This window comes from Rhizobium sp. AN6A (assembly GCF_900215635.1).
Taxonomy (GTDB): Bacteria; Pseudomonadota; Alphaproteobacteria; order Rhizobiales; family Rhizobiaceae; genus Agrobacterium; species Agrobacterium tumefaciens.
On sequence record NZ_OCNC01000003.1, the window covers coordinates 1334973 to 1391772 of the forward strand.

Consider the following 56800-nt stretch of genomic DNA (forward strand, 5'->3'; position numbering starts at 1 on the left):
CCCAATGGTCTTCAGTGCGCGGGCCGGTGATCGCGGCGGTGACGAACTTGTTGTTCAGCACCCAGGCGAGCGCAAAATCCGCTGCTGAAACACCCTTCGATGCGGCGTGCGCCGCAACCTTCTGGGCGATTTCGACCGACTCGGGGCGCCATTCCGTTTCCAGAACCCGCTTGTCGCCACGGCCGACGCGGGTATCTGCACCTGGTTGCTCACCCGGCTGATATTTGCCGGTCAGCACGCCACGTGCCAGCGGCGAATAGGAAACGACGCCCAGCCCGTAATTATGTGCCGCGGGCAGCTGCTCGGCTTCGGCCGTGCGGTTGACGATGTTGTAGAGCGGCTGGCTGGCGATAGGCCGGTCGATGCCGAGCTGATCGGCCAGATGCGAAATTTCGGCAATACGCCAGCCCCGGAAGTTCGAAACGCCGAAATAGCGCAGCTTGCCCGCACGGATCAGATCGGCAATGGCGCGCACCGGCTCTTCCAGCGGCGCGTCGAAGACGGCGCGGTGGAAATAGAGGATATCGATGTAGTCGGTGTTGAGACGGCGAAGCGAATTCTCGACGGTCTCGATCACCCACTTGCGTGAATGGCCGCCAAGGTTCGGACCCTTGGTGTGGGAATTGACGAATTTCGTTGCCAGAACCCAGTGATCGCGACTTGCCTTGATGCCGCGACCAACGACTTCTTCCGACTTGCCGTCGTGATAGACATCGGCAGTGTCGATGAAGTTGATGCCCTGCTCACGTGCCTTGTCGATGATGCGGAAGGCCACGTCATCCGGCGTCGGGCCTCCGAACATCATCGTGCCGAGGCTCAGCGGTGAAACTTTCAGCGCGCTGCGTCCGAGATAGCGATAGTCGACCATTATGGTTGCTCCTTCAGTTTATTGGGCATGGTGGCAAGCCACGGCGTGGTTCTTGCCGAAAAGGGTGTAATCCGGCGCTTTTTCGCGACAGAGGTCTGTGGCGAGCGGGCAGCGGGTGTGAAACCGGCAGCCGGATGGCGGGTTGTGCGGGCTCGGCAGATCGCCGGAAATGGGCGCTGCCTGCTTGCGGCGCGCGGGATCGGGAACGGCTGCGAGAAGCGCACGGGTATAGGGGTGTTTCGGCGAGGCCCAGAGCTCCGCGGTCGGCGCGCTTTCCACGATCTTGCCGAGATACATGACGAGAACGCGATCGGAAAAATAGCGCACGACCGAAAGGTCGTGGGACACGAAGAGATAGGACAGAGAAAGCCGTTTCTTCATCTCCACCAGAAGATTGAGGATCTGCGCCTGTATGGAAAGATCGAGCGCCGAAACAGGCTCGTCGCAGACGACCAGTTCCGGCTCGAGAACGAGCGCCCGGGCAATGCCGATGCGCTGGCGCTGGCCGCCGGAAAACTCGTGCGGATAGCGGTCGAGTGCATCAGGCGGCAGACCCACCTGCGCGACGATCGCCTCGACGATCTCACGCTGTTGCGCCCTGTCGCCGATGCCGTGCACCTTCAACGGCCCGGTAAGGATGGTTCGCACCGTCTGGCGCGGATTGAGCGACGCGAATGGGTCCTGAAAGATCATCTGGATGCGGCGGCGGATGCCGCGCAGCTGCGACGACGTCATCGCCGTGACATCGGCGCCCTTGAAGGTGATCCTGCCGGAAGTGGGTTCCACCAGCCGCATCAGCGACTTGCCGAGCGAGGATTTGCCGCAGCCTGATTCACCCACCAGCGCCACGGTCTCGCCCGCCTCGATGTCGAGCGACACATCGTCGACGGCGCGGACTGTTCCGCGTCCTCCCGAATAGTGGGTGGAAAGACTATGCACTGACAAGAGCGTCATCGGATACCTCTTGGGATGTGGGGGATACGAAGGGGCAGGCGGCGTAGCGGCCTTCCGAGATCAGCCTCAGCGGCGGTACGAACTGCCCGCAGAAACCGCGGGCGCTCGGACAGCGTGGCCGGAAGGCGCAGCCACGCTCGCCCGTGGCGGAAACGATTGAACCCGGAATTTCGATGAGTGGCCCGTCGCGATAATGCTGGCCGTCTTCGGCGCGCGGAGAGGCAGCCAGCAGGCCGCGCGTATAGGGGTGGTAAGGATTGGAGAAAACCGGTTCAGGCAATCCTTCTTCCACCTTGCGGCCGGCATACATGACCATCACCCGGTCGGCCCATTGCGCCACAATGCCAAGATCGTGGGTGATGAGGATGACGGCCATGTTGAGATCGCGGCGCAGATTGTCGAGCAGCTGCAGGATCTGCGCCTGTATCGTCACGTCGAGCGCGGTCGTCGCCTCGTCGGCGATCAGCAGTTTGGGATTGCAGGCAACGCCGATGGCGATCATGACGCGCTGGCGCATGCCGCCGGAAAGCTGGTGCGGATAATCGTCCACGCGGCGACGGGCGTCGGGAATATTGACGAGGTCCAGAAGCTCGATGGCGCGTTTGCGCGCCTGGTGCCTGTCGATCCTTTCATGGATGCGCAGCACCTCGACGATCTGTTCGCCCACCGTCAGGACCGGGTTCAGCGACGTCATCGGTTCCTGAAAGATCATGCCTATATCGCGGCCGCGAATGCCCCGCCATTGCCGCTCGGAAAGCGGCAGGAGATCGCGGCCTTCGAGCAGAACACGCCCGCCGGTTTTTGCATGCGACGGCAACAGGCCGATCAGGCCGAGCGCAGTCAGCGATTTTCCCGAGCCACTTTCGCCGACGATTGCCAGCATTTCGCCGGACTGCACATCGAAGCTGACGCCCTTGACCGGTTGGGTTGAGCCGAAGCTGACGGAGAGATCGTGGACTTCGATCAGTTTGCTCATCGGCGTTCCTCCGAAAAACGGGGGTTTAGCGCATCGTTGAGACCGTCGCTGATGAGGTTCAGCGAAATGACGGTGAAGACGATGGCGAGGCCGGGAAGGGCGGTCAGATACCAGGCGGTGCGGATGACATCGCGTCCCGACCCGATCATCGAACCCCAGGAAACTCGGTTGGGGTCGCCAAGTCCCATGAAGGAAAGGGCTGCTTCCATGAGGATCGCACCCGCCACCATGACGGAGGAGGTGACGATGATCGGCGGCAGGGCGTTGGGCAGGATTTCCTGAAACACGATACGCGCATGGCCATAACCGAGGCTTCGTGCGGCAAGCACATAGTCCTTCTCGCGGATGGCGCGGAATTCGGCGCGTGTCAGGCGCGCAACAAGTGGCCAGGTAATGATGCCGATTGCCGAGGTTACCGTGGTGACCGAAGGCTGGGCGATGGCGACGAGCACCACCAGCAGCACGAAGTTCGGCAATGTCTGGAAGATTTCGATGATCTTCACGAGAATATCGTCGATGACGCCGCCGAAATAACCGGCGAAAGCACCGATTGTGATGCCGATCGTCAGCCCGATCAGGGTGGCGACGACACCGACGGTGAGCGAGATGCGTGCGCCGTGCACGATGCCCGCCAGCACATCACGACCCATGGAATCGGTGCCGAGCGGATAGGCTGGATTCTGGCCGGGCCAGAGGAAGGGGCGGGCCACCATTTCCAGCGGATCGCCCGGATAGATCAGCGGGGCTGTGACAGCGGCGATGAGGACGGTGGCGAGAAACAGCAGCCCAACGATGGCGTTGGGATTGGTCAGGAAAATCTTCAGTTCCCGCCGCAGTCCGCGCCGCGGCACGGAGACGGAGCGGGCTGAAAGCGCGTCCGGCGCATGGATATAGGGCCAGACCTTTTCTTCAGGTTTTTTAGGTTTGGGATTGCTCTCTTCGGCACTGAGTTCGGCGGTGTCGAGAACTGCTGATATCTGGGGGGAATTCATCGGCTTTCTCCGATGCGGGGGTCGAGCCATGCCTGCAACAGGTCCACGGCCGCATTGACAATGATGACGACAAGGGAAGAGAGAAGCAGAATGCCGAGCAGCACGCTGAAATCGCGGGCCATGACGGCCTCGAAAGCAAGACGGCCAAGGCCTGGCCAGCTGAAGACGGTCTCCACCACGACCGCGCCGCCCAGCAGGCCACCAATATGCATGCCGGCCATGGTGGTGATCGGGATGAGCGCGTTGCGCAGAATATGGCGTGTGGTGAGCCGGAAAGGCGAAACGCCTTTTGCCCGTGCCGTGCGCACATAGTCCTGGGATTTGACTTCCAGCATCGCCGCGCGGGTGAGGCGGGCATAAATCGCCAGAAAATAAAGCGCCAGCGAAAGGGCGGGGAGAACGATATAGCGCAGCCTGTCCAGAAGGGCGTCGAGGCCGGTGAGGCTGCTGCCGATGGTGCTGTCGCCGCCAGACGGAAGCCAGCCGAGCTTGACCGAGAAGGTGAGGATAAGCATCAGGCCGATCCAGAAGCCCGGCACGGAATAAAAGATTAGGGACCCTATCGAAATGATCCGGTCCGGCAGCTTGCCGGAAAAGAGCGCCATGATGGAGCCGAGGAAAACGCCGACGAAAATCGCAATGCCAAGTGCTGCTCCCATTAGCGCCAGCGTGCCGGGCAACCGCTGGCCGATGAGATCGGCGACCGGCATGCCGTAGCGGGGTGAAAAGCCGAGGCTGAACTGGGCCAGATTGCCGAGATAGTTCATGAGCTGATGGACGACCGGCAGGTCGAGCCCGAAGCGTGAGCGAATTTCGGCCATGGTCTCGACGGTCGCCGAACCCGCTTCCGCGGCCAACACGTCAGCCGCATCACCAGGCGCCAGCTGCAGCAAGAAGAAGTTCAGGATGACGATACCGAGAACCGTCGGGACGGCCTGAATGGCCACGCGCCTTGCCTGCGATAAAATCCGTTTCGAATTCGACATCGGCTCCAGTCCATTCGCTTGAAAACATGAAATCGGCCCGTAAAGGTGTTGGTATTAGTTGACTAATTTTATGGAATTTGTCAAAGAGTAATAGAATTATTTTCTGAAATTTACGGAAAAATGCGCCATAAAGAAAAGATAATTCCTATTTATGAGAATGGTTGGTGCTTCATGCCAATCTCACTCTCATCTGCGGAACAAACTTCTTTCCAAGCGCGGCCGTTCAGTTTTGCCGGTTTTTTGCCGGTTCAATTAAGGAGAGGTATCGCATGACTGTTTTCAACCAGACGACGCGGCGCGGATTTCTGCTGGCGTCGGCGGCGCTTGGCGTGGTGTCGTTGCCGGGGCTGAAGCTCAACGCAGCAGAGCCGGCAAGCGGCGGAACGGCCACTTTGCTCATCTCATCGGAACCGCCGGTTCTGACGACGATCGCGCACACGGCCTATAATTCTGTCTATATATCGCCCAAAGTCACGGAAGGGCTGCTGACCTACGATTTCGACCTCAATCCTAAGCCGCTCCTGGCCAAATCATGGGATGTCAGCGGCGATGGCCTGCGTTACACCTTCAATCTGAGGCCCGGTGTGAAATGGCATGACGGCAAGTCCTTCACATCTGCCGATGTGGCGTTCTCCATCAACACCATCAAGGAAGTGCATCCGCGCGGGCGCAATACCTTCCTGAACCTCACCAGCGTCGAGACCCCGGATGATCTGACAGCCGTACTGGTTCTTTCCAAGCCTGCGCCGTATCTGATAACGGCGCTTGCCGCTGCTGAAACGCCTATCGTGCCCAAGCATCTTTATGAAGGCACGAAAGTTACCGAAAATCCCATCAATCTCGCGCCTGTTGGCACCGGGCCGTTCAAGTTCAAGGAGTGGGTGCGCGGCAGCCACATCGTTTTTGAGCGCAATGCCGATTACTGGGATGCGCCGCGCCCCTATCTCGACAAGCTTATCGTCCGCTTCATTCCAGATGCGTCGGCCCGTGCCATCGCAATCGAAACCGGTGAGATCGATCTCGCTCCGAGCACCCCGGTCGCCTATAGCGATCTCGATCGCCTGAAGGAGCTACCGAGCCTCGGCTTCGAGACGAACGGATATCAATATTCGAATTCGATCAGCCGCGTTGAGTTCAACCTCGAAAAGGATGTGTTCAAGGACGTCCGCGTCCGCCGTGCCTTCGCGCATGTGATCGACCGCAAAGTCATTTTCAACACGGTCAATTATGGCTACGGCGCGACAATCACCGGCCCGATCAATCCGAAGCTGACGAAATGGTTTGTCGAGGATCTGAAGACCTATCCGATCGATCTGAAGGCGGCCGAAGCGCTGCTGGACGAGGCGGGATACAAGCGCGGCGCGGACGGCATCCGTTTCAAGCTTAATCTGGACTATGTGCCGAGCACCGAGGCCTATCCGCGCGGCGCGGACTACATTCGCCAGGCACTGGCAAAGGTCGGCGTGGATGTGACGGTGCGGACGCAGGATTTCGCCACCTACACGAAGCGCATCTACACGGATCGCGATTTCGACTTTGCCTATGAGGGCATGAGCAATCTCTTCGACCCGACAGTCGGTGTGCAGCGGCTCTACTGGTCCAAGAACTTCAAGAAGGGCGTGCCCTTCTCCAATGGCGCTGCCTATAGCAATCCCAAGGTGGATGCGCTGCTGGAAGCTGCCGCTGTCGAGATCGATCCGGACAAGCGCGTCGCGCAATGGAAGGAAATACAGCAGATCCTCGTCGATGACGTTCCTGCCATCGACATCGTTGCGGCACCTGAAATCACCATCTTCAACAAGCGCATTGCCGATCACACTATAGGTGCCGAAGGCGTCGCGGGCAGCCTCGCCTTCGCGCATATCGCCGCATCCTGATCGTCTCGCCAGACCCTGCCCGCCTTTTGCGGCGGGCAGGGATATCCCCCTTTCGTCGACGGGCACCGCAGCATCGCTTTCTGGTGTCATCGTTTTCATCGAGGCCAAAGCCATGAGCACGACACTTTCTGAAATCTGGTACACACGTTGTCCGGTGCCCACGCCCGTGGGGCTTGCGGCGCAGCTCGGTTATCTCGCGCAGACCTTCGAGGATGTGGGGATATCGCTGAAATCCATCATCGATTCGCCGGATCGTTCTGTGCGGCAGAGCCATTTCAACCACACGCTGGAATGGTCCTTCCGCCACGGCGGCAATGTGCCCCCTATCCGCGCCCGCTCGGAAGGGCGCAATACGCGTCTTATCGGCATTACCTGGACGGATGAGTTCCAGGCGATCATCACCCTGCCGGAAACCGGCATCCGCTCGCTTGCCGATCTCGTCGGCCGCCGTTTCGGTGTGCCGCGCAGACCTGATGGCATTGTCGATTTCATGCGAGCGACAGCGTTGAAGGGCATCGTTTCGGCGCTTTCGCTGGAGGGGCTGAAGGTCGAGGATATCGAGCTGAAGGATATCGTCATCAAGGATTCCGTGCTGGCGACACAGGAGGGACCATCCCTTTTCGGCCTGAAGCGGCGACAATCCTTCGGTGAGGAGATCATCGCGCTGTTGCGGGGTGAGGTCGATGCGATTTTCGTCAAGGGTACTGCCGGTATCGCCGCCGCGAACCTGATCGGCGCCGTGCAGGTGGCGGAATTCGGTTTTCACCCCGACCCGAAGATCCGTATCAACTCCGGCTCTCCCCGCGTGTTGACAGTCGACGGACGGCTCGCCGATGAGCGCCCGGATCTGGTGGAGCGGCTGGTTGCCGCCATTGCCAAAGCCTCGCTCTGGGCGGAGCAGCATCCGGAAGAGACCCGCCGTTTTATCGCGCGCGAGGCGGGTGCGACCGAAGAGCAGGTTCTGGCCGCCAACGGCGCGGATGTCCACCGCCATCTAGGTCTTGGCCTCGATGCAGACCTCGTCGCCGCTGTCGGCCATTACGAGGATTTCCTGCATCAATGGGGCTTCCTTGAAAACGACTTCGATCTCGCTGCGTGGATCGATGACCGTTTCGTCACGGCCAGTGAAAGGGCGGTGGCATGAGCGGCGCTTTATCCGCCGTTCCGAGCCTGGAGCAGCACTTGAATCCCGTCGCCATCGCAACCGCGCTCGCCGAAGATTTCAGCCTGACTGCGGCGGAGTATGACAAAAGCGGCGAATTCGCCGCCGGTAATTTTGCTGCTCTTTTTGAGTCTGGCCTGCTTGGTCTCGTGACGGCTGAAAAGGACGGTGGCTGGGGGGAGGGCATGGAAACCGCGCATGCCGTCATCGCCGCCATTGCCAAGGGTGATCCGTCAACCGCCCTCATCCTTGCCATGCATTACAGCGTTCATGCTGCCATCCGGCGCGGCAAGTGGCCGGCAGATCTCGCGGCAAAAGTGCTGGCCGCCAATAACAGGGAGCGGGCGCTTCTGAACAATGCGCAGGCAGAGCCGGGGATCGGTTCCCCGGCCCATGGCGGCCTGCCGGAAACGACGGCGCGGATCGAGGGCGATTTCTGGGTGGTCAATGGCCGCAAGAGCTTCGTCACCGGCCTGCCGGGTCTGAAATGGGCGATTGTACTTGCCGTCACGACGGAAGAGGTGCCGCGCCTGATCCAGCTTCTGGTCCCGCTCGATGCGCCGGGCATCGGCCGGGAAAAGGCATGGGAAGCGACCGGAATGTATGCCACCGCCAGCGACGATCTCGTGCTTGAGGATGTGAGGGTGCCGCTCGCCGATATCGTTGCCGAACAGCCGGCGGACGAGCCGTTGCGGCGGGATGAGGCGGACGGTTACAATTTCTTCGTGCTGCTGGCCTCCGTCTATCACGGTGTCGCGCTTTCGGCGCGTGACGCCCTCTTGCGCCATCTGACAGGCCATGTTCCGGCAAGCCTCGGCGCGCCGCTGTCATCCATTCCGCGCATTCAGGAAGGTCTGGGCGAGATCGAGGTGCTTCTCGCGGCAAACAGGCGTCTGCTCCGCTCCGTCGCGCGTGATATCGATGCGGGTGAGAAGGTAGGCACGGATGCGCTCGCCGTTCGTCATGTGGTGATCGACAATGCGGTGGCGGTGACGGATCTGGCGCTGGAGCTTGGCGGCAATCGCGGCCTTCGCCGGGACTATAATCTCGAGCGGCATCACCGCGACGCCATAACGGCAAGGGCGCATGCGCCGCAAAGCCACATGATCCGAACTATCCTCGGCCGTCAGAGCATCAAGGCTGTCGGCGACTGACCGTAGAAGACATGGGCGGCTTTGTTCGGCAGGCCGCCCATGTTGACGCCGCCCGCATCAGTCCCGGAGTAGCGGCAACAGCTTGTCGCCCTGCCGTTCAATTTCCTGAAGATAGGGCGTGTCGGAAAGCACGAAATGGGTGATGCCAAGCGCGCGGTATTTGCGCAGCGACGCGGCGACGTCTTCCGCCGAACCGACGAGCCATGTCGTTGCGGCACCGCCGCCGCCAAATTTGCCGGGTGCGGTGTAAAGATTGTCGTCCAGTACATCGCTCTGCGTGTGCAGATCCAACAGGCGGCGCTGGCCGACTGCGACCCCTTGCAGGTGATCGTTCCAGCGCACGCCATTGTTCGCAGCCATCTCGGCCACCTTTGCTTCCGCATCGCGCCAAGCCTCAGCCGTGGTTTCGCGCACCAGCGTGGTGATCCGCAGACCGAATTGCAGCGGCGGCAGGTCACGGCCGAGGGTCTCACTGAAATGTCTGAGACGTTCGATCCTTTCGCGAACGCCGGCGAGCGGTTCGCCCCAGAAGAGCTGGACATCGGCTTCGGTTGCGGCAACCTGTTCGGCGGACTCGGACGCGCCGCCGAAATAAAGCTTGGGATGTGGCCGGCCTGCACTCTCACTGATGCGCGGCGAGACGGTGGAGTTCTTGACCCGGAAATGCTCGCCATCGAAAGTGACGTTTTCCTCAGTCCAGAGCCGCCGCACCAGCCGCATGAACTCCTTCGTGCGCGCATAACGCTGCTCCTGATCGCCTTCTTCGTCGCCATAGGCCGAAAGCTCGTCCCTACCGGAGACGACATTGATTCGTACCCGGCCACCGGAAAGCTGATCGAGCGTGGCGGCGGCCGATGCGAGATTGGCCGGCTTCCAGTAACCGGGGCGGATGGCGATCAGTGGCTCGAAAGTGGTGGTACGCGCGGTAAGCGACGCCGCAACCGTAAAGGTATCCGGACGCCCCCAGCCGGTGCCGATCAACGCGCCCTTCCAGCCGTGGTTTTCCAGCGCCCTGGCATGGGTAGTTAAAGTATCGAGGCTGTTGTGGTTTTCGCTGACGGCGTCGCCCCGATGTCCGGGTTTGACGTCATTGGGGATGTACCAGAGAAATTCGCTCGTGCTGCTCACATTGTCCGCCTGAATTTTCGCTTTATGTCGCGGTGGAATGGCCCTGCCGAGGCTCGGTATTTGCCATTTTGGAGTTCGGGAGGTTGTGGTCTCCGATAGTGTGAGAATGACAAACCGGCGGCGGCACGGCCAAGCAGCTGCGTTTCTTTTGGGATGCGGCAGAGGAAAAGCTTTCCGCGTCGTCTGCTCAATTAGAACATATTTTCTATGGAAAATATTTTAGGCAATGATTCCACATACGCAGTGCCAAGGGCGCTGCCTAGGACGTATTTTTTGCCAGAACGGAATTGGTTGGATCGATTTTTCTCGAGTTCGGAAAAGCTGAGCAAGGCAATAGTCGACTAAAATTGCGAAATTCACCATTCTTGGCACACCCCGCCCGCAAACCACGGAGTAGGCATGTGTACCACCTTGATTGTCCCCGGCCTCAACGGTTCGGATGAGGGGCATTGGCAGCGGCACTGGCTGCTGGAAGATTCGGAGGCGCAGCTGGTCGATCAGCAGAATTGGGAATGCCCGGTTCTTGAAGACTGGCTTGAGCGTCTGGAAGCGGCGCTCGCCGCAACCGAAAGCGCCTATATTGTCGCCCACAGCCTCGGTTGCCTGCTTGTCGCTAATATGGCGACACGACCCGTGGCCAGCAAAATCAGGGGTGCGCTTCTGGTGGCGCCCGCCCATCTCGACAGAGTGGAGGCAATGCATCCATGCATCGTCCGCTTCGGCGCATTTCCTCGGGCGCCGCTCACCTTCCCCAGTCTCGTCGTGGGTAGCATGAACGACCCCTATATGAACGCGGACGAGTTGGCCCGCACCGCCGCTGACTGGGGAAGCGATATCGTCAATCTCGGCTCCGTTGGACACATCAATATCGCCGCCGGTTTCGGCCGGTGGTCCGAGGGCTATGCTCTTTTCGCACGCCTGAAAGCGGCGTCCGAAATCAAGGCCGGTAGATCGAGGAAGCGCGGATCACCCGCTCTGCACGGTGCGCTGCTGCAGGGTGACGCCGGCGCTCTATAGTATTTTCGTCACAAGTCCGTGCTTCGAGCGGCCATCGTGTCGGCGCCATTGCGATGACCCCTTTATTGGCGGTTCGAAACGGAATTTTTCCCGCTGCCGCAACCTTAGTCCACGTTTGCCGGCAATCCGCCAATTATAGAATAGTAATTTTATGGAAAATATTGACCAATCTGGGCGCTCGCCGGAGGATAGAGCGAATGACCAAAGGAGGCGCACATGCCGCAGGGACTTCACGCGTTTACTGTCGATCTGTTCGGTCTGGCCAGGCGTAGGCCGCGAGGGGATGATCAGGGCAGTCTCCAGCCGCTGGATCATTCCGGTCGTATCAGGCGGGAAAAGAGCGATCTCGACCTTGAGCGGGAAGAGATTTACGAAATGAATTTCGCGATGCTCGGACTTTATCCGGTCCTCTGACACAGGGAGACGAAAGGTTTGTTTTCGCTTCCCAGCCCCATTTCCCAGCGGAGATAAACTCTCCTTGCGGCGCGGAAATTGGAACAAAATTTCTTAAACGCGGCGGGGAATTGGCTACCCTTTTAGTACCCAGCCGAATTGCCCGATGGGCGGATTGCAAAGGACCTGTCGATGAGCACAGCTGACAAACCACTCGATTTTCTGTGGTTCATACCCACCTCAGGTGACGGCAGCTATCTTGGCTCCGACGATCTGTCACGTCCCGCCGATCCCGGCTATTTCCGGGAAATAGCGCAGGCTGCGGATCGGCTCGGTTATTCCGGGGTGCTTATTCCCACCGGCGTCGCCTGCGAGGAATCCTTCATCCTCGCGGCCAATCTCGCCGCCTATACCGAGAAACTGAAATTCCTCGTCGCCATCCGTCCGGGCGTTGCCTCGCCGGCCTATTATGCGCGGCTGGCCTCCACGCTGGACCGTGTTTCCCATGGCCGGCTGCTTCTCAACATCGTCGTTGGCGGCAGCGCGCAGGAGCTGGCTGGTGATGGCATCTTTCTGCCGCATGACGAGCGTTACGACCACGCTGACGAGTTCTTCCAGGTGTTCAATTCGTTGATCGAAACTGGCAAGGGAGATCTCGACGGCAAATATATCAAGGCACAGGGTGCCAGGCTCGGCCTGCCACCGGTGCAGGAACCGCGTCCGCCGCTTTATTTCGGCGGCTCCTCCGATGCCGGGATCGAGTTCTCGGCCGGTATCACCGACAAATATCTGACCTGGGGTGAGCCGCCGGCACAGGTGGCGGAAAAAATCGCCAAGGTTCGCGCCGCCGCAGCGAAAAAAGGGCGAGAAGTGACATTCGGCATTCGCCTGCATTTCATCGTGCGCGAAACCGATGAGGAGGCCTGGGCCGATGCGGACAAACTGATTTCCAAGCTTTCCGACGAAACGATCGCTTCCGCTCAGGAGGCCTTCTTAAAGGCGTCGGATTCGGTCGGTCAGGCAAGGATGCGGGCGCTGCATAATGGCCGGCGTGACCAGCTTGAAGTCTCTCCGAACTTGTGGGCGGGAATCGGTCTTGTCCGCTCTGGCGCCGGCACTGCGCTGGTGGGTTCGCCCAAGACAGTTGCGGCGCGGCTGCGGGAGTATCAGGCGCTGGGCATCGATACCGTCATCGCATCGGGCTATCCGCATCTGGAGGAAGCCTACCGTCTATCCGAATTGCTGTTTCCGGAAATCGGGCTTGATGGGCCACGTAATCAGATCCGTTCGTCTTTCGGCACGAAACAGGTTTTCGGCGGCGGCGGCCACGGCGGTAACGTCAAGCTGGTATCCGGCTCGTGATCAATCGCCGGAAGGCAGGCGGCCCTGTCTTCCGGTTCGCCTTTCCGATGGGCGTCATTCGGCGGAGCGTCCACGGGAGAGCAGCATATAAAACATTATTTCCATAGAATATAAGTATTATGGAAAACGATGTCTATTTCACGCCCCGCCGCCGCTGCTAACTATTGAGCAACAAGCTGTTTTCAGGAGCGATCGATGACATTGCAATATGCGGCCAAGGATCAACAATTCATCAATCTCCGCGATCCCGTCTCTGGCAAGGCGCCGGATGCCGATAGCCTTAAGGCGGCGCTCAGGACGCTCGGCGGCGGTGTCAGCGTCATTACGGCGGGCGAGGGTGATGCGCGCACGGGTGCTACGGTAACATCCGCCACCGCCCTGTCGGTCGATCCGCCAAGAATTCTGGTTGCGCTCAACCGCTCCTCCTCCACATGGCCTGTGGTGCAGCGCTTCGGCCATCTGGGGGTGAATATTATCGGCCCGAACCATCAGTTCATCGCCAACCAGTTTGCCGGTGTTGGCGGTCTGAAAGGTGTGGACCGTTATCGCGGCGCGGAATGGACCCGTCTGGCGAGCGGCGCGCCCATCCTCGAGGACGCCGTTGCCGCGATCGATTGCACCATCGAGGAGGCGATCGAGCGCCACAGCCACGTCATCATCATCGGCAAGGTGGAGGCGATCCGCATAGGGTCGGGTCACTCGCTGGTCTATCAAAACGGCCGTTATCATTCGCTGGACTGAGCTCCGGCCTTTCCGGCGCTTTCACTGGGTCATTCTTTGAGGGAGTTGAGCATGGGATCTGTCACGCCGCTCGGCGAAAGAATTCGTTTCGTGTCCCCGCGTCTCGGCGCGGATGGGGATGTACTGACCGTTGCCCGGACGATTGCCGAAAAATGCGCGGTGGAAAGTGCCGCGCAAATCCACGCGCGGATTGCCCGTTCCGGCCTTCTCGCCCTCTCCGTTCCAAACGATCTGGGCGGGGCGGACATCACAAACGACGTTCTCTCGCAAGCTCTCTCGATTATTTCCGCGGCGGATGCGGAGGCAGCGCATGCGCTTGCCGAACATTTCACGGCGCTGGAATTCATCAGGAACGCCGGTAGCGAGGAGCAGCGCAAGACACTCTTCGCCCGCCTCGATCTTGGTGAGACCTTTGCGCTTGCCTCATCTGACGCCGGCGTGGATCAGGCGGTTCTGTTGACTGGCGACGACTATGGCTTGCGGCTGCCCGATGACATTGCCCGATCGGTTACCTCAGATGCAGACTGGATCGTTGTTCCGGCAGTCAACGCGGCAGGGCAGGCCGTGCTCGTCGTTCTGCGCAATCGCCCGGATACATCATGGGACGGCCTGCTGCGCGCCGAACAGGTCGCATTTCTTGCCCAGGGCGCTGGAAATCTGGCCGCCGCCGTTTTCACCCTGCTGAAGGCCGCCGTGGCTCTGGGTGAGAAACAGCGTGAGCTTTCAGCGTTGCTCATTGACAGATTGGCCGAGGAAGGCGATGCGCGCCCCCTTATCGGCGAAATATTTCTCGCAATCGAATTGCTGAAGGCACAGATTTCCCGCCTCGCGGCCAATATCGATGCGGCGCAGGTGGGGGCGGAAAGCGTGACCTTTCGCTCTGTCCGCAACAATGCCATCACGCTGGAAATTCTAATGGCCCGTCTCGGCCTTATCGATGGCGCAAGTGAATCCGGGCTGATTGCGACCCTGGGCGACGATCTGCGCCGGCAGTAAGCGGCGCTTATTCGCCTGCCGGAATAAATTGCGCGTCTTGTCCGCCTTTTGCCACGAATTGTGCGAGCGTCATATTGTCCAGGATTGTTGCGATGGCGTCCCGCACGTCCGTCATCGAAACCCTGACCTGACAGGTCTCGGGATCGTCGCAGTCGTCGCAGGCTTCAAAAGCGGTGCGGCTGGCACAGCGGATGGGGGCCAAGGGCCCGTCCAGCGTGCGGATGACCTGCCCAATCATGATTTCCGATGGCATTTTCGACAGCGAATAACCGCCATTCGGTCCCTTCTTGGAACGCAGAATGCCGCTATTGCGCAGTTCCAGAAGTATAGTATCCAGAAATTTTTTCGGAATATTGTTGCGGGTTGCAATCTCGGTCACAAAGGCGGTCTCGCCCTGGGGCAACCGCGCCAGATCGACAAGAGCCTTCAGTCCGTATTTGCCTTTTTTGGTCAACATCGCATGATCCGCAAAGAGGGCCAGCACCTTCTGAGTGCCGGGTTATGGTGTTCTCAACTTACTAAGTAGTTTTTACCGAATTCCCGCGCAAGTCCGTTTCGTCCCGGCTCGATGCACAAAGCGGCTTCGCACCATCATTTTTCGCCCTGTTTCCTCATCGTTTCGGATTGCTTTGCCAAAGACGCCTGCCGAAACCATAGCGGGAAACAATATTTTCTCTGATCGCGTCGCAACGTGGAACGAACGTCCTTTATTACTATATAAAATCAGTAGACAAAGTATGCATCAAAAGACGTGCGAGGTGACGATGTATACTCTCAGTTTGCTGGACAAGAGCCCTGTTCCAACGGGTGAGAACGCGGCAAGCGCGTTCCGTGACACGGTCAATCTCGCCAAACGCGCCGAAGAACTGGGCTATCGCCGATTCTGGGTGGCAGAACATCACAATTCGCCGGAGCTTGCCGGTTCCGCGCCGGAAGCGCTGGTTGCATGGATTCTGGCGAAGACCTCGCGCATCCGCGTCGGCTCGGGCGGTGTCATGCTGCAGCATTACAGCCCCTACAAGGTCGCCGAGGTTTTCAACGTGCTGTCGTCGCTTGCCCCCGGTCGGGTCGATCTCGGCGTCGGCAAGACACCGGGCGGGTTGCCGCTTGCGACCTCTGCCCTACAGCAGGCCTATGATCCTGCCCGCAAGCCGGATTTCGAAACGGCTTTTGGTGAACTTACCACGTTTCTCTCCGGTGCCGCGCCGCAGGGGCATGCGCAGGCCGGATTGCAGGCAACACCGGTGCCGCCGGTTGCGGTGGAACGGTTTCTGCTCGGTGCCAGCCCGGAAAGCGCAAGGCTTGCAGCTTCCAAAGGATGGAATTTCGTCTTTGCCGGCCACCTCAATGGTGATCCGGAGGTTCTTCGCAGCAGCCTGTCGGCTTTCCGTGAGGAGAGCGGCGGCAGGGCGCCGATCCTTGCCCTCTCCGTCTTTGCCGCCAGCGATCCCGATCATGCGGCGCGGCAGGTGGAAGGTCAGCGCATCTATCGGGTGTTCCTCAGCGACGGCAAGGCGTTCAACCTTGGCCGCCGTGAACAGGCGGAAGAATTCGCCCGCCAGTCCGGCGATACCGATTATCGCATCGAGGAGCGTAAGCCCAACGTCCTGCATGGCGGGCCGGACGATATTCACAAGGCGCTGCGCGCGCTTTCCGATGAGCACGGTATCGAGGAATTCATCGTGGAACCGCCGCATGTGGGGGCCGATCAAAGGCTCGCCTCGATCGAATTGCTGGCCACACACCGCCTTTCCAAGGCCGCGTGAACTTGTCCTCAGGAGGAAATGACATGACGAAAAAGACAATCCGTTTCGGCATCATGCTCCAGGGCCCCGGCGGCCACATGAACGCCTGGCGGCACCCGAAAAGCCCAGTTGATGCCAGCGTCAACTTCGATTTCTTCAGGAAGAACGCGCTGAAGGCGGAAGCGGCCGGCATCGCCTTCGCCTTCGTGGCCGACGGGCTTTACATCAACGACAAGTCCATTCCGCACTTCCTCAACCGGTTCGAGCCTTTGACCATCCTTTCGGCGCTGGCCTCCGTCACCTCGAAGATCGGTCTTGCCGGCACGGTTTCGACCTCTTACAGCGACCCCTTCACAATCGCGCGCCAGTTCGCCTCGCTCGATCTTCTGAGCGGCGGCAGGGCCGGCTGGAATGCAGTGACGACGCCACTCGAAGGTACGGCGAAGAACTACAGCCGCAACCATCCCGAACATGCGCTGCGCTACGAGATCGCCGATGAATATCTGGAGGTGATCAAGGGCCTGTGGGACAGCTGGGATGACGATGCCTTCGTGCGTAACCGCGAGACGGGACAATTCTTCGACAGGCAAAAACTCCACACGCTCGGCCACAAGGGTCGCTTCTTCCAGGTGGAAGGCCCGCTGAACATCCAGCGTTCGCCGCAGGGGCAGCCGGTGATTTTCCAGGCGGGTTCTTCGGATGCCGGTATCGGGCTTGCGGGCAAACATGCCGACGCCGTCTTTACAAATTCCGCATCGCTCGAGGAAAACCAGACATTCCTCAAGCGCGTGAAGCAGAGTGCTGTCGCGCAGGGCAGGTCCGCTGCCGACGTGAAGATTTTCCCCGGCATCGGGCCGATTGTGGGCGAGACGCAGGAGGAGGCGGAAGCGAAATACGACATCATCCGCAACCTCATCACCATCGAGGATGCGCTCGCCTATCTCGGCCGTTTCTTCGACCACCACGACTTCAGTGTTTATCCGCTGGATGAGCCTTTCCCCGAACTTGGTGAGATCGGCAAGAACAGCTTCCGTTCGACGACAGACCGCATCAAGCGCCGTGCGAAGGAAAAGAACCAGACGTTGCGCGAAGCGGCGCTGGAGGCGGCGACCCCGCGCGAAGGTTTCATCGGAACCCCGGACAAGGTGGCGGACGAGATCATCCGCTGGGTGGAGCACGATGCGGCCGATGGTTTCATTCTGGGCTTCCCGGTGATTGCCGAAGGGCTGGATGATTTCATCCGCCTCGTCATACCGGTGCTGCAACGGCGCGGATATTTCGAACCGCATCTGGAAGGCACAACGCTGCGTGAGCATCTCGGCCTGCCTTTCAAGGACAGCATCTATTCCCACGCTGAAAGCGGTCCCAACAAGGCGATCGCATAAAAGCGGGGCGGGCGGCAGCCATTGCCGCCCGGAGAGAATTTCAAGGTGCTGTGCGGGTAAAGCGCAGCACAGGAGACCAGAACCATGAATATCCGCATTGACGGCGCGCGTCCGCAGGACGACGCCGAACGGGGAATCCTTGCCTTCATCGAGGAAAGCATCGCCATCCGGCACGATCTTCACCGGCATCCGGAGCTTTCGCTTGGGGAAAAGCGCACGGCGGCGCTCGTTGCCCGTTATCTCCTCTCCTTCGGATATGAGGTGACCGAGGGTGTCGGGGGCCATGGCGTCGTCGCCACGTTGAAACGTGGTCATGGTGACAAGCGTCTGGGTATCCGCGCCGATATCGACGCCCTGCCGATCGTCGAAGAAACCGGTCTTGCCTATGCCAGCCAGACACAGGGTGTGATGCATGCCTGCGGTCATGACGGTCACACGACGATCCTGCTCGCCGCTGCTCGTTATCTTGCCGAAACATCGAGTTTTTCTGGCACACTGACGCTGATTTTCCAGCCGGCCGAGGAAATCGGTGCAGGTGCTAGAGCGATGATAAAGGACAGGCTTTTCGAGCGGTTTCCCGTCGATGCCGTGTTCGGGCTGCACAATTGGCCGGGTGTCGAAACCGGACAATTCGGCTTTGTCGAAGGGCCTGCCATGGCCTCCGTCGACAAGGCGAAGGTTCGGATCATCGGCAAGGGCGGGCACGGGGCGGCGCCGCATGAAACGGTTGATCCGGTTCTTGCCTCTGCAAGCTTCGTCACCGCCTTGCAGAGCATCGTCTCGCGCAATGTCGACCCGCGAGACATGGCGGTGCTGACGGTAGGCTCCATCCATGGCGGAACTGCTTCCAACGTCATTCCCGAGAGTGTCGAACTGCAGATTACCGCGCGGGCCTTTTCGCCCGCCGTGCGCGACAGACTGGAGGAGCGGCTTCCCGCCCTTGCCAAAGCACAGGCGGAAAGCTTCGGAGCAAGCGCCGATGTCACCTATTCCCGTGGCTTCCCGCCCGTCATCAATCACATCAGGCAGACAGCTTTTGCCCGCGACGTCGCCAAACGGCATTTTCCAGCCGAACAGGTTGCCGAAGGCTTTCAGCCGCGAACGGCGAGCGAGGATTTCGCCTTCATGCTTCTGGAGCGGCCGGGCTCCTATCTCTTCGTCGGCAATGGCGAGAGCGCGCCGCTGCACAGCCCTCACTACGATTTCAACGATGCGATCATTGCGCCTGCGGCACGCTTCTGGGTGCGTCTGGCCGAAGCATACCTCTCCTGATGCAACGAGTTTAGGACAATGAGATGAGCGACAGTTTTCTCTACACATCGGTCAAGGATCCGCTCGCAACCCCGCTTCTGGAGGAGTTGCTGTTCGAATATGACAGCCGCTACGGCACATATTTCAACGCGGAAGGCGCAAAGGCGGAACTTAACAAATATCCGCCGGAGGCTTTCAGCCCGCCGTCGGGCAATTTCCTGCTGCTCTTGCGTGGCGGCAAGGCGATCGCCGGCGGTGCCTTCATGCGCTACGACGAGGAAACCGCCGAGTTCAAGCGGGTCTGGACCCATTCGGCCCACCGCCGGCAGGGGCTTGCCAAAATAGTGCTTCAGGAGCTGGAGCGCCAGGCGATCCGGCAGGGTTACGCCCGTGTCTATCTGACCACGGGCTTCCGCCAGCCGGAAGCGGTCGGCCTTTATCTAACCAACGGTTATCGCGCGTTGTTCGATACGTCCGCCGATCCTGAAACGATCAGGTCGCTGCCTTTCGAAAAATGGCTTGCCGATAGCGCCTCCGCCTCCGTTGCGGAAGGCGCGTCGATACCGGCGGCCCGGCCGCACTCTTCCCCGGCCCACCCGTGAAAGGCTTTTTCCGATGACGATAGCCTCTGATTTTCCGCATGTTGCATTGAGTGACCAGAAGGGTGAACCGATCAAGGGTGGGTATTCCCATTTCCGCATCGTGCCGGCCCGCTACCCCTTGCGGACGGTGGGAACGGTCTTCTCCGTACTCATCATTGCGGCCGTTCTGCATTCCGTTTTCGGCAATCCGCGCTGGGGCTGGGATGTCTTTGCGGAATGGTTTTTCGCTGAACCGGTGTTGGTAGGTCTCGGCCGGACGCTGCTGCTGACCGCGCTCGGTGCGGTGCTCGGTTTCGCGCTGGGAACGCTGCTGGCGCTTGCCCGCGTTTCACGCTCGCCACTGCTGGTTGCCGTATCCTGGACCTATATCTGGATTTTTCGATCCATCCCGCTGATCGTGCTTTTGCTGATCCTCAACAATCTCGGTTATCTCTATGAGACCGTAACGATCGGTGTGCCCTATACCGGCATCAACTTCTTCAGCTGGAATACCACGCAGCTGATGACGCCGTTCGCGGCCGCCGTTCTGGGGCTGACGCTCAATCAGGCCGCCTTCGCATCCGAAATCGTCCGTGGCGGCATTCTCTCGGTTGATCAGGGGCAGCTTGAGGCTGCCGCAGCACTCGGCCTTCCCCGGCGGCGGCAGGCGTCCCGCATCGTTCTGCCGCAGGCGATGCGCTCCATCCTGCCCACCGCCTTCAACGACATCATCGGCCTCGCCAAGGGGACTTCGCAGGTCTATATCCTTGCCCTGCCGGAGCTGTTCTACACGATCCAGATCATCTATCGCCGCAATCTGGAAGTGATTCCGCTGCTGATGGTCGCGACCGTCTGGTATCTGGTGATCCTGACGGCGCTTTCGATCGTGCAGCACCATATCGAGCGGCATTTTTCACGCGGTGCGCTGCGCAATCCGCCGCCGTCGCTGTTCGCCACGATTTACCGCACCTTCCTTCCACGCAAACCCTTGCCTGAAGCCGTGGAAACGGTGGCCACGACAGCCGCAAGGCCCGAGCGTTCGGTGCCTGCCCGTGCCGTGAGCTTTCAGCTCGGAAATCGTGGCGGGTCGGTCAATATTCATGGCGTTTCGAAATCCTTCGGGTCGCTGAAGGTGCTTGATGATATCAGCCTTTCCATTCCGGCAGGCAGTGTCACCACCATTCTCGGCCAATCCGGCTCCGGCAAGTCCACATTGCTGCGCTCCATCAACCATCTCGAGCGCGTTGATGACGGTTTTATCGCCATAGACGGTGAACTGGTCGGTTATCGTCAAAAGGGCGATACGCTTTATGAGCTGAAGGAACGGGAAATCCTCAAGCGCCGCGCCGAAGTGGGCATGGTGTTTCAGAGCTTCAACCTGTTCCCGCATCTGACCGCGCTTGAAAACATCATCGAAGCACCCATCGCCGTTCGTGGCATATCGAAAGAGCAGGCGCAGGCCGAGGCGCGCGATCTTCTGGCTCGCGTCGGCCTTGCCGAAAAAGCTGGCGCTTATCCCCGTCAGCTTTCCGGCGGTCAGCAGCAACGCGTGGCGATCGCCCGGGCGCTGGCGTTGCGGCCGAAGGTGTTGCTGTTCGATGAGCCGACATCCGCGCTCGATCCTGAACTCGTCAACGAGGTGCTTGATGTCATCAAGGAGCTTTCCCGCTCCGGCGTCACGCTCATCATCGTTACCCATGAAATCGGTTTTGCCCGTGAAGTCTCCGACAGGGTCGTCTTCATGGAACAGGGCCGCATCATCGAAACGGGCACGCCGGAACAGGTGTTCAACAGCCCGGAACATCCCCGCACCGCCGAATTCCTCGCAAAAGTTCTCTAATCAAAACAGCAAAGGAAACACTCGCATGGCTTTTTCATCGAAATTATTGTCGTTGCTTGCAGGCGGTCTTTTCACCGCTACCACCGCGCTGATACCGGCTGCGCATGCGCAGGAAATCGACCTGTCGCCGGAGCAGAAGGGGCGGGTGCGCGCCGAGAAGGTGGAAGAGGCGATCAAGCTTCTGCCCGCTGGCCACAAGTTCGTCGCGGATGGAAAGCTGACGGTCGCGACCGTGCCATTCCGGCTGCCGCTGGTCGATTATGCCAGCGATACAAAAACGCCTGTTGGCGTGGAGCCGGATATCGCCCAGCTGGTTGCTGACAGTCTTGGCCTTGAACTTCAGCTAGTTCCCATCGCCTGGGCCGATTGGCCGCTGGGTCTCACCTCCGGCAAATATGATGCCGTCACCTCCAACATCACGGTGACGGAAGCCCGCAAGGAAAAGTTCGACTTCTCCAGCTACCGCAACGACCTGCTCGGCTTTTACGTGGGCAGCAACAGCAAGGTGACGAGCATCAGCAAGCCCGAGGACGTGGCCGGGTTGAAGGTCATTGTCGGTGCTGCCACCAATCAGGAGCAGATCCTGCTGAAATGGATCAAGGACAACAAGGCCAAGGGTTTGGCCGATACCGAGGTGCAATATTACGACGATCAGGCCGTGCTTGATGTCGCCCTGCAATCAGGTCGCGCGGACGCCTATCTCGGCCCTAACGCAACATCGGCCTTCCAGGCAGCAAGCCAGAAGAAGACCAAGCTCGTTGGTACCTTCTCCGGCGGCTGGCCGGAAGCGGCGGAAATCGCCGTTGCCTCCAAAAAGGATGCCGGAATTGCCGCAGCCATCACGGCGGCGCTGAATGCCCAGATCAAGAACGGCAATTACGGCAAGGTTCTCGCCCGCTGGAACCTCGGTTCGGAAGCCATCACCGAATCCCGCACCAATCCGCCCGGTCTGCCCAAGAGCTAACGGCCGGTTTTCTAGAAAAGCGGAGTTGCCAACACGCTGAGTTGAAGGTGGGACATCACTCAGCCGGTAGCGCGGGCTCCTCCCGCCCGCGCTACCTCCGTCCCGCAATCATTTTATCGGGAAACCTAAATGACCTTCACCTCTCGTCTCGCGACAGCCGCGCTCGGTGCGCTTCTCTCCATCGCCGCTTTCGGATCGGCTTTCGCAACCGATGTCTTCGACCTTTCGCCGGACCAGCCTGGCCGGATCAGGGTAGAAAAAGACCCCGCAGCGATTGCCGCCATCCCGAAAGATTTCAAATTCATCACCCCGGGCAAACTCACCGTTGCCGTTGCACCCGGCGGACCACCGCTCGCAACCTATGCAACGGATGCTAAGACCGTGGTGGGTGCCGATCCGGACTATGCGCTTGCCGTGGCCGACAGCCTCGGCCTCGAGCTTGAGCTGGTGGCTGTGGCCTGGGCGGATTGGCCGCTGGGGCTTGCCTCCGGCAAATACGATGCTGTCATCTCCAATGTCGGGGTGACCGAGCAGCGCAAGGAGAAGTTCGACTTCTCCACCTATCGTCAGGGCCTGCACGGATTTTTCGTCAAATCCGATAGCGGCATCACCGCCATCAATGAGCCGAAGGACGCGGCGGGCCTGAAGATCATCGTCGGTGCTGGCACCAATCAGGAGCGTATTCTGCTGAAATGGAATGACGAGAATGTCGCCGCCGGATTAAAGCCGCTTGAGCTGCAATATTATGACGACGAGGCCACCCGGCTTGTCGCGCTTTCTGCCGGGCGGGCGGATGTGATCGTCCAGCCGCATGCGCAGCTGGTCTTCATCGCCGCGCGTGACAAGACGATCAAGCGTGTCGGAACACTCTCCGCCGGCTGGCCGGAACGTTCGGATGTCGCCATCACCACCCGCAAGGGTTCGGGACTGGCCGATGCGCTGACGCTCGCCACCAACGATCTGATCAAGAGCGGTGCTTACGCGAAGATACTGGAACGCTGGCAGCTTTCGGAAGAGGCCTTGCCGGAATCGCGAACCAACCCACCCGGCCTGCCGAAAAGCTGACCGGTCGAATAAATGCGGTGGACGGCAGCACCCGCAGGTCATGCCTGCGGGTGCTGTTTTATTCGTCTGTTAGCCTGCGCAGAACAATCAGAAATCCGCGACCTTGCCCCATGACGAGTCAAGGAAACGGCTGGGATGATACGGGGCGGGGTCAACGATCGGGGTTGAACCCGTCACGATATCGGCGATCAGGTGGCCAGCACCGGGTCCGATGCCGAAACCGTGGCCGCTGAAACCGGCGGCGAGGATGAAACCGGGCAATTCGCTAGTCTCGCCGATGGCGGGCACACCATCCGGCGTGCTGTCGATGAAGCCGGCCCAGGCAGCGGATATCTGGGTTTTGCGGAGTGCAGGCAGAAGTTCCAGCGCTCTTTTGTGGGTCTCACGGATGGCGGCGGCATTCGGTTTCGGATCGAGAATGCGAACCCGCTCCATCGGCGTCTGCGCATCGAGCCGCCAGTGTTTCAGCGTTTCGTGCCCACCGCGAACCCCTTCCAATCCACCCGGTCGCAGGCTGCGCCAGCGCTTGAGGAACATCGGAACGAATTCGCGTGCAAACCGCATTTGCTGCGCGGTCGGGTCGATGCGACCGAGGCCGCTGATGGCGAGCGTGTAACCGCCGTTGTTCCGGCGTGTTACAGAAACGGCTTTTGTATGCAGTGCATCTGGCAGTCCTTCCGCACCTGCTGTGACGGACAGGATTGAGGAGCGGACAGCGGCCTGCGGAAAACGAATTCCGAGCTGGCGGCAGAAGGACGAGGCCCAGGCTCCGCCGGACATGATGGCGGTTTTGGTGCGGATCGTGCCTTTTTCGGTAACGACGGCGCTAACGCGACCACCTTCCGTCTCCAGACCGCGCGCGGCGCAATTCTGGTGCACCGTTCCGCCCAGTTTCATGAGGGCGCGCGCGACGGCCGGCGCCGCCATCGAGGGATCGGCGGTGCCGTCCGTTGGCGAAAAGACGCCACCCTTCCAGCGTTTTCCCGTTGCGCGTCCGCGGTTGCTCGCCTCATCCGCGCTCAACATATGCGTCGTCACGCCTGCGGTGATGGCAAAGTCGCGCCAGCGCGCCCAGCCGGCAATTTCAGCTTCGTTGTCGCTCAGGTAGAACAATCCGCAGCGGCGGAAACCGGTGTCTTCGCCGCTTTCTGCGGCAAACCGTTCCCAGAGCGCCAGGCTCTGCGTTGAAATCGGCAATTCGCGGGCGTCGCGGTTCTGCTGCCGGCACCAACCCCAGTTGCGGCTGGATTGCTCCGCGCCAACAAGGCCTTTTTCGACAAGAGCCACTTTCAGGCCATGCCGGGCGAGGTAATAGGCTGCGAAAACGCCGACGATGCCGCCGCCGATAATGACGGCGTCCGCGGATTTCGGCAGTTCCGGTGATGTCGTGATCTGTTGCAGCGGCGCAGGCATGGTGGGGCTCCTTGTATTCGTCTTAATTTACCTTGGTCGCCGGGTAAACGCTGCCAGACTCCGCCGATTGCCGGAATCTCCTGCTGTTCGTCGCCATGTCTGCAACTCTTTATGCTGGATGAAAAAAACATCCCCGCGTCGACAGGGCTCGCTCATGTGATAAGATTTCCATGGCCGCGTCAGAATTTTATGCCGCGTGCACGAAAAAATATAAAAGGGGTTCCGCACGTGATGAAACTTGACCGGATCGACATCAAGATCCTTTACGAACTCCAGAAAAATGGTCGCATCACCAATGTCGAGCTGGCGGAGCTTGTCAATCTCTCGCCAAGCCCCTGCCTGATGCGCGTCAAGAAGCTTCAGGCCGAGGGCTATATCGAAGGTTATTCGGCACAGATCAACATCAACAAGCTCGGCCAGACGCTGACGGTATTCACCGAGATCACGCTCAAGAACCACCGCCAGATCGACTTCGCCCGTTTTCTCGGCGTTATCGAAAAGATCGATCAGGTGGTGGAATGCCACCTCGTTTCAGGCGGTTACGATTACCTCCTGAAATTCGTCACCTCCGGCATCGTCGAATATCAGTCGATCATGGAGCGGCTGACGGACATGGATGTCGGTATCGACAAATATTTCAGCTTCGTTGTGCTGAAATCGCCGATCATCAAATCGCATATGCCGCTGACCAGCCTGTTTCCGCTTTAAGGTGGAAGACGTCCCTTTGCAGGGGCGCCAGAGTATCGAGACACGTCGCTTCATACTCGACGTCATCCTGGGGACGAGCCCGAGGATGACGAAACTGATGTTGTCACCTCTTGGAAAACGCCTGCACCAACTCTGCATCCTGCTGAAGATTGTCGAGCCATTTCGGGTCGAGCTTCGGTACCGAGGAGAACAGGAGCTTCGAATAGGGATGCGTCGGCGACTTGATCGCCTCCGTTTCCAGATGCTCCACTTTCTGCCCGCCATACATCACGACGATTTCGTCGCAGATGGTTTCCACCACGGAGAGATCGTGGCTGATGAAGATGTAGGAGAGGTTCAGCTCTCGCTGGAGTTCGCCGAGCAGGTCGATGATCGCGGCTGCGACGACCGTATCAAGCGCCGAGGTAATTTCATCGCAAATGATGAGCGATGGTTCTGCTGCGAGCGCGCGGGCGAAGTTGACGCGCTGCTTCTGTCCGCCCGACAGGCCGGAAGGATGGCGGTGGCGAACCGAGCGCGGCAGCTTCACCATATCCAGCAACTGGTCGATCCGGGCGTCGCGCGCCTTGCCTCTCATGCCGTGATAAAAGGTCAGTGGCCGGCCGAGAATATCCTCGATGGATTTGGCCGGGTTGAGCGCCGTATCGGCATATTGGAAGACGATCTGCATGCGGCGCAATTGATCGCTGGTGCGTCGGCGGGCGTCGGCATCCAGCTGCCGGCCTTCGAAGATGACATGACCGCTGGCGGCGGGCAGAATGCCGGCAATGGCGCGCGCCAGCGTCGATTTTCCGCAACCGGATTCGCCGATGATGCCGAGATTGCGTCCGGGATAGACCGCAAGGCTGACGGAATCGACCGCACGTACCAGCGGCATATGGTCATCGCCTTTCGTTCCATATCCGGCGATCAGCTTCTCGATATCCAGCAGTGGCTTCGCGTCACTTTGTTTTAGCGGCGCTACGGTGCGTACCTTGTCGTTAAAAGCGGTGAGCAACTCCCGCGTATAAGGATGCTGGGCATTCTCGAGAATATCCGTGGTCGTGCCGGTTTCCTGTATCTCGCCGCCTTTCAGCACCACGATCCGGTCGGCAATCTGGGCGACGACGGCGAGATCGTGCGAAACATAGACGCCGCCGATACCGCCCTTGCGCATCGCTGATTTGAATGCACGGAGAACCTCGATCTGTGTTGTCACGTCGAGTGCTGTGGTCGGTTCGTCGAAAATGACCAGTTCCGGGTTGCCGATCAGCGCCATGGCGGCGGAGAGACGCTGAAGCTGGCCGCCGGAAACCTGGTGCGGATAACGCTCGCCGATGGTTTCGGGATTGGGCAGCGACAATGCCTTGAACAGTTCCACCGCTCTTTGGCGCGCCTCCTGCGGCGGCATCAGATCGTGGATGCGGGTGACCTCTATGACCTGGTCGATAATCTTTTGCGCCGGATTGAAGGCGGCTGCGGCGCTCTGCGGGACGTAGGAGATTTTCGTGCCGCGGATCTTCGCCCGTTCCGTTTCGGAAAGCTGTACCATGTCGCGGCCTGCCACCGTGACGCTGCCACCGGAAATACGGCAGCCTGGGCGGGCATATCCCATCAATGTCAGTGCAATGGTGGTCTTGCCGGAGCCGCTTTCGCCGATCAATGCGACGATCTCGCCATCGGCGATATCGATGTCTACACCCCTGATGATTTGGATGCGGCGGCCGGAATCGGTGGTCGCCTCGACTTTAAGTCCACGGATTTCAACAAGATTGGTCATTATTCGCTCCTGTCGCGGATTTTCTGCGGCAGATTGTCGATCAGCAGATTGACGCTGATCGTCAGGCTGGCAATCGCCAACGACGGAAAGATCACGGCTGGCGCGGCAAAGGGCAGGCCGCCGATGTTTTCACGCACCAGCGCACCCCAGTCTGCATTCGGCGGCTGCAGGCCGAGACCGAGGAAGGAAAGGCCCGACAGAAGCAGCACGATGAACACAAAGCGCACGCCGAGATCGGCCAGCACAGGACGGATGATGTTTGGAAGGATTTCGGAGCTGATGAGGTGCAAGAGGCTCTCGCCGCGCACGCGGGCGACGGTGACGAAATCCATGGTGTTGACATTGACGGCGAGCGCCCGGGCAAAGCGATAGGCGCCCGGCGTATAGATAACCGACAGGGTGACGATCAGCACTGGAATGGAGGAGCCGACGGCAGCGACAACCACAAGCCCGAAAAGCTTGCTTGGAATGGAGTTCACCGCATCGAGAAAACGGCTGAGTGCCGCATCGAACCAGCCGCCGACCACGGCAGCGCTCATGCCGAGAACGACACCGGACACGCAGGCGATGGTGACGGCCGCAAGTGAAATGCCGACCGTGAAACGCGCCCCCATGAGAATGCGGGAAAACACGTCGCGGCCGAGATAGTCGGAGCCGAGCCAGAGATCGGAGGTCATCGGACCGAAATAATCGAGATCGACGATTTCACCGACGGGATGCGGGATGAGATAGGGCGCAAAGATCGCGACCATGGCCCAGAGAAAAATGACGAGAAAGCCGAAAACGCCGACGACGTTGATTTTGTAACCCAAGCGCGAGGTCCCCGAAGTTATTTTGATATGGTCGGTCATCAGCGCAGCCTCGGATTGGACATGATGGCAATGATATCGGCGGTTGTGATGAGGAGGAGATAACCGACGCAGAAAATCATTGCGCAGCTCTGGATCAGTGGCAGGTCGCGGGTCGCGACGCCATCAACCATCAGCTTGGCGATGCCGGGATAATTGAAGATGGTCTCGACGATGATGACGCCGCCGACGAGATAGGAAAGCGACAAAGCAACCGCATTGACGATGGGGCCGAGCGCGTTGGGAAGCGCGTGACGCAGGACGATGCGCATGCGCGGTGCGCCCTTCAGGAGCGCCATTTCCACATAGGGCGTATCGAGCGTCTCGATGACGGCGGCGCGGCTCATGCGGATCATCTGTGCCGACACGACGAAGGTGAGGGTGATGACCGGCATGGCGTAAACCCGCAGCATATCGAACACGGTATGCACCTCGCTAACCAGCGACAGGGCCGGCAGCCACTTCAGGTATACGGCGAACAGCAGAACGGCGAGCGTCGCGATCATGAATTCCGGCACGGAAATGACACCGATGGTCAGGATGGTGACGGCGCGATCATAAAGCGTTCCACGCAGCATGGCGGAGCTGATGCCGAGCGTCAGGGCCAGCGGCACGGCGATAACAGTGGTGATGCCGGCAAGCTTCATGGAGTTGACGAAACGTGGACCTATGAGGTCGGCGATCGCCATATTGTTGGCGTAGGACGTGCCGAGTTCGCCGTGCAGCAGGCCAAAAAGCCAGCGGACAAAACGCAGAAGGGCCGGGTCATCGAGATGCATGGCGGTGCGCAGACCAGCCACGGCCTCCGGCGTTGCCGACTGGCCAAGAAGGATCGTTGCCGTGTCGCCGGGCAGGAGGCTCGTGGCGGAAAAGACGATAAACGATACGATAAGCAGCGTCGTCAGCATGACGACCAGCCGCCTGGCGATAAGGGAGAGTATCCGGCTGTTCATTTACATGCTCCTGCGACCTGCCTGGGTCATGATGATTTCAGGCCGGATCGACCTGAAATCATCATGATCCAAATTGTATTGCTTGGGCGATATATCAGGCGAAAACCGCTTATTTTTCAAAGTTTCGCTCCAGCTGTGGAGGCTTTCCGCACCGGCGGAAAGGTTGCCGGGCGCATCAGCGCCCGGCCCCTTGGTCTATCAGGCTTCGAGCCAGACGTATTCAGCAAAGGCGTAACCCATCATGCCGCCGAGCGGATTGGCTTCCAGGCCCTTCAGCTTGGAGGTGATGGCGTCGACATTGGTGATATAGGCGGGAATGATGGTGCCGGCTTCGTCGGCGATCATCTTTTCCATTTCGAAGTAGATCTGCTTGCGCTTGTCCATGTCCAGCATGCCGCGTGCTTCGAGCATCATCTTGTCGAACTTCGGCGACTTGTACTGGCTTTCGTTCCACGGCGCGTCGGAGGCGTAAAGCAGCGAGAACAGAATATCCGGGGTCGGGCGCGGGTTGATGTTGCCGAAGTGAATAGGCGCCTTGAGCCAGTAATTGCTCCAGTAACCGTCCGAGGGAACGCGCTGCACATCCAGCTTTACACCGATTTCTGCGGCCGACGCCTGGATGATCATCGCCATGTCCACAGCAGAGTTTGCGGCATCCGAGGTGATGACCGGGATGGACTGACCGATAAGCCCCGCTTTTTCAAAGTGGAACTTCGCCTTATCAGGATCGAAGGCCTTCGGCTTGAGGTCCGGATTGTGGTAGGGACTCATTGGCGGCACGGGCTGGTCGTTGCCGACTTCGCCGAGGCCGCGCAGAGCCGCCTTGACGATCTGCTCGCGGTTGACGATCGACTTCATGCCGGCGATGAAATCGGCATTGTTGCCGGGCGTCTGGTCCAGCCGCATATTGAGGTTGGTGTAGTTGCCGGACGTTCCCTTGGACAGAACGATGCCTTCCTGCTTGTCGAGCAGACGCAGCGAACGCGGATTGATAGCCGCTGCGAGGTGGATATCGCCCGAAATGAGGGCATTAACGCGGGCATTGTCTTCGGCAATCGCGAAGAATTCGAAGCTATCGACGTGCGGGCCACCCTGTTTCCAGTAATTGGTGTTTTTCGACATGATCGAGCGGACGCCGGGTTCGAATTTCTCCAGCTTGAAGGCACCGGTGCCGTTCCCCTTGGAGAAATCGGTCGCGCCATCGGCAACGATCATGAAATGATGCAATGCCAGGATGGCCGGCAGGTCTGCATTCGCGTTTGCCAGCGTGATCTCGACGGTGCTCTTGTCGATCGCCTTGAAGCCGGTCATCTGGGCGGCGATCTTGGCGACCTTCGAACCGACAGCCGGGTCAAGGTGACGCTTCAGCGAATAGACCACGTCATCGGCGGTCAGCGCCTTGCCGTCATGGAAGGTGACGCCGGAACGCAGCTTCACCGTCCAGGTCTTGGCGTCCTTCGTTTCGATGGATTCGGCCAGCTCCATCTGGGGCGTGCCGGAAACATCGAGGAAGCTCAGCCGATTATAGAGCGCGCAGCAACGAACGTAATCCGTCGAAAGCGAGGCTTTTGCGGGATCGAGCGTGTCGGCCGTGGAGGAAGACCAGCCGGCCGCCTTCAGCGTGCCACCGGAAACGGGAGTGGCCGCCAGAGCCTGCGAGGCGCGGCTGAGAATGGCCGAACCGGCGGAAAGTGCTACGCCGCCGGCCAGCATCATGTGAAGCAGCTCTCGCCGCGTCGCGCCGCGACGGATAGCCTGTTCAACGGCGGCATCGTCAGAGCGGGTCCAATTTGTAATCCTGTCACTCATGGTCTTCCCCTTTTGTATGATTTGTTGAAATGGCATCTGCAGAAATTTTCGGCATCCGCGCCCCAGTGCGCGTCATGCCACAGGCGGTTCAGCGGACCGAGTGTCTCGTGGCCTCGGCAAGGCCGGCCATCGAGGTGAAGTGATAATCCGGTTCGGTAAAGTTCTCCGGCTCGATGGTGCCGCCATATCCCTTCTGGGCGTGGCGGCGCTCTATCCAGCAATTGGTCATCCCGAGTTTCCGTGAAATGCCGATATCGTGGTACTGGCTCTGCGCAACGTGCAGAATGTCGTCCTTCGATGCGCCTTCGCTTTCAACGAAGGCGAAAACCTTCTCGAAGAATGCGGGATCCGGCTTTTCCGTGCCGGTATCATCCGCTGTGAAAGCGGCGTAAAAGGGACTACCGAGTTCCTTCGAGAAATATTCGAAGGCCCAGCGCTGGGCGTTGGTCATGGCAATGAGACGATGCGTCTTTGCAAGCTCGGCCATCGCGGCACGGCTGTCTTCAAAGCCTTTCCAGTTTTTTGCCGCGTCGCGCAGGCGCTCACCCAGAGCGCGCTCCGCCGGCAAACCGAGTTCCGGAGCGATGATCAGGTAGACGCGGACGAGATCGTCCGGAAACAGATCGGTGGCGTCGGAGTAACGCGCCACGCGGTAAAGGCCGAGCGCCTTTTCACCATCGACCTCAACGCCGTTTTCAGCGCCGATCTGGATCAGGGTCGATTTCAAGCCACCTTCGAAGTCGATGAGAGTTCCCACCACGTCGAAGCTCATATATTTGAAGTCGCTCAGTTTCTTGGGCAATGTCGGTCTCCGCTTTGCCGCGTAGCGCCCTTGGGAAGGCTGCGGCATTTTATTCTGTTCCCGGGCGGGATCCTTGCCCCGTTCCCATTCTTGCTAACGCCCTTTTTTATGGCGTTTAGTGCTTTTTCTGTTGATAGTTTGGCAGTTCCAGCGCGCCGGATTCTCCGAAAAGGATCGGGTCTTCGGCAGAATATTGCGAATATGTGCGGCGTTGCGACATTTCGAGAAGGTGCCGCAACGCCATCCACTGTTCGCCTCAGGCCATGGCGGCCCGCACCGCCGGGTCCTCGAGCGTCTGGTCGAGGGTTTTCAGCGTCCGCTCTATAATGGCGTCGATCTCGTCATCGGTGCAACATAGCGGCGGCGCGTAGCCAAGGATGCCGTTGGCGAAGGCGCGCACGATGAGGCCGTTTTCCCAGGCGCGGTCAAAAACCTTGCGTGCAGGGGCCGCTGCAGCCGGCAGCGGGGTTTTCTTCTCTTTGTCGGTCACGAGTTCGATAGCGGCAAGCATACCCCGGCCGCGCACATCGCCAACCAGCGGATGGCTTATCAATCCTTCCAGCCCGGCCATCAGCCGCTGACCGGCGCGCCGGCCGTTTTCCAGAAGCCCGCCCTCGTAAAGTTTCAGCACTTCGAGACCAACTGCGGCACTGACGGGATGGGCGGAATAGGTATAACCGTGCCCTACCGCGGCATCGCCGGCGAAGTCGGCTATTGTATCATAAACATGGTCGGCCATGAAGACGGCGCCCATCGGCACATAGCCCGAAGTCAGACCCTTGGCGGCCGTGATGAAGTCCGGCACGATATCTTCGTCGGCACAGGCAAACAGTGGTCCCGTGCGGCCGAAGCCGGTGATGACTTCGTCGGCAATGAAGAGAATGCCGTAGGAACGGCAGAGTTCTCGCATGGCCTTGATCCAGCCAGGCGGCGGCACCAGAACGCCACCGGAGCCCTGAATGGGCTCGGCATAAAAGGCGGCGACCCGCTCCGGGCCGATAGCCTCGATCTTGTCCTTCAGGATTTGCAGGGAAGAGGCGATGATGGCGGCGGGGTCACTGCCGACCGGATTGCGATAGGCATAGTGAGACGGAATTTTGTGCTGCCAGTCGTAAGGCACGCCGAAACCTGCATGGAAGGCGGGCAGCGCAGTCAGGCCTGAACCGGCGGTGGTGGAGCCGTGATAACCCTGTTCGATGGAAATGAACTGGTCGCGCTGCGGCTGGCCTTTGGCGTGCCAGTAATAGCGGATGAAGCGGATGGTGCTGTCCACCGCGTCGGAGCCGCCAAGCGTGAAATAGACGTGGTTGAGATCGCCGGGCGCGCGGTCGGCGAGTTCGGAGGCCAGGCGGATGGCGGGTTCGCTGCCAATGTCGAAATAGGCGGTGGCATAGGGCAGTTCACGCATCTGCTTTGCCGCCGCTTCCACGATGCTGTCATGCCCATAGCCTGCATTGACGCACCAGAGGCCGGCGAAACCGTCGATCAGCTGGTGGCCGGTCATGTCGGTAATCGTGGCGCCCTTTGCCGATTTCAGCACTCGAACGCCAAGCTTTTCATGGCCGCGGAAGGAAGAGACCGGGTGCACCAGATGGGCGCGGTCGAGCTCGATCAGTGAATTGCTTAACATGGGTCTCTCCGGATTCAGCCCAGCGCCTGGCTGGTCAACGCGAATGTTTTCAGTTTTTTGTCGGCAGAGGTTTCCGCCTTCGGCCGGCGCATGGCGATGCCGCCACCGACATGGCCAAGGCCGTATTCGGCAAGCCAGGGACCGAGGCCCGTCTCGGTGGTGGTGTCTACGCGCAGGAATGCGCCGGGGCGCTCGGTAACTACGAAGGCAATCAAATCCTTTGCGATTTCAGCAGTTTCCGCCACAATCGGGCCGATGACTTCACCACGGCCAAAGGCGCGAAGGCCTGCAAAACCCTTGATGGCGCCATGCTGTTGAACCACCGCAAACCGTGCCCTATCTGCAAGCTCGGCAAAGAGTGCCGTACGATCCGCACCGAATGCCTGCGCGTCGAGTGCGGCAAGGTCTGCCGGTACAATCGTTTCTGCCCATGCCACATTGGCGGGCTTATCGGCGGCCGTAGGAATTCCCTGGTGCTGACGCACCTCGCCGCATGCGACGAACCCCATCTTCTCATAGAGGGGGAGGCCTTCAGCGGTGGCGGTCAGACGGCACTCGCGATTTTCCGCAGCATCGACGACCGCCTGCATCAGCTTGCGTCCAAGACCACGGCCGCGCATGGCCTCGTCCACGATCACCATGTTGACGGTGGCGCAGGTGTCTCCGAGAAGCGTGGCCATTGCGGTTCCGACGACGCGACCGTTTTCGATAGCGACGAAACCCTTGCTCAGTGAAAGGACGAGCGCCCAGTCTTCCCGGCGGTGTGGCCATCCGGCCTGGCGGGAAAGCTCGACGGCGGCGTCGAGGTGTTGCGGCTCAAATTTCTGGATATCGATGAGGCTGGCTTGCATGGCCCAACTCCGTTTTATTCTTCATGTTCATTGATAGACCGGCGGCAAAAGAACATTGTCCCGACGAATGGCAAGGTTCGATATGTTTCACTGTTGCTTTTACCCACCGCCGCATCTTATGCCGCACATCATCTGCTTCCATCCGCAGAACCGGGGTAGGCGGCGGCTTTCGGTTTTGTCGCACGCAACTCTCTGCCAAACTGGCGGCTGCATACGCAACAATCTGCTTTCGCGAATGGCAATTGCAGTGCGTCGACCGGGCAAAGGCCTCTATGATCTTGTTATTGCAGCCACCACCCATCCCCAAGCAAGGACGACGACGACATGACCATCTTCCGCCCGAAATACATCACTTTCGATTGCCACGGTACGCTGATTCATTTCCAGATGGCAGAAGCTGCCCGCGATCTCTATGGTGATCGTCTGGACGAGGCCGAGATGCAGCAATTCATCAAGGACTTCTCTGCCTATCGCCTGGACGAGGTCATGCATGACTGGAAGCCTTACGCCGAAGTCGTCCATAACGCCCTGTCGCGCACCTGCAAGCGCAACGGTGTGGCCTTCAAGGACGAAGATGCGGTAATGGTTTATGAGCGCGTTCCGACATGGGGTCCGCATGCGGACGTTCCGGCCGGTCTGGCGAAGGTTGCCAAGGAAATTCCGCTGGTCATTCTGTCTAACGCCATGAATTCGCAGATCATGTCGAATGTGGCAAAGCTTGGCGCGCCGTTCCATGCCGTCTATACCGCGGAACAGGCGCAGGCCTACAAGCCGCATTTCAAGGCTTTCGAATATTTGTTCGACATGCTCGGCTGCGGCCCGGAAGATATTCTGCACGTCTCGTCCTCCTTCCGCTACGACCTAATGTCCGCGCACGATCTCGGCATCAAGAACAAGGTCTGGGTCAACCGCGGCCACGAACCGGCAAACCCCTATTACGGTTATACGGAGATCTCCGATATTTCCGGTCTCGCGGGCGTCGTCGGACTGTAAGGAAGGACCGGATCATGAAGCTCGTCTCCTATTGGCACGACACGGCGCCCCTGTTTGCTGGGGCGGCGGAGGGTCCTGTCGAAGGCCATTACGATGTGGCCGTCATTGGTGGCGGCTTCACGGGTCTGGGTGCTGCGCGCCAGCTGGCAAAAGCGGGCGCACGTGTGGTTGTTCTTGAAGGGCAGCGCGTCGGCTGGGGTGCTTCCGGGCGCAATGGCGGCCACCTCAACAACGGGCTGGCCCACTCCTACCTCTCCGCCAAGGCGGAACTCGGCAAGGAGCGCGCCATCGCGCTCTACAAGGCGCTGGATGCCTCGATCGACACGCTGGAAAGCCTGATCGCCGAGGAAGGGATCGATTGTAACTTCCGCCGCGCCGGCAAGCTGAAAATGGCTTCGAAACCGCAGCATTTCGAAAGTCTGGCGAAGAATTTTGAGGCTGTTCATGCCGAGGTGGATCCCGATACGGCGCTTCTGTCGGTTGACGATCTCAAGGCGGAAATCGGCTCTCCCTTTTATGGCGCCATGCTGTCCAAGAAGAGCGCCATGATGCATATGGGCCGCTATGTGGCCGGCCTTGCGCAGGCTGCCAGCCGCCATGGCGCGGTGATCTTCGAAAATGCGGCGGTGACGAAACATACTCAGAACGGCAAGACCCACACGCTGGAAACGGCGCGCGGCAAGGTAACTGCCGATAATGTTCTGGTGGCAACCGGCGCCTACACGCCCTCCGGCTTTGGCTATTTCCGCCGCCGCATCATCGCGGTCGGCAGTTTCATCATCGCCACGCGGCCGTTGACGGATGCCGAGATCAAGGCGTCTGTCCCAGGTAACCGCACCTACGTCAATACCATGAATATCGGCAATTATTTCCGCCTCGCACCGGACAACCGGTTGATCTTCGGCGGCCGCGCGCGCTTTTCCACGACATCGGACCAGCGTTCGGATGCCAAAAGTGGCGCGATCCTGATGGACAGCCTGCACCGCATATTCCCTCAGCTTGCGCATGTGCCGATCGATTATTGCTGGGGCGGACTGGTTGATATGACCAAGGACCGTTATCCCCGTGCCGGTTTCCATGACGGCGTTTGGTACGCCATGGGCTATTCCGGGCACGGCGCCCAGCTTTCCACCCATCTGGGCATGATCATGGCTGACTCCATTCTGGGTCGCCCGGACAACAACCCGCTGAAGGGGATGGACTGGCCGGCGGTGCCTGGCCATTTCGGCAAGCCCTGGTTTCTTCCGCTGGTGGGGCTTTATTACAAGATGCTGGATAAGATTCAGTAGCGCGTTAGTTCATTCCTTCGTCATGCCGGACTTGATCTGGCATCCAACCGTTGTGCGCGTGCACGGTGAATAGTCTTTTGCGATCGTGATCGCGCTGGAACCCGGATCTAGTCGGGGGGCACGACACGTGAATGCCGTGGCTTTGCCAAACCAATTCATGCCCCCGGACTTTTCTTCCAGCCCTGGGAATGCTGTTTTTTCAATTTCGCACCAAAAAAAGAAGGGCCGCAGAGCGGCCCTTTAGGCGGGGAGAAAGAAACAGTCTTCAGGCAAGCCCACCGATGTGGAACGTCTTCATTTCCAGATATTCCTCGATGCCGACCTGTGCGCCTTCGCGGCCGAGGCCGGATTGCTTGACGCCGCCGAAGGGGGCGACTTCGGTGGAGATCGCGCCGGTATTGAGGCCGACCATGCCGAACTCCAGCGCCTCGCCCACGCGCCAGGCGCGTTTGAGGCTTTCAGTATAGAAATAGGCGGCAAGGCCGAAGGGCGTGCCGTTGGCGATCGCAATCGCCTCCTCTTCCGTCTCGAAGCGGAAGAGCGGGGCGACCGGCCCGAAGGTCTCTTCGCTCGCCAGCCGCATGGCGGTTGTTGCGCCCGTCAGCACCACCGGTGCGGTATATTGCGAACCTTCAGGCAGATCATGCGGCTTGGTAATGATCTCGGCGCCCTTGGAAACGGCGTCATCGATATGCGCGCGGATTTTGGCGATTGCCGGCTCGTTGATCATCGGACCGATGGAAACACCTAGCTCCGTTCCGGGTCCGACGCGCATGGCATCGACGCGATCAGCCAGTTTTTTCGCAAATGCATCGTAAACGCTCGCCTGAACGAGAATGCGGTTGGCGCAGACGCAGGTCTGACCGCCATTGCGGAATTTCGAAACGAGCGCGCCTTCGATGGCGAGATCGAGATCGGCATCGTCGAATACGATGAAAGGGGCATTGCCGCCGAGTTCCAGCGACAGTCGTTTTACACTGTCGGCCGCACCGCGCATCAGCAGCGAACCGACACGGGTAGAGCCCGTGAAGGAAATTTTCCGCACCGTCTCATTGGCCATGATCTCGTTGCCAATCTCCGTCGGCATGCCGGTGACGATGTTGATGACGCCAGCCGGAATGCCTGCACGTTCGGCGAGAACGCCGAGCGCTAAGGCCGAATAGGGCGTGAATTCCGAGGGCTTGATGACCACGGTACAGCCGGCCGCCAGTGCCGGCGCGACCTTGCGGGTGATCATGGCGTTCGGGAAATTCCACGGTGTGATGATGCCGCAGACGCCAACCGGCTCCTTCAGCACCACGATACGGCGATCCGGCGTCGGAGAGGGTATGGTGCCGCCGCTGATGCGTCGGCCTTCTTCCGCAAACCACTTGACGAAGGATGCTCCGTAACGGATTTCGCCCTTGGCCTCTTCGAGTGGCTTGCCCTGTTCGATGGTCAACATCAGGCCGAGATCGTCGATGTGTTCGATCATCAACGCGAACCATTTTTCCAGAAGCGCCGCGCGCTCCGCGTGCGTTTTCTTCTTCCACGGACCGAAGGCAGCGTTGGCGGCTTCGATGGCCGCGCGGGTTTCCACGCTGCCCATATCCGGCACGGTGCCGATCACCGCCTGCGTCGCCGGGTCAATCACGTCGACCGTCTTGCCTGATGCGGCCGCTTTCCATGCGCCGCCGATCAAACCCGTTTGGCGAAAGAGTTCCTTATCCTTCAAGCCCTGCATTATCTGTCTCCGAAATCAGTCGAGAGCCGCGACAACTGCGGCAGTTATTACGTCTGTCTTGTCCTTGCCCGGCACAGTGCCGATGCCCCGGCCGGTCGCCTTTTCCAGCGCCGCCATGACCCGCTTGGCCGCATTCGCCTCACCCAGATGCTCCAGCATCATGGCGCCGGACCAGATGGCGGCGATGGGGTTGGCAATGCCGAGATGGGCGATGTCAGGGGCCGAACCGTGCACCGGCTCGAACATGGAGGGTGCCGTGCGGTTGGGATTGATATTGGCGGAGGCGGCAAAACCGAGGCCGCCCTGAATGGCCGCACCAAGATCGGTCAGAATATCGCCGAAGAGGTTTGAGGCGACCACGACATCAAGGCTTTCCGGCGCCATCACCATGCGCGCCGCCATGGCGTCGATATGGTAGCTGGAAACTTCAACATCCGGATATTCGGCGGCGAGCTTTTGCGTCACCTCGTCCCAGAACACCATCGAATATTTCTGGGCGTTGGATTTGGTGACGGAAGCCAACTTGCCGCGACGCTTTTGCGCCTGCTCGAAGCCGAAGCGCAGGATGCGTTCCACGCCCTTGCGGGTGAAGATGGATGTTTCGACAGCGACCTCGTCTTCGGTGCCCTGATGCACGCGTCCGCCGGCACCGGAATATTCACCCTCGGTATTTTCGCGGATGCAGAGAATGTCGAATCCATCCGCTTTCAACGGTCCCTGCACGCCGGGCAGAAGCCGGTGCGGGCGGATATTGGCGTATTGCACAAAAGCCTTGCGGATCGGCAGAAGCAGACCGTGCAACGACACCGAATCCGGCACCTCCGCTGGCCAGCCCACCGCGCCCAGCAGAATGGCGTCGAAGCCGCGCAGGGTCTCGATGCCATCCTTCGGCATCATCGCGCCGGTCTCCCTGTAGAAGGCGCAGGACCAGGGGAATTCGGTGCCTTCAAGCGCAAAACCGGAGCTTTTTGCTGCGGTGTTGAGAACCTGCCATGCGGCATCAGTCACGCTTTTGCCGATACCGTCTCCGGGAATGAGTGCGATGCGATGCGTTTTCAAGATGTTTCCCCTGTTACAGTCCGATCAGGACGCTTTTGCTCTTGCGGTTGGCGAGATAGGCCTCCCGTCCGAGATCCTTGCCGATGCCGGAGCGTTTGTAACCGCCGGTCGGCAGGATATGGTCGCGGGAGCGGCCATAACGGTTGACCCAGATCGTTCCTGCCTGGATGGCGCGAGACAGGCGCATGACGCGCGAGATATCGCGGCTGAAAAGACCCGCGGCAAGACCGTAGGTCGGATGATCGGCGAGCGCCAGCGCCTCTTCTTCCGTCCTGAAGGTTTGCAGGGTCAGCACTGGCCCGAATATCTCCTCTGTGATAGCAGGGGAGGTCTGGTCGACATTTACGATCAAGGTCGGCTGGTAGAAATAACCCGGACCGTCCATGATCGCGCCGCCCGTCAGGCATTCGCCGCCATGGGCGACGGCCGCCTGCACGATGCCGTCGATGCGCTGGCGCTGCACTTCGGAGATGATCGGCGAATACTGTGTTGCTTCGTCCCAGGTCGGGCCGGGCTTCACCGTCTTCATACGGGCGATGATTGCGGCGGAAAGCGCCTCTGCAACACTCTCTTCAACGATGATGCGCGAGCCGGCAACGCAGGCCTGCCCGGCATTGGACAGAATGTTGCCGGCGATCGCGGCGGCGGCTTTTTCGATATCGGCGTCTGCAAAAACCAGCTGCGGACTTTTGCCGCCCAGTTCCAGCGTCATGGGCTTGACGCCGGTACGCGCGATATTGGCCATGATGGCCGAACCTGCTGCCGTCGATCCGGTGAAGCTGACCTTGGAAATTTCGGGATGGCCGGTGATGGCATTGCCTGTCACAGGCCCGTCACCCAGCACAATGTTGATGAGCCCGGCGGGCAGCCCTGCCTTGATGGCCAGTTGCGCCATGAAAATGCTGGAGAAGGGCGTCATTTCCGATGGTTTCAGCACCACGGCATTGCCGGCTGCGAGTGCCGGGCCAAGCTTCCAGCCCGCCATGGACACCGGAAAATTCCAGGGCGTAATGGCGCCCACGACGCCATAGGGCTCGGTCATGATCATGCCGACGCTTGTATCGTCGGTCGGCACGAGATCACCGCCTTCCTTGTCCGCAAATTCGGCAAAGAAACGGATCTGTTCGGCAGTGACGGCGATATCGCCGGCAATCAGGTGGCCCACGGGCCTGGTCGAGGAGAGCGCTTCTATTTTCGCCAGCGTCTCGGCTTCCTGCTCGATCAGGTTTGCCCAGCGTTGCAGCACCCTGGTGCGCTCACGCGGGCGCACGCCGCCCCAGTTGCTGCTCTTCAGTGCGGCTTTGGCGGTTTGTACCGCCTCATCGACAAGTGCCGCATCCGCCTTCGGGCAACCGGCATATTCGATGCCGTCCGAAGGACGATGCATGTCGATGCCGTTTTTAGCCGGGATCAGCCGGTCGCCGATGAAATGGCCGATCGGCAGGGACAGGCTGTCTGGATCGAAGCTGAGCGTCATGGATGATCCTCTGTGGATATGCGCCAAAGCTACTCCCTGATGGCAAGCAGCATCGACCGACTGCGGCGGGGGCGGTGAACGAAAATCCTGTTTTGCTGGTGGCCCACAGCGCAATCTTCGGCGGGCATGAAGACCGCGCCGAAAATCTTGCGGCGGGTCCGATCGAGGGCCGTAAATCCGGTGGAAACGCATCCGGGCAAGATACCCATGTAAACCATGGCTGGCATCCACCTGCGGATTGCCAGCCATCGCTTTTCTCAAAAATGCCTCTGCATCAGCCGGGATGCCAGCCATGCTGTTCGGCAAATCATCCGTTCACGGTCACATAGATCTTGCGCACGGTTTCGATTGTCTTCCAGACGCCAACGAAACCGGGCTTCATGACGAAGCTGTCGCCCGCCGTGTAACGCAGCGGCGCGCCGCCTTCCGGTGTGATCTCGATAACGCCTTCGATAATGTGGCAGAACTCGAATGTCTCGCCCTTGATCGAGCGGCTTTCGCCGGGGGTCGCTTCCCATATGCCAGTATGCACGGTGCCATCACGGGCTTCATCTAGCGGCCAGGTTTTGAACGACGGGTCGCCGGCGATGAGGCGTTCGGGCAGGGCTTTGGAGGCTTTCGGTTCAAAGGCGGGATTGGTGTCGATGGTCTTGAGGAGAGACATGGGTGTCCTTTCTTGGAACGGTAGGATCAATATCCGCGGCTACGGTCAACGAGGCCGAGCGGTTCGAGACCGGATTCGTATCGTTTGATATTTTCGACGACGGTGCGGGCAGCGGAATGGGGCTGGGTGACGCTGGCAATATGCGGTGTCAGGAGAATTTTCGGGTGGGTCCAGAAGCGGTGGTCTTTGGGCAGGGGCTCCGGATCGGTAACGTCAATCACCGCACCTGAAAGCCTGTCGCTGTTGAGTGCATCGAGCAAAGCGTCGTGATCGAGCTGTTTGCCGCGCCCGGCGTGAACCAGCCCCGCTCCTTCTGGAAGCATCCCCAGATGCTCGGCGTTCAGAAGCCCGGTGGTCTCGTCGGTGAGAGGCAGCAGGCAGACGAGAATATTGCTGGTGGAGAGGATGGCTTTGAGGCCGTCGTCGCCATGATGGCAGGTGACGCCATCGATCTGACGCGGCGAGCGGCTCCAGCCGGAAAGCGGAAAGCCGAAAGGTTTCAGCCGCTCCATCGCCGCAACGCCCAGCATGCCGAGGCCGAGAACGCCCACCCGGCACTCTTCCGCCTGACGCTGGGGCAGGGCATTCCACAGTTGCTGGCGCTGCTGGTTTAAATAGACCGGCAGGTTGCGGTGAAGGGAAAGTACGCCGAGGCAGATATATTCCTGCATCATGCGGATGATGCCCTCATCCACCATGCGTACGACCTTTACCGTCTGAGGGATCGCCTCGATGTGAAACTGGTCGACACCCGCGCCGATCGAAAACAGGACTTCGAGATTGCGATACCGGGCAATGTCCTGTGGTACCGTCCAGGTAATGAGGTAACGGACTGCGTCGGGATCGACAGTTGACGCATCCATCGAAAACGGCAGACCAGGCAGTTCTGCAGCCAGAGCCTGCCGGAAAATTTCGCCACGCTTGGCATCGGAATTGAAGAGAAACGTCATCTGAAATCTATGCTTCCCGAAGGTTCAAGCCGTACAGCGGCTTGCGAGTGTTTCCAGCATCGACTGGCAGGCCGAAAGTTCGCCCGTCGCTATGAACTCGTCCGGCTTGTGGGCGCGGCCGATATCCCCCGGTCCACAGATGATGGCGTCGATGCCTGCCGCCTGGAACAGCCCCGCCTCCGTGCCGTAGCTGACGGCGGCGAGACAGGGGGTGCCGGTCAATTCCTCCAGAAGCAGAACAAGCGGAGCATCGGCTGCAAGCGAAAGCGCCGGGTAATCGCTCATAGGCGTCCATTCGATATCGACACCCTTTGCTGCAAGAGCCTCGACGCTTGCGCGAACCGGCCCGAGCAGTTCCAGCGGCGATGTGCCGGAAATTGCCCGCGCTTCCAGCTCGATGGCCGAGAAATCGGGGATGATGTTGATCGCCTGGCCGCCCTTCATCGTGCCGATCTGCAGCGAGGAATAGGGCGGCTCGAAGGTCGCTTCAAAGGGGCCTTTCGTCAGCTCATGTGTCGTCTCCACGGCCTTTGCCATGATGCCGGTCATCAGGTGAATGGCATTCACCCCCTGATCAGGGCGTGACGAATGGCCGGAACGGCCACGGATGGTAATGCGAGCTGCTGCTTTACCCTTGTGTGCACGAACCGCCCGCATATTGCTGGGCTCGCCGATGATTGCGCCCGCCGGCTGGGCGCACAGTTCAGGCAATCTGGCGAGAAGATGCGGAACGCCACGGCAACCCGCCTCCTCGTCATAGGAAAAGGCGATATGCACGGGACGTTTCAGCGCCATGCGCGCAAATGCAGGTGCCGCGGCGAGAACCGTGGCCAGAAAACCCTTCATGTCGGTGGTTCCGCGCCCGTAGAGACGATCATTTTCCGCCCGCAGCGTAAAGGGATCGGAAGACCATTCCGGCTCGCTGGCGGGCACGACATCCATATGGCCGGACAAAACATATCCGGCGCGATCGGCCGGGCCGAAGGTGGCGAAGAGATTGGCGCGGTCGCCCTCCGGTCCCGCAAGCAGCGATACTTTGGCGCCGTGGCTTTCAAGATAATCGGCGATCCAGCCGGCAATATCGCCATTGGCGGTTCCAACGACCGACGGGAAACCGACGAGACGCTCAAGGATTTCGATTGCGTTCAATGGTCGTCTCCGCTGACCGGATTGTCATCCCGAAAGCTTAGAATGGACTGCGACGTTTATCTGCTGAAATGCGGATGATTTCGGTAGATTGTTGTGACCTTCCAGTGCTTTCAGAAAATTCGTGCTGGCGTAACCGGCTACCGTCGGATGTCGTGGGCTAGGCCGGAACCGGATGAAGGTTGTGAGCCGTAGGGGATGAGGGCCGTTGGTTATGGACCTGCTCAAAGTCGATAGTTTCGAGCTGCGGACCGTGGATATCGCGGACGTGGATGCCGACCATCTGCATGCACTCTCCATGGCCGTCGGATGGCGATATCACGCGAATGAATGGTGTTTTCTGCGGCAATGCGGCGTGGGTCTCGCTGCGCTCGATGAGATCGACCGTGTTGTCGCAACCGCGATGCTCTTTCCCTATGATCAGGGGTTTGCAACGCTTGGCATGGTCATTGTTTCCCCCCGTTTGCAGGGGCAGGGCGTAGCACCATGGCTGGTGCAGAAACTTGTCGCGAAATTCCCCCCTGTCTCCCTGCGGTTGAACGCGACGGGAGCGTCGCGGCGGCTGTTTTCAAGGTTGGGCTTTGCCGGCGATGCGGAAAAAGTATATCTCTTCCGGGGAAGGGCGAATTGCCTTTTCGAGATACCGCCGCCCGGCAGAAAACAACGAATAGAGCCGTTATCCGCAGGTCATCTGACTGATGTGGTGGAACTAGACCGGGCGGCTTTTGGCGTTTCGCGCCGGAACGTTTTGCAGCGACTTTTGACGCAGAATACGGGTTACGGTGTGTTTGAGGCGGACCGTCTTATCGCTTTTGCGCTGCGCCGTGCGGCGGGGCGGGGCCACATTATCGGTCCGGTCGTTGCGGGTGCGGACATGGATGCGATTGCGCTTGTGAGGCGGCATTTTACCGATCTGGACGATGAGCTGGTGCGCCTCGACACCATCAGCGACAACAGTCTCTTTATTGATTTTATTGCGCAATCCGGGCTGGTGGTGATTGAAACCCTTACCACCATGTCCAAAGACGCGCCGCAACCAGCGCCTTCCGGCGCTACAAAAATTTTCGCTCTGGCAGGCCCGTCTTTGTGCTGAACTTCAGCACTATCGCAATTGACGCCCCGTCGCTTGCCCCTTATGTCAGAAAGCGACGGTTCCTGAAGCCGAAGGGCAAAGGGATTAATAGGGAACATGGTGCGGGTGATTTCTATCGCCCAATGCCGTGGCTGCCCCCGCAACTGTAAGCGGATTGCCGTTCATCCTCGTGACGCCTGAAAAGCGTCATGCCACTGCACCGTTCAAGGTGCGGGAAGGCAGATGAACGGCGTATATTCGTGAGCCAGGAGACCTGCCGTCATAATATTGACCATCGTTACGGGCGGGGATGCCCGGAAGAGGAGCTGATTATGACCTTTCCGTCCTCGGAAACGTATTTAGAGTCCCGTTCTCCATCTCCACACTTGTTGTCGCTCTGTCACTACGCGTTTTGACGCGCGGCCTGCGGATCACGCCACTTTATTTAGACTGGAGAACATATGTTTCATTTCAAACGCCTGCCGGTTTCCGCCGGTCTTCTGGCTGTCGCATTAGCGACCTTACCCCCCGGTGCCGCTCAGGCTGCCGAAACCACCTATCCGCTGACGATCAATAGCTGCGGTCACGAAATCACCTTCAAGCAGGCGCCCGCCCGCACAGTATCGGTCGGCCAGAGCACGACCGAGGTTCTCTATCTGCTCGGCGTGGCCGACAAGGTGGTGGGCACGGCGCTGTGGATCGGCCCGGTTCTGAAGGGTTACGAAGACGCCAATGCCAAGGTGGAGCGGCTTGCCGACAATGATCCGAGCTTCGAGGCGGTGGTTGGCAAGAGGCCGGACCTCGTGACGACGCAGTTCCAGTGGCAGATCGGTCCCGAAGGCGTTGTCGGAACACCGGAGCAATTCGCCGAACTCGGTATTCCCGTTTATACCTCGCCTGCCGATTGCATGGGCAAGGACAATTCCGGCGGCGGCGACGGCGTGCGCAAGTCCGTTTTCACCATGGACCTGATTTACCAGGAGGTCCGCGACCTTGCGAAAATTTTCAACGTGCAGGATCGCGGCGAGGAAGTCGTTGCCGACCTGAAAAAGCGTGAGGAAGCCGCCCGCGCCAAGATCGCTTCGGCGAATGGCAAGATTTCAGCAGTCTTCTGGTTCTCCAGCGCCGAGCTGGATATCGATCCTTACGTGGCGGGCCGCAATGGTGCGCCGGGTTACATCATGTCCGCGCTCGGGCTGAAGAACGTTATCGAAAGCGATGAGGAATGGCCGACTGTTGGCTGGGAAACCATCGCCAAGGCCAATCCGTCCGTGATCGTTGCCGGCAAGATGGACCGCCGGCGTTTCCCCGCCGATGACGTCGCCGTCAAGCTCAAGTTCCTCGCTACCGATCCGGTTGCCAGCATCATGCCCGCCGTCAAGGCGGCCCATGTCTTCGAAATGGACGCGCAGGCGATGAACCCGACTATCCGCACGATCGAAGGCATTGAAACGCTGGCTGAGGCGATTTCCACAGCCGGTCTCGCCAAGTGAACGGTTTTTCCGTCAATCTTGGCAGGGCGGGTCTGGCATTTGCCGCACTCGCCCTGCTGCTCGTCGCGCTGATTGGCGGTGCGGCCATCGGCGAGACTGCCATTCCGTTCGACGTGGTGGCAAAGACCATTGCCAATCGTGTTTTTCATGCGGGTTATCCGCTGGAGCCGCTGGATGAGGGCATCGTCTGGAGTTACCGTCTCAGCCGCGCCGTTGTTGCCGCGTGCTGTGGCGCCTCGCTGGCGCTGGCCGGTGCGGTGCTTCAATCACTCCTGCGCAACCCGCTCGCCGATCCCTATATCCTCGGTATTTCAGCAGGCGCCTCAACCGGGGCAGTGGCCGTGGCGCTTCTGGGCTTCGGGGCGGGGTTTCTGACGATGCCGGCGGGCGCCCTGATCGGGGCTTTTGTGGCTTTTTCGCTGGTCAGCCTTCTGGCGGTGCGGGCAGGGCACGGCAACAGCGCCATCATTCTGGCGGGGGTCGCCGGTTCGCAACTGTTCAACGCCATGACGTCGTTCATCGTCACCAAATCCGCGAATGCCGAACAGGCGCGCGGCATCATGTTCTGGCTGCTGGGCAATCTTTCGGGCGTGCGCTGGCCGGATGTCTGGCTGGCTTTGCCGGTCAGTATTGCGGGTCTTGGGGTGTGCCTCTGGTACGCACGCGCGCTTGATGCTTTCGCTTTCGGCGGTCATGCAGCAGCTTCGCTCGGTATTCCGGTGCGCCGGGTCTATGCGGTGCTGATCTCGGTTTCGGCGGTCATGACGGCAGTCATGGTGTCGCTGGTCGGTTCTATCGGTTTCGTCGGTCTCGTCATCCCGCATGCGGCGCGCATCTTCGTTGGCGTTCGCCACGGCATGTTGCTGCCGGTGACGGCGCTGACCGGTGCAATTTTCATGATCATCGCAGATATTCTTTCGCGCACCGTCATTCCGGGGCAGGTGCTGCCGATCGGCGTGATCACTGCGCTGGTCGGCGCGCCTGCCTTCGCCTTCATTCTCGGGCAGAAGCGAGGCCGGTCATGAAATTATCCGCCCACGATCTGCATTTCCATGCCGGCAATCTCGACATCGTGCGCGGTGTTTCGCTGGAGGTCGCCCCGGGCGAGTTTCTGGGTATCATCGGGCCGAACGGTTCGGGTAAAAGCACGCTGCTTTCCATGCTGGCCGGCATTCGCATGCCGCGTCGGGGTCATGTTATGCTTGGTGAGGAACGGCTTGCCACATTCGGGCGGCGCGAACTTGCCCGCAGGCTGGCCTTTGTGGAGCAGCAGGCCGAAACCACCGAGCGCATCAGCGCGCGACAGGCCGTGGAACTGGGGCGCACGCCCTATCTCGGCCCGCTTTCCGCATGGTCGCCAAAGGACGATGCCATCGTTGATGCAGCGCTCGGAAATGTCGATATGGCGGACAAGGCCGAGCGAAACTGGCATCACCTTTCCGGCGGCGAACGCCAGCGCCTGCACATTGCCCGCGCATTGGCGCAGGAACCGCATATTCTGCTGCTGGACGAGCCGACCAACCATCTCGATATCGGCCACCAGATCGGCCTGCTCGATCTGGTGCGCAGGCAGGGACTGACGGTTGTGGCGGCGCTGCACGATCTCAATCACGCCGCGATGTTCTGCGACCGCGTCGCCATCATGCATCGGGGTGAAATGATCGCTGTCGGCCCACCGCGCGAGGTCCTCACATCTTCGACCATCGCCGATGTGTTCGGGGTGCAATCCGTCGTCACCACGGATGAAAGCGGATTTTCACATATTCGTTTTCTGCCGGCCCACGGGGCGGCCGATCACGCAAGGAAAGCAACGGCACGATGATGAAATTGAAAAGACTTGCAAATCTCCGCTTTTGCGCGCGAAAGCTTTGCGTTTCCGCGGGACTTGCCATGGTTGTGGCCACAGGGTTTTCCATTCAAGCCGGAGCCGAGACCTTCGAGGTGAAGATGCTGAACCGGGGCGAAAAGGGCTCCATGGTGTTCGAGCCCGATTTTCTGGAGATCGCTCCCGGCGACCGTGTGCGCTTCGTGCCGACCCACAAGAGCCATAATGCCGCGACGATCGATGGTATGGTTCCCGAAGGGATTGAAGGTTTCAAAAGCCGGATCAACGACGAATTCGAGACCGGTTTCGAAAAGCCAGGCTTTTACGGCATCAAATGCTCGCCGCATTACGGCATGGGCATGGTCATGCTGATCAAGGTGGGGGACGCGGTTTTGCCGCAGAGCTACAGGACGGTAGAGGTCCCAGGCCGGGCGAAGCCGCGCTTTGAGGAGCTATTCGAGCGGGCGGAAAAATGAGGTCCCTGCGTCGCGTTTTCATGCGTCATGCCGGACTAGATCCCGCATCCAGCCAAGGCGCGTCTGCGCCGTGAGAAACTATTATTACGCGATCAAGGACTTGGTCGCACTGGACCCCGGATCACATCCGGGGTGACGGACAGCTGAGCGGCAGCTTGGGGGCTTTGGTCGCCCTATCCCTTGCCGGACGTGTGCGGCTTCACGGCGCATACTGCATAACGGTGCTGCAATCCCCGCAAAATGCCTTTCAGCATACTGAAATTTTTCGCCTGGGCACGATGAATGGCCTGAAGTTCCTGATCAATGGCAACGGGTTCGAAGCCGGTCTCACGCAACAGCGCCGCTACATCACCAGCTCTTGCACCCTGTGAAAAATAGACCCGCGAGAGAATGCTGTTGAAGGTGTTTTCCGGATCCGCCGGCTTGTGCGGCTGGTCCGGCTTCACAAGGCCGATGCTTTCCAGACCCGCCGCCAGCTTCTTGACCAGTCTTTCGCGCCAGCCGGTGTTGACGAAATCGCCATCGACAATGAGCAGGCGTCCACCGGGTTTCAAGACACGGAACCATTCGGCAAAGCTCGCCTTCGGGTCCACCAGCGTCCAGACCAGATGGCGGGTGATGATGACGTCGGCGCTTTCGTCCGGTTCCATCGTGTTCTCGGCGTCGCCAACAAAAAAGCGGATATTGCGCCCACGGGTTTTCGCCTTCGCCCTTGCAAGCTCCAGCATGGTTTCCGACCAATCCATGCCGGTGACCTGAAAACCGAGATCGTCCATCAGGTGCGAGATAACGCCGGTGCCGCTAGCCAGATCCAGCGCCTTGCGGCCTTCTCCCTGGCCCAGATGCTTCAAAACCAGCGCGTGCCAGGCCTTGCGCTCTTCTTCGGAGAAAATCTCATGTCCGGGAGAAAGGTCGAACGTCGCGGCGCGGCCGGACCAATAGGTTTTGATTTCGTCTCTCAGGCTGTCGTTTTTGCCATAGTGGATAGTGTCGATCATCGGTCTTCAGCTCACATACCGGTCAGTTAAGAATGGCTCTAAAACATAAAACTTGACTAGTATAGTCAGAAAATAATACAGCCGCGCCAGTCAACACTGGAGAGCAATATCCGATGCGCATCTCAGCCAAATTCGCGGCACTTGCCCTTGGCCTTCTCGTATCCGCAGCGTGGCCTGCATTGGCCGAAAAGGTCACTGTCAAGGATGTGACCGGCCGCGACGTGGAAGTCAATGTGCCCGTTTCGCACGTGATCCTCGGCGAAGGCCGTCAGATCTATTTCCTGGCGGCGCTCGACAAGGAAAACCCTTTCCAGCACGTTGTCGGCTGGCGCGACGACCTGGCGAAAGCCGACCCGGAAACCTATGCGGCCTATCTCGCCAAGTACCCTGATATTGCCAAGCTGCCGACCTTTGGCGGCATGAAGGATGGCACTTTCGACATCGAGCAGGCCATTTCGCTGAAGCCAGACGTGATCCTGATGAACATCGATGCGAAGACCGCCACGCAGGAAGCCGGTTACATCGAGAAGCTCGAAAAGGTCGGCATCCCGCTCGTTTACGTCGACTTCCGCGAAAAGCCGATGGAAAACACCGAGCCGAGCATGCGTCTGATGGGCCAGCTGACCGGCAAGGAAAAGATCGCCGAAGACTTCATCAAGTTCCGCGCCGACTCCATCGCCAAGGTCACCGATACGCTTGAAAAGGCCAATCCGAAGAAGCCCGTCGTGTTCGTCGAACGCGCCGGCGGTTATTCCGACGATTGCTGCATGTCCTTCGGCAACGAGAATTTCGGCAAGATGGTCGAACTCGCCGGCGGCATCAACATGGCCAAGGACATCATTCCCGGCACGTTCGGCAACGTCAATCCGGAACAGATCATCGCCTCCAATCCGGAGCAGATCATCATCACGGGTGGCAACTGGAACGGTTATGTTCCCGGCGGCAACTGGGTCGGTGTCGGTTATGGCGCGGATATGAAGGAAGCCCACCGCAAGCTTGAAAACCTGACCAAGCGCCCGGCTTTCACCGGGGTACAGGCGGTCAAGAACGGCAATGTCCACGCCATCTGGCACCAGTTCTACAACAACCCGTATCAGTTCGTGGCCATTCAGGAAATCGCCAAGTGGCTCCACCCGGACCTCTTTAAGGATCTCGACCCCGAGGCGACCTTCAAGGAGCTGCATGCCCGCTTCCTGCCGCTCGACTACAAGCCCGGTTACTTTGTGTCGCTGAAGGACACGAAATAAGACAGGCGACGGTGAAGAGGAGCGCCGTCTGATCGATGGATGAAGCCGCAGCCATGCGGCTTCATCATTTTCTTTTGGAACTAAGAGGACTTCTCATGCGGCTTAACGCTCTCAGGCATCTTGCGGTGCTGGCTTTGTCTCTTCTCGCTTTGCCGGCTTATGCCGGAGAAATCACCGATGTCACCGGACGCAAGGTCGAACTGGACCTGCCGGTCAAACGTGTCATCGTCGGTGAGGCGCGCCAGATCCACGTCATCGCCGCGCTCAAGGGCGACCAGACCTTCGACACCATTGTCGGCTGGCGTGATGATCTCCTCAAAAAGGACCCTGACAGCTACGCCGCCTATGTCGAGCGCTTTCCGCAGATCGAAAAACTGCCGCGCTTCGGTTATGTGCCGCAGGGCGATTTCAGTCTGGAAACGGCCATTACCCTTTCGCCTGACGTGATCACCCTCAATCTGGAAGCGGAAAAATCCGCCAAGGAAAGTGGTTTCGAAGAAAAGGCCGCCGCCGCCGGAATCAAGATCGTCTATCTCGATTTTCGCATCGATCCCGAAAAGAACAGCGAAGCCTCGATTGAAATTCTCGGGAAAATGTTTGGCGCGCAAGAGCGGGCAAAGGAATTCATCGCCTATCGCCGTGCAGAAATCGCCCGCGTGACCGACCGGCTCGCCAGCGTCAAGGACCTGAAGCGTCCCGGCGTCTTCATCGAGCGCGCGCCCGGCATTTCCGGTGAGGACAATTGCTGCCGCACCTTCGGCCCGGTCAATTTCGGCGCGATGGTCGATCTCGCTGGCGGCCATAATATTGCCGACGGCATCATCAAGACGACGTTCGGCGATCTCAATCCCGAGCAGCTCGTCGTTGCCGATCCGGATCATGTCATCGTCACCGGCTCAAACTGGGCGGCTGAATCCGACATCAACCAGTTCGTTCCCGTTGGACGCGGAGCCGACATGGCTCTTTCCCGGAAAAGACTGGCAAACCTGATGAAGCGCACGCCATTTCCGGAACTGAAGGCTGTCAAACAAGGCAATGTCCATGCCGTCTGGCACCAGTTCTACGGCGCACCCTACGAGTTCTTTCCGATTCAGCAATTCGCCAAGTGGTTCCATCCCGAGCTATTCGCCGATCTCGATCCCGAGAAGAATTTTGAGGAATTTCACCGGAAATTCCTGCCCGTCACCTACAAGCCGGGCTACTTCGCATCCCTCGAAAAAGGTTCGAATGAATGAGTTCGTTGAATGAAAGCGCCGTTGGCGTGAGTGGGCGCGATCAATATCGCGCCCTTGCCGCACGAAGGATCGTTATTCTCTTCGGGCTTTTCATCGCCCTTTGTTTCAGTATGGCTGCCGACATGGCACTTGGTCCGGCGCGCTACACGATATCAGAAGTTCTGGCGACGATTGCCGATCCGGCTGCTGCTGCAAACCAGCTTCGGGTGGTGATATGGGATATCCGCATGCCGATTGCGCTGATGGCGGTCACCGTCGGCGCGTCGCTTTCGGTGGCGGGCGCACAGATGCAGACCATCCTGTCCAACCCTCTCGCCAGCCCATTCACGCTCGGCATTTCGGCCGCCGCCAGTTTCGGCGCCGCGCTGGCCCTTGTTGGCGGCGTGGCGATCTTTCCCGGTGCCGTCCAGTACATGGTGCCGATCAACGCCTTCATCATGGCGATGATTGCCGCCCTGTTCATCCATTTTGCCTCGACGATGCGCGGCGTAACCGTGGAGACTATCGTCCTTCTCGGTATCGCGCTGGTGTTCACCTTCAATGCCGCATTGTCGCTGCTTGAATATCTGGCCTCCGAACAGGCGCTCGCCGCCGTCGTTTTCTGGACCATGGGCAGCCTGACCAAGGCCACGTGGGAAAAGGTCTATATCACCGGTGGTATTCTTCTCGTTACGGTTCCGATGTTCATGCGCAACGCATGGGCGCTGACGGCGCTTCGGCTGGGTGACGACAAGGCAGCCAGCATGGGCATCAATGTGCGTCGGCTGCGGTTGCAGACCATGCTGACGGTCAGCCTTCTTGCCGCGATTCCGGTTTCTTTCGTTGGTACCATCGGTTTCGTCGGGCTTGTCGGCCCGCACATAGCCCGAATGGTGGTGGGCGAAGATCAGCGGTTCTTCCTGCCGGGCTCGGTGATCTGCGGTGCGCTTCTGCTGTCGGCAACCTCTGTTATCAGCAAGATACTCATTCCCGGTGCAATTCTGCCAATCGGCGTCATTACGGCGCTGGTTGGCGTACCGTTCTTTTTCGCGCTCATTTTCGGCAACAGGAGACGCGCATGGTAGCGCTCGCACTGAAGGATGTCGGCGCTGCCTACGGCCGCACGACTGTTCTCTCCAAGGTCGGCATCGATACGCTGGAAAGCGGCAGTGTCACGGCGGTCATTGGCCCGAACGCTGCCGGCAAGTCCACGCTTTTCAAGCGCATCGCCAGCCTGATCTCCGGTCCCGGGCTTGTCGAGTTGTCAGATACGGCCCGCGGCAACCGGGCCATCTGCTACATGCCGCAGGATACCGGCGCCAACGCCGTGCTGACGGTTTACGAATCCGTGCTTCTGTCCGCCAAGCAGGGCGGCGGCTGGCGTGTTCACGACTATGAGCTGTTCGAGATCGACGCCATTCTCAAGGCGCTGAAAATCCACGATCTCGCCTTCCGGGGGCTCGGCGAATTGTCGGGCGGTCAGCGGCAGCTTGTGTCGCTGGCGCAGGCGCTGGCCCGCAAGCCGGAGGTGCTGTTGATGGACGAGCCGACATCCGCTCTCGATCTCCACCGGCAGGTCGAGGTTCTGGGGTTTGTGACCGACCTTGCCCAGAAGACCGGCATGATCGTGCTGATCGCCCTGCACGACCTCAATCATGCGCTTCGTTATTGCGAGAATACAATGGTGATCGCGCGCGGCGAAATGGTGGTGAGCGGCAGCACCGAGACGGTGATAACCCCGGCCATGCTGCGCGATATCTACCGCATCGATGCGCGCATCGAACCCTGTTCGCAGGGCAGACCGATGGTCATAGTCGACGGCGCTATCTGACGCTATCACAGGACCCGGCCGCGCCTGCCGCCGGGTCTGCGAGTCTCCGGCTGTTGCAGGACCCGCGACCGCACAAATTCTTGATAATAATAGTCATGAAATATCTGTTCGGTCGAGAGTTTGGGTGCTAGAGGTTTAGACGGTAAAACTGCTTTGTCGTTTGGAGGCTTGCAGTTTCGTTTATCCTTGAAATTTCTCTCGGTTGAGACATGGGCATACGGGAAGATGACAAGCGTTATAACGCTTACGTCGCGCACAGGGTTGACCTGATCAAATACGCCACGCTTATTTTAGGGTCGCGGGCGGACGCGGAGGACGTGGTTCAGGAGGCATTCCTGAAATTCGTTCCCGAAGGTTCCGGCAATCCTTCCAACCTCAAATCCTATCTTTTCCGCATCGTCCGCAACCTCGCCCTCGATAATCGCCGCCGCAACCGGCAGGACCTGCGGGAGCGGCCCGACGATACCCCATTCTGGGGCATACCGCAGGGTCACGGCACACCCGAAGAGCATGCCCTGTTCTGCGACGAGGTCCGGCAGATGCAGACTATTTTGGCCTCTCTGCCGGTTCAGGCGCGTGTGGCATTGGAAATGCATAGATTTGGCGGCTACAATATGGAAGAGATCGCCCGTCACCTCGGCGTATCCGTGGCTAGCGCCCACCGTCTGATTAAGAGTAGTATTGCCGCCATTACCAAAGAAATGCAGTAAAATAGCCTTTGTTGTTTCATCCTGTGAAAAAAAGTTCTCCCTCAAACGTCTTTATAGCAACACGGAAGACGAGGCATCTCCTCCGCCCAGTCAAAGGAACTGACCGGCTCAATGACCATTGATCCCGATAAAAAAATAACATTGCCGACCGGGAAGGCGGAAGAGGCTGCCGACTGGCTGATACGCCTGCAGACGGGTTCGGCGGAACCGCGGCTGAAGGCGGAATTCGATCGATGGTTGGCTGCTTCGCCGGCAAATCGTCTGGCCTGGGAGCGGACATGCAAGACTTGGCGGAATCTCGGTCTGGTCGAGCCGGGTTTAAAGAGCTTATGGGAAGACGCGCCGCACCTGCCTGGCGTTGCCGGAAAACAGGCATCGCGACGGCGCTGGTCCATGCGGCATTATGCCGGCATGGCGATGGCAGCAGTGTCTCTCTGTCTTGCGGTGCTGTTCGTTCCCACGCTTTTCGTCCATATCAAGGCCGAATATCAGACCAGCACTGCGGAGAGCCGCTCCATAACCCTTGAGGACGGCAGCAGGGTGCAGCTTGCCGCGGCAAGTGCGCTTACCACCGATTTTGCCAATGGCCGCCGTAATGTGAAGGTGCTGAAGGGCGAAGCTTTTTTTGATGTCGTGCCGGATAGCGACCGTCCCTTTGTCGTGGAGGCGAAAAACCTGACCGTCCAAGTGCTCGGCACGGCTTTCGATGTCGACATGACGGATGGCGTGACGCAAGTCGCGCTTGCGCATGGTTCCGTGGAAGCTTCCTTCCGCAACGCGCCACCAACGCGGCTCGTTCCGGGTGAGATGTTGGTTGTCGACGCTTCCGGTGCAATCCGGAAAGAGACCGTTCCCGTCGAGGATATTGGTGGCTGGCGCAACGGCGAGCTTTACGTTGTGGATGCGACGATCGGTTCTGTCGTCGAGCAAATCCAGCGGTATCATCCCGCATGGCTGACGATGGCGGACAAGACGCTTGCAGAGCAGCGGGTGACCGGCTTCTACAATCTTCGCGATCCGGACCGTGCGCTGGAAGCATTGGTGGAACCCTATAAGGGCAAGGTGCATGCAATTGCCAATACTGCCCGCGTCATCACCCGTTTCTGAAGCGCCATAAAACAAAAAATCGTATTTATTTTCAGTCGTTTATAAAAAATTCTCCGAAACCCTGAAAAAAACCGCCGAGGCAATCGTCTTTTTGTTGAGTAATCCGGTCAAGATATAGCCGGAGCGAAGACAGGAAGACAAAAGCAGTATGCGCCTCCAGATACGTAAGAACGGTTCAGGGAAAAACGCGGCAAAGCCGGCACGTATGACTGTGCTTTTGGCGACAACGGCGGTGGTCGTTTCAATGTCGGTACCGGCTTTTGCGCAGAGCGGACCGAATGCCGCCAATGGTCAGCGCTCCGGTGGCGAGCAGAGTGCAACGCTACCTTTTAATATTCCCGCCCAGCCGCTGTCCTCCGTTGTCGGCGTTTTCGGACGGCAATCCGGTCTGCAGGTTACGCTTGCCACGCCGTCCGCCGGCAATGTGCGCACCAATGCCGTTACCGGCAGTTTTACGGTGCGGGATGCGCTGTCCCGGCTTCTGGCCGGCACGGGCGTGAATTTCCGGTTTGCCGGAAATGGCAGAACTGTCGTCATCGGCTCGGGCCAGGCCGCTGCCGATCTTTCCGGGGCGGAAGGCACCACCGTTCTGGAAGAAATTACAGTGACCGGAAAAACCGGACGCAATTCCATTGCCGGCACCGGTTATCAGGGAACGCCCGACTGGGTTTATGAAACACCCGCCAGTGTCAGCGTCGTCAGTCGCGAGGCGATCCAGTCCGCCGGCGTGCGCAACACGCGCGACGTTTTCAACCGCGTCTCCGGCGTCTACGCCGGTGAGGGCAACGGCAGCTTCCCGACCGTTTCGCCCAATGTACGTGGTTTGCAGGAAAGCGGCCGCGTGGTCGTCTCCATTGATGGTGCGCGGCAGAATGCGCAGCGTGGTTTCAGCACCGGTGGTGCCTCGATTTATTCTGCCAATAACGGCCAGGCCTATGTGGATGTGGCCTTCATCCGCGCCGTCGAGGTGGAAAAAATGACCAACGCCACATCCGGCAATGCCGGTTCGCTGGGCGGAAAGGTAGAGTTCCGCACCGTCAGCGCCGTCGATCTCATCCCTGAGGGTGCAAACAAGGGCGGAGAGGTGAATGTTTCCCGCGGTACCAATGGTTACGATTTTCAGGGTTCGGTTCTGGCTGCTGTCCGAGAGCCGGATGGCCCCCTCTCCTTCGTTGCCGGTTACAGCCGTACGATCATGGATGAATACAAGATCGGCACAAGAGGCGAGGCACGAAGCACCGCATTGACGATGAAGGACCTGCTCGGCCGGGACGGCTGGTCGAGTTTTTTCAAGGGGGAAGGTGACTTCGGGGATG

The 56800-nt window shown here is 59.5% G+C and carries 52 protein-coding genes and 1 riboswitch (2 of these 53 only partly in view); of the genes, 30 read left to right on the forward strand and 22 right to left on the reverse strand.

Going from position 1 to position 56800, the window contains the following annotated elements; genetic code table 11:
• The 5 genes in view from CRO62_RS10085 to CRO62_RS10105 are tightly spaced (at most 18 nt apart) and all read right to left on the reverse strand, a layout consistent with a single transcriptional unit that may run on beyond the window.
• A protein-coding gene (locus CRO62_RS10085; RefSeq protein WP_003511118.1) for an aldo/keto reductase crosses the window boundary here: on the reverse strand, window positions 1–868 show its 5' portion. It extends 188 nt beyond the left edge of the window; only the first 868 of its 1056 coding nucleotides appear in the window; the start codon lies at window positions 866–868; its stop codon lies off the left edge, out of view.
• A gap of 18 nt (window positions 869–886) precedes the next feature.
• Entirely contained in the window at window positions 887–1822 is a 936-nt protein-coding gene (locus CRO62_RS10090; RefSeq protein WP_097100052.1) for an ABC transporter ATP-binding protein, read from the reverse strand.
• Window positions 1800–2798 carry an ABC transporter ATP-binding protein gene (locus CRO62_RS10095; protein ID WP_097100053.1) on the reverse strand — a complete coding sequence of 333 codons (999 nt, stop codon included), beginning with the start codon at window positions 2796–2798 and terminating at the stop codon, window positions 1800–1802. The genes CRO62_RS10090 and CRO62_RS10095 overlap by 23 nt, the downstream gene beginning before the upstream one ends.
• A complete protein-coding gene (locus tag CRO62_RS10100; protein ID WP_097100054.1) occupies window positions 2795–3790 on the reverse strand; it encodes an ABC transporter permease in 996 nt (331 codons plus the stop codon). Before CRO62_RS10100 ends, CRO62_RS10095 begins: the two co-directional genes overlap by 4 nt.
• On the reverse strand, window positions 3787–4776 hold the full coding sequence (locus tag CRO62_RS10105; protein WP_065687801.1) for an ABC transporter permease: 990 nt from the start codon (window positions 4774–4776) through the stop codon (window positions 3787–3789). Before CRO62_RS10105 ends, CRO62_RS10100 begins: the two co-directional genes overlap by 4 nt.
• A gap of 269 nt (window positions 4777–5045) precedes the next feature.
• Between CRO62_RS10105 and CRO62_RS10110 the strand changes: the two genes are divergently transcribed.
• The 3 genes from CRO62_RS10110 (at window position 5046) to CRO62_RS10120 (ending at window position 8969) form a co-directional block, all read left to right on the forward strand.
• The gene (locus CRO62_RS10110) at window positions 5046–6653 is read left to right on the forward strand and encodes an ABC transporter substrate-binding protein (protein WP_097100055.1); all 1608 of its coding nucleotides are present in this window, start codon (window positions 5046–5048) and stop codon (window positions 6651–6653) included.
• 112 nt (window positions 6654–6765) lie between these two features.
• Window positions 6766–7797: an ABC transporter substrate-binding protein gene (locus CRO62_RS10115; protein ID WP_097100458.1), complete on the forward strand. Its 1032-nt coding sequence runs from the start codon at window positions 6766–6768 to the stop codon at window positions 7795–7797.
• Entirely contained in the window at window positions 7794–8969 is a 1176-nt protein-coding gene (locus CRO62_RS10120) for an acyl-CoA dehydrogenase family protein (protein WP_097100056.1), read from the forward strand. Before CRO62_RS10115 ends, CRO62_RS10120 begins: the two co-directional genes overlap by 4 nt.
• Before the next feature lie 57 nt (window positions 8970–9026).
• On the opposite strand, the gene CRO62_RS10125 is transcribed toward CRO62_RS10120, so the two are convergent.
• Entirely contained in the window at window positions 9027–10097 is a 1071-nt protein-coding gene (locus tag CRO62_RS10125) for an LLM class flavin-dependent oxidoreductase (protein WP_097100057.1), read from the reverse strand.
• A 399-nt stretch (window positions 10098–10496) separates the two neighbouring features.
• Between CRO62_RS10125 and CRO62_RS10130 the strand changes: the two genes are divergently transcribed.
• The 5 genes from CRO62_RS10130 (at window position 10497) to CRO62_RS10150 (ending at window position 14606) form a co-directional block, all read left to right on the forward strand.
• A complete protein-coding gene (locus CRO62_RS10130; protein ID WP_097100058.1) occupies window positions 10497–11114 on the forward strand; it encodes an alpha/beta hydrolase in 618 nt (205 codons plus the stop codon).
• Window positions 11115–11330: 216 nt separating this feature from the next.
• Window positions 11331–11528, forward strand: a complete 198-nt coding sequence (locus tag CRO62_RS10135; RefSeq protein ID WP_097100059.1) for a hypothetical protein — start codon at window positions 11331–11333, stop codon at window positions 11526–11528.
• Between the two features lie 171 nt (window positions 11529–11699).
• Entirely contained in the window at window positions 11700–12869 is a 1170-nt protein-coding gene (gene ssuD / locus CRO62_RS10140) for an FMNH2-dependent alkanesulfonate monooxygenase (protein WP_003511099.1), read from the forward strand.
• Window positions 12870–13064: 195 nt separating this feature from the next.
• Window positions 13065–13610, forward strand: a complete 546-nt coding sequence (locus CRO62_RS10145) for a flavin reductase family protein (protein ID WP_097100060.1) — start codon at window positions 13065–13067, stop codon at window positions 13608–13610.
• 51 nt (window positions 13611–13661) lie between these two features.
• Window positions 13662–14606 carry an acyl-CoA dehydrogenase family protein gene (locus CRO62_RS10150; protein WP_097100061.1) on the forward strand — a complete coding sequence of 315 codons (945 nt, stop codon included), beginning with the start codon at window positions 13662–13664 and terminating at the stop codon, window positions 14604–14606.
• Window positions 14607–14613: 7 nt separating this feature from the next.
• Here the strand turns inward: CRO62_RS10150 and CRO62_RS10155 are convergent, their stop codons facing one another.
• On the reverse strand, window positions 14614–15063 hold the full coding sequence (locus tag CRO62_RS10155) for an RrF2 family transcriptional regulator (RefSeq protein ID WP_003511094.1): 450 nt from the start codon (window positions 15061–15063) through the stop codon (window positions 14614–14616).
• Between the two features lie 307 nt (window positions 15064–15370).
• On the opposite strand from CRO62_RS10155, the gene CRO62_RS10160 reads away from it, so the two are divergent.
• The 7 genes from CRO62_RS10160 (at window position 15371) to CRO62_RS10190 (ending at window position 23437) form a co-directional block, all read left to right on the forward strand.
• A complete protein-coding gene (locus CRO62_RS10160; RefSeq protein WP_097100062.1) occupies window positions 15371–16372 on the forward strand; it encodes an LLM class flavin-dependent oxidoreductase in 1002 nt (333 codons plus the stop codon).
• A gap of 23 nt (window positions 16373–16395) precedes the next feature.
• Window positions 16396–17736 (forward strand): LLM class flavin-dependent oxidoreductase, encoded by a 1341-nt coding sequence (locus tag CRO62_RS10165; RefSeq protein WP_097100063.1) that lies wholly within the window; start codon window positions 16396–16398, stop codon window positions 17734–17736.
• 84 nt (window positions 17737–17820) lie between these two features.
• Window positions 17821–19008, forward strand: coding sequence for a M20 aminoacylase family protein (locus CRO62_RS10170; protein WP_097100064.1), 1188 nt, complete (start codon window positions 17821–17823; stop codon window positions 19006–19008).
• 23 nt (window positions 19009–19031) lie between these two features.
• Window positions 19032–19589, forward strand: coding sequence for a GNAT family N-acetyltransferase (locus CRO62_RS10175; protein WP_003511088.1), 558 nt, complete (start codon window positions 19032–19034; stop codon window positions 19587–19589).
• 13 nt (window positions 19590–19602) lie between these two features.
• Complete coding sequence (locus CRO62_RS10180) at window positions 19603–21408, forward strand: amino acid ABC transporter permease/ATP-binding protein (protein WP_097100065.1); 1806 nt, start codon at window positions 19603–19605, stop codon at window positions 21406–21408.
• 25 nt (window positions 21409–21433) lie between these two features.
• The gene (locus CRO62_RS10185; RefSeq protein ID WP_097100066.1) at window positions 21434–22372 is read left to right on the forward strand and encodes an ABC transporter substrate-binding protein; all 939 of its coding nucleotides are present in this window, start codon (window positions 21434–21436) and stop codon (window positions 22370–22372) included.
• Between the two features lie 129 nt (window positions 22373–22501).
• Window positions 22502–23437, forward strand: a complete 936-nt coding sequence (locus tag CRO62_RS10190; RefSeq protein WP_097100067.1) for an ABC transporter substrate-binding protein — start codon at window positions 22502–22504, stop codon at window positions 23435–23437.
• Between the two features lie 87 nt (window positions 23438–23524).
• Here CRO62_RS10190 and CRO62_RS10195 read toward each other — a convergent pair whose 3' ends face one another.
• Window positions 23525–24850 carry an NAD(P)/FAD-dependent oxidoreductase gene (locus CRO62_RS10195; protein ID WP_097100068.1) on the reverse strand — a complete coding sequence of 442 codons (1326 nt, stop codon included), beginning with the start codon at window positions 24848–24850 and terminating at the stop codon, window positions 23525–23527.
• A gap of 231 nt (window positions 24851–25081) precedes the next feature.
• On the opposite strand from CRO62_RS10195, the gene CRO62_RS10200 reads away from it, so the two are divergent.
• Window positions 25082–25558, forward strand: coding sequence for an Lrp/AsnC family transcriptional regulator (locus CRO62_RS10200; protein WP_013761655.1), 477 nt, complete (start codon window positions 25082–25084; stop codon window positions 25556–25558).
• Between the two features lie 103 nt (window positions 25559–25661).
• Here CRO62_RS10200 and CRO62_RS10205 read toward each other — a convergent pair whose 3' ends face one another.
• From CRO62_RS10205 to CRO62_RS10235, 7 genes are all read right to left on the reverse strand, one after another.
• Window positions 25662–27317 (reverse strand): ABC transporter ATP-binding protein, encoded by a 1656-nt coding sequence (locus tag CRO62_RS10205; protein WP_097100069.1) that lies wholly within the window; start codon window positions 27315–27317, stop codon window positions 25662–25664.
• Window positions 27317–28168 (reverse strand): ABC transporter permease, encoded by an 852-nt coding sequence (locus CRO62_RS10210; protein WP_097100070.1) that lies wholly within the window; start codon window positions 28166–28168, stop codon window positions 27317–27319. Before CRO62_RS10210 ends, CRO62_RS10205 begins: the two co-directional genes overlap by 1 nt.
• Window positions 28168–29118 carry an ABC transporter permease gene (locus tag CRO62_RS10215; protein ID WP_097100071.1) on the reverse strand — a complete coding sequence of 317 codons (951 nt, stop codon included), beginning with the start codon at window positions 29116–29118 and terminating at the stop codon, window positions 28168–28170. The genes CRO62_RS10210 and CRO62_RS10215 overlap by 1 nt, the downstream gene beginning before the upstream one ends.
• A 198-nt stretch (window positions 29119–29316) precedes the next feature.
• On the reverse strand, window positions 29317–30927 hold the full coding sequence (locus CRO62_RS10220; protein ID WP_097100072.1) for an ABC transporter substrate-binding protein: 1611 nt from the start codon (window positions 30925–30927) through the stop codon (window positions 29317–29319).
• An 88-nt stretch (window positions 30928–31015) separates the two neighbouring features.
• Window positions 31016–31729: an HAD-IA family hydrolase gene (locus tag CRO62_RS10225; protein ID WP_097100073.1), complete on the reverse strand. Its 714-nt coding sequence runs from the start codon at window positions 31727–31729 to the stop codon at window positions 31016–31018.
• Window positions 31730–31985: 256 nt separating this feature from the next.
• On the reverse strand, window positions 31986–33359 hold the full coding sequence (locus CRO62_RS10230) for an aspartate aminotransferase family protein (RefSeq protein ID WP_097100074.1): 1374 nt from the start codon (window positions 33357–33359) through the stop codon (window positions 31986–31988).
• 14 nt (window positions 33360–33373) lie between these two features.
• A complete protein-coding gene (locus tag CRO62_RS10235) occupies window positions 33374–34210 on the reverse strand; it encodes a GNAT family N-acetyltransferase (RefSeq protein ID WP_097100075.1) in 837 nt (278 codons plus the stop codon).
• 324 nt (window positions 34211–34534) lie between these two features.
• Here CRO62_RS10235 and CRO62_RS10240 point away from each other — a divergent pair, with 324 nt between their 5' ends.
• Window positions 34535–35203 carry a haloacid dehalogenase type II gene (locus CRO62_RS10240; protein ID WP_097100076.1) on the forward strand — a complete coding sequence of 223 codons (669 nt, stop codon included), beginning with the start codon at window positions 34535–34537 and terminating at the stop codon, window positions 35201–35203.
• A 14-nt stretch (window positions 35204–35217) separates the two neighbouring features.
• The gene (locus CRO62_RS10245) at window positions 35218–36492 is read left to right on the forward strand and encodes an NAD(P)/FAD-dependent oxidoreductase (RefSeq protein WP_097100077.1); all 1275 of its coding nucleotides are present in this window, start codon (window positions 35218–35220) and stop codon (window positions 36490–36492) included.
• Window positions 36493–36757: 265 nt separating this feature from the next.
• On the opposite strand, the gene CRO62_RS10250 is transcribed toward CRO62_RS10245, so the two are convergent.
• From CRO62_RS10250 to argE, 6 genes are all read right to left on the reverse strand, one after another.
• The gene (locus CRO62_RS10250) at window positions 36758–38215 is read right to left on the reverse strand and encodes an NAD-dependent succinate-semialdehyde dehydrogenase (protein ID WP_097100078.1); all 1458 of its coding nucleotides are present in this window, start codon (window positions 38213–38215) and stop codon (window positions 36758–36760) included.
• Window positions 38216–38230: 15 nt separating this feature from the next.
• Window positions 38231–39274, reverse strand: coding sequence for a tartrate dehydrogenase (locus tag CRO62_RS10255; protein WP_097100079.1), 1044 nt, complete (start codon window positions 39272–39274; stop codon window positions 38231–38233).
• 13 nt (window positions 39275–39287) lie between these two features.
• Complete coding sequence (locus tag CRO62_RS10260) at window positions 39288–40751, reverse strand: aldehyde dehydrogenase family protein (RefSeq protein ID WP_097100080.1); 1464 nt, start codon at window positions 40749–40751, stop codon at window positions 39288–39290.
• 307 nt (window positions 40752–41058) lie between these two features.
• Window positions 41059–41415 carry a cupin domain-containing protein gene (locus tag CRO62_RS10270; RefSeq protein WP_097100082.1) on the reverse strand — a complete coding sequence of 119 codons (357 nt, stop codon included), beginning with the start codon at window positions 41413–41415 and terminating at the stop codon, window positions 41059–41061.
• Window positions 41416–41441: 26 nt separating this feature from the next.
• The gene (locus CRO62_RS10275; protein ID WP_097100083.1) at window positions 41442–42365 is read right to left on the reverse strand and encodes a 2-hydroxyacid dehydrogenase; all 924 of its coding nucleotides are present in this window, start codon (window positions 42363–42365) and stop codon (window positions 41442–41444) included.
• Window positions 42366–42389: 24 nt separating this feature from the next.
• Window positions 42390–43514, reverse strand: coding sequence for an acetylornithine deacetylase (argE, locus tag CRO62_RS10280; RefSeq protein ID WP_097100084.1), 1125 nt, complete (start codon window positions 43512–43514; stop codon window positions 42390–42392).
• Window positions 43515–43725: 211 nt separating this feature from the next.
• Here argE and CRO62_RS10285 point away from each other — a divergent pair, with 211 nt between their 5' ends.
• The 5 genes from CRO62_RS10285 to CRO62_RS10305 all read left to right on the forward strand — a co-directional run bounded on the left by CRO62_RS10285 (window position 43726) and on the right by CRO62_RS10305 (window position 48377).
• Window positions 43726–44604 carry a GNAT family N-acetyltransferase gene (locus CRO62_RS10285; protein ID WP_097100085.1) on the forward strand — a complete coding sequence of 293 codons (879 nt, stop codon included), beginning with the start codon at window positions 43726–43728 and terminating at the stop codon, window positions 44602–44604.
• 39 nt (window positions 44605–44643) lie between these two features.
• Window positions 44644–44880: riboswitch (cobalamin riboswitch) on the forward strand.
• A 164-nt stretch (window positions 44881–45044) separates the two neighbouring features.
• Complete coding sequence (locus CRO62_RS10290) at window positions 45045–46076, forward strand: ABC transporter substrate-binding protein (protein ID WP_097100086.1); 1032 nt, start codon at window positions 45045–45047, stop codon at window positions 46074–46076.
• The gene (locus CRO62_RS10295; protein ID WP_179784488.1) at window positions 46073–47101 is read left to right on the forward strand and encodes a FecCD family ABC transporter permease; all 1029 of its coding nucleotides are present in this window, start codon (window positions 46073–46075) and stop codon (window positions 47099–47101) included. The genes CRO62_RS10290 and CRO62_RS10295 overlap by 4 nt, the downstream gene beginning before the upstream one ends.
• The gene (locus CRO62_RS10300; RefSeq protein WP_013761639.1) at window positions 47098–47898 is read left to right on the forward strand and encodes an ABC transporter ATP-binding protein; all 801 of its coding nucleotides are present in this window, start codon (window positions 47098–47100) and stop codon (window positions 47896–47898) included. The genes CRO62_RS10295 and CRO62_RS10300 overlap by 4 nt, the downstream gene beginning before the upstream one ends.
• Window positions 47895–48377: a pseudoazurin gene (locus CRO62_RS10305; RefSeq protein ID WP_097100087.1), complete on the forward strand. Its 483-nt coding sequence runs from the start codon at window positions 47895–47897 to the stop codon at window positions 48375–48377. Before CRO62_RS10300 ends, CRO62_RS10305 begins: the two co-directional genes overlap by 4 nt.
• A 173-nt stretch (window positions 48378–48550) precedes the next feature.
• Here the strand turns inward: CRO62_RS10305 and CRO62_RS10310 are convergent, their stop codons facing one another.
• A complete protein-coding gene (locus CRO62_RS10310) occupies window positions 48551–49375 on the reverse strand; it encodes a class I SAM-dependent methyltransferase (protein ID WP_097100088.1) in 825 nt (274 codons plus the stop codon).
• Between the two features lie 113 nt (window positions 49376–49488).
• On the opposite strand from CRO62_RS10310, the gene CRO62_RS10315 reads away from it, so the two are divergent.
• The 7 genes from CRO62_RS10315 to CRO62_RS10345 form a co-directional block, all read left to right on the forward strand.
• Window positions 49489–50622, forward strand: coding sequence for an ABC transporter substrate-binding protein (locus CRO62_RS10315; protein ID WP_097100089.1), 1134 nt, complete (start codon window positions 49489–49491; stop codon window positions 50620–50622).
• 95 nt (window positions 50623–50717) lie between these two features.
• A complete protein-coding gene (locus CRO62_RS10320) occupies window positions 50718–51857 on the forward strand; it encodes an ABC transporter substrate-binding protein (protein WP_097100460.1) in 1140 nt (379 codons plus the stop codon).
• On the forward strand, window positions 51854–52921 hold the full coding sequence (locus tag CRO62_RS10325; protein ID WP_013761635.1) for a FecCD family ABC transporter permease: 1068 nt from the start codon (window positions 51854–51856) through the stop codon (window positions 52919–52921). Before CRO62_RS10320 ends, CRO62_RS10325 begins: the two co-directional genes overlap by 4 nt.
• On the forward strand, window positions 52915–53667 hold the full coding sequence (locus CRO62_RS10330) for an ABC transporter ATP-binding protein (RefSeq protein WP_097100090.1): 753 nt from the start codon (window positions 52915–52917) through the stop codon (window positions 53665–53667). Before CRO62_RS10325 ends, CRO62_RS10330 begins: the two co-directional genes overlap by 7 nt.
• 209 nt (window positions 53668–53876) lie before the next feature.
• The gene (locus CRO62_RS10335) at window positions 53877–54377 is read left to right on the forward strand and encodes an RNA polymerase sigma factor (RefSeq protein WP_097100091.1); all 501 of its coding nucleotides are present in this window, start codon (window positions 53877–53879) and stop codon (window positions 54375–54377) included.
• A gap of 111 nt (window positions 54378–54488) precedes the next feature.
• Window positions 54489–55484, forward strand: a complete 996-nt coding sequence (locus CRO62_RS10340; RefSeq protein ID WP_097100092.1) for a FecR family protein — start codon at window positions 54489–54491, stop codon at window positions 55482–55484.
• Between the two features lie 148 nt (window positions 55485–55632).
• Window positions 55633–56800, forward strand: the 5' portion of a protein-coding gene (locus tag CRO62_RS10345; RefSeq protein WP_097100093.1) for a TonB-dependent receptor. The gene runs 1610 nt beyond the window's last position; the window shows 1168 of its 2778 coding nt (coding positions 1–1168); it begins with the start codon at window positions 55633–55635; its stop codon lies off the right edge, out of view.

What these genes read in the sequence shown, in the direction of transcription:
- CRO62_RS10200 (WP_013761655.1), top strand. Translation starts at nt 25,082, where the DNA reads ATGAAACTTGACCGGATCGACATCAAGATCCTTTACGAACTCCAGAAA.
- CRO62_RS10185 (WP_097100066.1), top strand. Translation starts at nt 21,434, where the DNA reads ATGGCTTTTTCATCGAAATTATTGTCGTTGCTTGCAGGCGGTCTTTTC.
- CRO62_RS10310 (WP_097100088.1), bottom strand. Translation starts at nt 49,375, where the DNA reads ATGATCGACACTATCCACTATGGCAAAAACGACAGCCTGAGAGACGAA.
- CRO62_RS10170 (WP_097100064.1), top strand. Translation starts at nt 17,821, where the DNA reads ATGAATATCCGCATTGACGGCGCGCGTCCGCAGGACGACGCCGAACGG.
- CRO62_RS10135 (WP_097100059.1), top strand. Translation starts at nt 11,331, where the DNA reads ATGCCGCAGGGACTTCACGCGTTTACTGTCGATCTGTTCGGTCTGGCC.
- CRO62_RS10115 (WP_097100458.1), top strand. Translation starts at nt 6,766, where the DNA reads ATGAGCACGACACTTTCTGAAATCTGGTACACACGTTGTCCGGTGCCC.
- CRO62_RS10090 (WP_097100052.1), bottom strand. Translation starts at nt 1,822, where the DNA reads ATGACGCTCTTGTCAGTGCATAGTCTTTCCACCCACTATTCGGGAGGA.
- CRO62_RS10160 (WP_097100062.1), top strand. Translation starts at nt 15,371, where the DNA reads ATGTATACTCTCAGTTTGCTGGACAAGAGCCCTGTTCCAACGGGTGAG.
- CRO62_RS10130 (WP_097100058.1), top strand. Translation starts at nt 10,497, where the DNA reads ATGTGTACCACCTTGATTGTCCCCGGCCTCAACGGTTCGGATGAGGGG.
- CRO62_RS10270 (WP_097100082.1), bottom strand. Translation starts at nt 41,415, where the DNA reads ATGTCTCTCCTCAAGACCATCGACACCAATCCCGCCTTTGAACCGAAA.
- CRO62_RS10190 (WP_097100067.1), top strand. Translation starts at nt 22,502, where the DNA reads ATGACCTTCACCTCTCGTCTCGCGACAGCCGCGCTCGGTGCGCTTCTC.
- CRO62_RS10315 (WP_097100089.1), top strand. Translation starts at nt 49,489, where the DNA reads ATGCGCATCTCAGCCAAATTCGCGGCACTTGCCCTTGGCCTTCTCGTA.
- CRO62_RS10290 (WP_097100086.1), top strand. Translation starts at nt 45,045, where the DNA reads ATGTTTCATTTCAAACGCCTGCCGGTTTCCGCCGGTCTTCTGGCTGTC.
- CRO62_RS10215 (WP_097100071.1), bottom strand. Translation starts at nt 29,118, where the DNA reads ATGAACAGCCGGATACTCTCCCTTATCGCCAGGCGGCTGGTCGTCATG.
- CRO62_RS10340 (WP_097100092.1), top strand. Translation starts at nt 54,489, where the DNA reads ATGACCATTGATCCCGATAAAAAAATAACATTGCCGACCGGGAAGGCG.
- CRO62_RS10320 (WP_097100460.1), top strand. Translation starts at nt 50,718, where the DNA reads ATGCGGCTTAACGCTCTCAGGCATCTTGCGGTGCTGGCTTTGTCTCTT.
- CRO62_RS10120 (WP_097100056.1), top strand. Translation starts at nt 7,794, where the DNA reads ATGAGCGGCGCTTTATCCGCCGTTCCGAGCCTGGAGCAGCACTTGAAT.
- CRO62_RS10275 (WP_097100083.1), bottom strand. Translation starts at nt 42,365, where the DNA reads ATGACGTTTCTCTTCAATTCCGATGCCAAGCGTGGCGAAATTTTCCGG.
- CRO62_RS10300 (WP_013761639.1), top strand. Translation starts at nt 47,098, where the DNA reads ATGAAATTATCCGCCCACGATCTGCATTTCCATGCCGGCAATCTCGAC.
- CRO62_RS10325 (WP_013761635.1), top strand. Translation starts at nt 51,854, where the DNA reads ATGAGTTCGTTGAATGAAAGCGCCGTTGGCGTGAGTGGGCGCGATCAA.
- CRO62_RS10220 (WP_097100072.1), bottom strand. Translation starts at nt 30,927, where the DNA reads ATGAGTGACAGGATTACAAATTGGACCCGCTCTGACGATGCCGCCGTT.
- CRO62_RS10330 (WP_097100090.1), top strand. Translation starts at nt 52,915, where the DNA reads ATGGTAGCGCTCGCACTGAAGGATGTCGGCGCTGCCTACGGCCGCACG.
- CRO62_RS10145 (WP_097100060.1), top strand. Translation starts at nt 13,065, where the DNA reads ATGACATTGCAATATGCGGCCAAGGATCAACAATTCATCAATCTCCGC.
- CRO62_RS10175 (WP_003511088.1), top strand. Translation starts at nt 19,032, where the DNA reads ATGAGCGACAGTTTTCTCTACACATCGGTCAAGGATCCGCTCGCAACC.
- CRO62_RS10250 (WP_097100078.1), bottom strand. Translation starts at nt 38,215, where the DNA reads ATGCAGGGCTTGAAGGATAAGGAACTCTTTCGCCAAACGGGTTTGATC.
- CRO62_RS10100 (WP_097100054.1), bottom strand. Translation starts at nt 3,790, where the DNA reads ATGAATTCCCCCCAGATATCAGCAGTTCTCGACACCGCCGAACTCAGT.
- CRO62_RS10210 (WP_097100070.1), bottom strand. Translation starts at nt 28,168, where the DNA reads ATGACCGACCATATCAAAATAACTTCGGGGACCTCGCGCTTGGGTTAC.
- CRO62_RS10285 (WP_097100085.1), top strand. Translation starts at nt 43,726, where the DNA reads ATGGACCTGCTCAAAGTCGATAGTTTCGAGCTGCGGACCGTGGATATC.
- CRO62_RS10165 (WP_097100063.1), top strand. Translation starts at nt 16,396, where the DNA reads ATGACGAAAAAGACAATCCGTTTCGGCATCATGCTCCAGGGCCCCGGC.
- CRO62_RS10230 (WP_097100074.1), bottom strand. Translation starts at nt 33,359, where the DNA reads ATGTTAAGCAATTCACTGATCGAGCTCGACCGCGCCCATCTGGTGCAC.
- CRO62_RS10155 (WP_003511094.1), bottom strand. Translation starts at nt 15,063, where the DNA reads ATGTTGACCAAAAAAGGCAAATACGGACTGAAGGCTCTTGTCGATCTG.
- CRO62_RS10305 (WP_097100087.1), top strand. Translation starts at nt 47,895, where the DNA reads ATGATGAAATTGAAAAGACTTGCAAATCTCCGCTTTTGCGCGCGAAAG.
- CRO62_RS10150 (WP_097100061.1), top strand. Translation starts at nt 13,662, where the DNA reads ATGGGATCTGTCACGCCGCTCGGCGAAAGAATTCGTTTCGTGTCCCCG.
- CRO62_RS10110 (WP_097100055.1), top strand. Translation starts at nt 5,046, where the DNA reads ATGACTGTTTTCAACCAGACGACGCGGCGCGGATTTCTGCTGGCGTCG.
- CRO62_RS10180 (WP_097100065.1), top strand. Translation starts at nt 19,603, where the DNA reads ATGACGATAGCCTCTGATTTTCCGCATGTTGCATTGAGTGACCAGAAG.
- CRO62_RS10205 (WP_097100069.1), bottom strand. Translation starts at nt 27,317, where the DNA reads ATGACCAATCTTGTTGAAATCCGTGGACTTAAAGTCGAGGCGACCACC.
- CRO62_RS10095 (WP_097100053.1), bottom strand. Translation starts at nt 2,798, where the DNA reads ATGAGCAAACTGATCGAAGTCCACGATCTCTCCGTCAGCTTCGGCTCA.
- CRO62_RS10260 (WP_097100080.1), bottom strand. Translation starts at nt 40,751, where the DNA reads ATGACGCTCAGCTTCGATCCAGACAGCCTGTCCCTGCCGATCGGCCAT.
- CRO62_RS10245 (WP_097100077.1), top strand. Translation starts at nt 35,218, where the DNA reads ATGAAGCTCGTCTCCTATTGGCACGACACGGCGCCCCTGTTTGCTGGG.
- CRO62_RS10240 (WP_097100076.1), top strand. Translation starts at nt 34,535, where the DNA reads ATGACCATCTTCCGCCCGAAATACATCACTTTCGATTGCCACGGTACG.
- CRO62_RS10335 (WP_097100091.1), top strand. Translation starts at nt 53,877, where the DNA reads ATGGGCATACGGGAAGATGACAAGCGTTATAACGCTTACGTCGCGCAC.
- CRO62_RS10195 (WP_097100068.1), bottom strand. Translation starts at nt 24,850, where the DNA reads ATGCCTGCGCCGCTGCAACAGATCACGACATCACCGGAACTGCCGAAA.
- ssuD (WP_003511099.1), top strand. Translation starts at nt 11,700, where the DNA reads ATGAGCACAGCTGACAAACCACTCGATTTTCTGTGGTTCATACCCACC.
- CRO62_RS10235 (WP_097100075.1), bottom strand. Translation starts at nt 34,210, where the DNA reads ATGCAAGCCAGCCTCATCGATATCCAGAAATTTGAGCCGCAACACCTC.
- CRO62_RS10105 (WP_065687801.1), bottom strand. Translation starts at nt 4,776, where the DNA reads ATGTCGAATTCGAAACGGATTTTATCGCAGGCAAGGCGCGTGGCCATT.